Origin of the sequence: Hansschlegelia zhihuaiae (assembly GCF_004103825.1) — a bacterium.
GTDB lineage: Bacteria > Pseudomonadota > Alphaproteobacteria > Rhizobiales > Methylopilaceae > Methylopila > Methylopila zhihuaiae.
In genome coordinates, this window is record NZ_RYFI01000005.1 from 41,550 (window position 1) to 97,614 (window position 56,065).

General features: G+C 70.3%; 52 protein-coding genes and 2 pseudogenes (1 of these 54 running past the window's edge). 33 read left to right on the plus strand and 21 right to left on the minus strand.

The genetic code is table 11. The annotated features are described in order from the left end of the window. Positions 1 to 216 (minus strand): annotated as a pseudogene (locus EK403_RS22265) (DUF6101 family protein); the annotation flags it as partial. A 275-nt stretch (positions 217 to 491) separates the two neighbouring features. On the opposite strand from EK403_RS22265, the gene EK403_RS06790 reads away from it, so the two are divergent. Together EK403_RS06790 and EK403_RS06795 are read left to right on the plus strand one after the other, a co-directional pair. Next, positions 492 to 1,310, plus strand: coding sequence for a 3'(2'),5'-bisphosphate nucleotidase CysQ (locus EK403_RS06790; RefSeq protein WP_128776749.1), 819 nt, complete (start codon positions 492 to 494; stop codon positions 1,308 to 1,310). Further along, positions 1,307 to 1,546: a DUF4170 domain-containing protein gene (locus EK403_RS06795; protein WP_128776750.1), complete on the plus strand. Its 240-nt coding sequence runs from the start codon at positions 1,307 to 1,309 to the stop codon at positions 1,544 to 1,546. The genes EK403_RS06790 and EK403_RS06795 overlap by 4 nt, the downstream gene beginning before the upstream one ends. A gap of 16 nt (positions 1,547 to 1,562) precedes the next feature. Here the strand turns inward: EK403_RS06795 and EK403_RS06800 are convergent, their stop codons facing one another. The 3 genes from EK403_RS06800 to EK403_RS06810 all read right to left on the minus strand — a co-directional run bounded on the left by EK403_RS06800 (position 1,563) and on the right by EK403_RS06810 (position 2,869). Further along, positions 1,563 to 1,775 (minus strand): DUF2093 domain-containing protein, encoded by a 213-nt coding sequence (locus EK403_RS06800; protein WP_128776751.1) that lies wholly within the window; start codon positions 1,773 to 1,775, stop codon positions 1,563 to 1,565. A gap of 63 nt (positions 1,776 to 1,838) precedes the next feature. Beyond that, positions 1,839 to 2,489, minus strand: coding sequence for a protein phosphatase CheZ (locus EK403_RS06805; protein WP_128776752.1), 651 nt, complete (start codon positions 2,487 to 2,489; stop codon positions 1,839 to 1,841). Further along, positions 2,486 to 2,869 (minus strand): response regulator, encoded by a 384-nt coding sequence (locus tag EK403_RS06810; protein ID WP_128776753.1) that lies wholly within the window; start codon positions 2,867 to 2,869, stop codon positions 2,486 to 2,488. The genes EK403_RS06805 and EK403_RS06810 overlap by 4 nt, the downstream gene beginning before the upstream one ends. 187 nt (positions 2,870 to 3,056) lie before the next feature. Between EK403_RS06810 and EK403_RS06815 the strand changes: the two genes are divergently transcribed. From EK403_RS06815 to EK403_RS06855, 9 genes are all read left to right on the plus strand, one after another. Continuing rightward, positions 3,057 to 3,539 (plus strand): MaoC family dehydratase, encoded by a 483-nt coding sequence (locus EK403_RS06815; RefSeq protein ID WP_128776754.1) that lies wholly within the window; start codon positions 3,057 to 3,059, stop codon positions 3,537 to 3,539. 502 nt (positions 3,540 to 4,041) lie between these two features. Then, complete coding sequence (locus EK403_RS06820) at positions 4,042 to 5,001, plus strand: bifunctional riboflavin kinase/FAD synthetase (RefSeq protein ID WP_164919524.1); 960 nt, start codon at positions 4,042 to 4,044, stop codon at positions 4,999 to 5,001. 139 nt (positions 5,002 to 5,140) lie between these two features. Next, positions 5,141 to 5,563, plus strand: coding sequence for a hypothetical protein (locus EK403_RS06825; protein ID WP_128776755.1), 423 nt, complete (start codon positions 5,141 to 5,143; stop codon positions 5,561 to 5,563). A 90-nt stretch (positions 5,564 to 5,653) separates the two neighbouring features. After that, positions 5,654 to 8,659, plus strand: a complete 3,006-nt coding sequence (gene ileS, locus EK403_RS06830; protein WP_128776756.1) for an isoleucine--tRNA ligase — start codon at positions 5,654 to 5,656, stop codon at positions 8,657 to 8,659. Between the two features lie 145 nt (positions 8,660 to 8,804). Further along, positions 8,805 to 9,311: a signal peptidase II gene (gene lspA / locus EK403_RS06835; protein ID WP_128776757.1), complete on the plus strand. Its 507-nt coding sequence runs from the start codon at positions 8,805 to 8,807 to the stop codon at positions 9,309 to 9,311. Between the two features lie 35 nt (positions 9,312 to 9,346). After that, a complete protein-coding gene (locus EK403_RS06840) occupies positions 9,347 to 9,982 on the plus strand; it encodes a hypothetical protein (RefSeq protein ID WP_128776758.1) in 636 nt (211 codons plus the stop codon). 167 nt (positions 9,983 to 10,149) lie between these two features. Beyond that, complete coding sequence (locus EK403_RS06845) at positions 10,150 to 11,514, plus strand: M16 family metallopeptidase (protein WP_128776759.1); 1,365 nt, start codon at positions 10,150 to 10,152, stop codon at positions 11,512 to 11,514. A gap of 49 nt (positions 11,515 to 11,563) precedes the next feature. Continuing rightward, the gene (locus EK403_RS06850) at positions 11,564 to 12,931 is read left to right on the plus strand and encodes a M16 family metallopeptidase (protein ID WP_128776760.1); all 1,368 of its coding nucleotides are present in this window, start codon (positions 11,564 to 11,566) and stop codon (positions 12,929 to 12,931) included. A gap of 114 nt (positions 12,932 to 13,045) precedes the next feature. Further along, positions 13,046 to 13,513 (plus strand): PEGA domain-containing protein, encoded by a 468-nt coding sequence (locus EK403_RS06855; RefSeq protein WP_128776761.1) that lies wholly within the window; start codon positions 13,046 to 13,048, stop codon positions 13,511 to 13,513. Between the two features lie 35 nt (positions 13,514 to 13,548). On the opposite strand, the gene EK403_RS06860 is transcribed toward EK403_RS06855, so the two are convergent. Next, positions 13,549 to 14,934, minus strand: coding sequence for a GntP family permease (locus EK403_RS06860; protein WP_128776762.1), 1,386 nt, complete (start codon positions 14,932 to 14,934; stop codon positions 13,549 to 13,551). Positions 14,935 to 15,002: 68 nt separating this feature from the next. Then, complete coding sequence (locus EK403_RS06865) at positions 15,003 to 15,587, minus strand: gluconokinase (protein ID WP_245479553.1); 585 nt, start codon at positions 15,585 to 15,587, stop codon at positions 15,003 to 15,005. Positions 15,588 to 15,830: 243 nt separating this feature from the next. On the opposite strand from EK403_RS06865, the gene EK403_RS06870 reads away from it, so the two are divergent. The 3 genes from EK403_RS06870 (at position 15,831) to EK403_RS06880 (ending at position 19,390) form a co-directional block, all read left to right on the plus strand. Next, a complete protein-coding gene (locus EK403_RS06870) occupies positions 15,831 to 16,133 on the plus strand; it encodes a high-potential iron-sulfur protein (protein ID WP_128776763.1) in 303 nt (100 codons plus the stop codon). Between the two features lie 141 nt (positions 16,134 to 16,274). Next, positions 16,275 to 18,098, plus strand: coding sequence for a DNA mismatch repair endonuclease MutL (gene mutL, locus EK403_RS06875; RefSeq protein WP_128776764.1), 1,824 nt, complete (start codon positions 16,275 to 16,277; stop codon positions 18,096 to 18,098). Further along, positions 18,095 to 19,390, plus strand: a complete 1,296-nt coding sequence (locus tag EK403_RS06880) for a sensor domain-containing diguanylate cyclase (protein WP_128776765.1) — start codon at positions 18,095 to 18,097, stop codon at positions 19,388 to 19,390. The genes mutL and EK403_RS06880 overlap by 4 nt, the downstream gene beginning before the upstream one ends. Before the next feature lie 55 nt (positions 19,391 to 19,445). Here the strand turns inward: EK403_RS06880 and rsmD are convergent, their stop codons facing one another. Next, a complete protein-coding gene (gene rsmD / locus EK403_RS06885; protein WP_128776766.1) occupies positions 19,446 to 20,006 on the minus strand; it encodes a 16S rRNA (guanine(966)-N(2))-methyltransferase RsmD in 561 nt (186 codons plus the stop codon). Then, positions 19,987 to 21,921 carry a pseudouridine synthase gene (locus EK403_RS06890; protein WP_128776767.1) on the minus strand — a complete coding sequence of 645 codons (1,935 nt, stop codon included), beginning with the start codon at positions 21,919 to 21,921 and terminating at the stop codon, positions 19,987 to 19,989. Before EK403_RS06890 ends, rsmD begins: the two co-directional genes overlap by 20 nt. A 62-nt stretch (positions 21,922 to 21,983) precedes the next feature. Here EK403_RS06890 and EK403_RS06895 point away from each other — a divergent pair, with 62 nt between their 5' ends. From EK403_RS06895 to EK403_RS06905, 3 genes are all read left to right on the plus strand, one after another. After that, positions 21,984 to 22,433 carry a nucleoside deaminase gene (locus tag EK403_RS06895; RefSeq protein WP_128776768.1) on the plus strand — a complete coding sequence of 150 codons (450 nt, stop codon included), beginning with the start codon at positions 21,984 to 21,986 and terminating at the stop codon, positions 22,431 to 22,433. 81 nt (positions 22,434 to 22,514) lie between these two features. After that, positions 22,515 to 22,673 carry a YqaE/Pmp3 family membrane protein gene (locus EK403_RS06900; protein WP_128776769.1) on the plus strand — a complete coding sequence of 53 codons (159 nt, stop codon included), beginning with the start codon at positions 22,515 to 22,517 and terminating at the stop codon, positions 22,671 to 22,673. Beyond that, on the plus strand, positions 22,670 to 23,071 hold the full coding sequence (locus EK403_RS06905) for a DUF4112 domain-containing protein (protein WP_128776770.1): 402 nt from the start codon (positions 22,670 to 22,672) through the stop codon (positions 23,069 to 23,071). The genes EK403_RS06900 and EK403_RS06905 overlap by 4 nt, the downstream gene beginning before the upstream one ends. Positions 23,072 to 23,079: 8 nt before the next feature. Here the strand turns inward: EK403_RS06905 and EK403_RS06910 are convergent, their stop codons facing one another. Beyond that, a complete protein-coding gene (locus EK403_RS06910) occupies positions 23,080 to 23,910 on the minus strand; it encodes a patatin-like phospholipase family protein (protein ID WP_128776771.1) in 831 nt (276 codons plus the stop codon). Continuing rightward, positions 23,907 to 25,367 (minus strand): exodeoxyribonuclease VII large subunit, encoded by a 1,461-nt coding sequence (gene xseA / locus EK403_RS06915; RefSeq protein WP_128776772.1) that lies wholly within the window; start codon positions 25,365 to 25,367, stop codon positions 23,907 to 23,909. Before xseA ends, EK403_RS06910 begins: the two co-directional genes overlap by 4 nt. Positions 25,368 to 25,502: 135 nt before the next feature. On the opposite strand from xseA, the gene EK403_RS06920 reads away from it, so the two are divergent. The 5 genes from EK403_RS06920 (at position 25,503) to EK403_RS06940 (ending at position 30,089) form a co-directional block, all read left to right on the plus strand. Then, complete coding sequence (locus EK403_RS06920; RefSeq protein WP_128776773.1) at positions 25,503 to 25,868, plus strand: plastocyanin/azurin family copper-binding protein; 366 nt, start codon at positions 25,503 to 25,505, stop codon at positions 25,866 to 25,868. A 263-nt stretch (positions 25,869 to 26,131) separates the two neighbouring features. Continuing rightward, entirely contained in the window at positions 26,132 to 26,560 is a 429-nt protein-coding gene (locus EK403_RS06925) for a plastocyanin/azurin family copper-binding protein (protein WP_245479554.1), read from the plus strand. Between the two features lie 96 nt (positions 26,561 to 26,656). Next, complete coding sequence (gene purD / locus EK403_RS06930; protein WP_128776774.1) at positions 26,657 to 27,925, plus strand: phosphoribosylamine--glycine ligase; 1,269 nt, start codon at positions 26,657 to 26,659, stop codon at positions 27,923 to 27,925. Between the two features lie 123 nt (positions 27,926 to 28,048). Beyond that, entirely contained in the window at positions 28,049 to 28,321 is a 273-nt protein-coding gene (locus EK403_RS06935; protein WP_128776775.1) for a helix-turn-helix domain-containing protein, read from the plus strand. A 49-nt stretch (positions 28,322 to 28,370) separates the two neighbouring features. Further along, positions 28,371 to 30,089: a SulP family inorganic anion transporter gene (locus EK403_RS06940; RefSeq protein ID WP_128776776.1), complete on the plus strand. Its 1,719-nt coding sequence runs from the start codon at positions 28,371 to 28,373 to the stop codon at positions 30,087 to 30,089. 1 nt (position 30,090) lies between these two features. Here the strand turns inward: EK403_RS06940 and EK403_RS06945 are convergent, their stop codons facing one another. From EK403_RS06945 to EK403_RS06955, 3 genes are all read right to left on the minus strand, one after another. Further along, the gene (locus EK403_RS06945) at positions 30,091 to 30,639 is read right to left on the minus strand and encodes a formaldehyde-activating enzyme (RefSeq protein WP_128776777.1); all 549 of its coding nucleotides are present in this window, start codon (positions 30,637 to 30,639) and stop codon (positions 30,091 to 30,093) included. A gap of 46 nt (positions 30,640 to 30,685) precedes the next feature. Next, positions 30,686 to 31,558, minus strand: coding sequence for a TIGR01459 family HAD-type hydrolase (locus EK403_RS06950; protein WP_128776778.1), 873 nt, complete (start codon positions 31,556 to 31,558; stop codon positions 30,686 to 30,688). 74 nt (positions 31,559 to 31,632) lie between these two features. Further along, complete coding sequence (locus tag EK403_RS06955; RefSeq protein WP_128776779.1) at positions 31,633 to 33,045, minus strand: EAL domain-containing protein; 1,413 nt, start codon at positions 33,043 to 33,045, stop codon at positions 31,633 to 31,635. A 331-nt stretch (positions 33,046 to 33,376) separates the two neighbouring features. On the opposite strand from EK403_RS06955, the gene EK403_RS06960 reads away from it, so the two are divergent. From EK403_RS06960 to EK403_RS06975, 4 genes are all read left to right on the plus strand, one after another. After that, complete coding sequence (locus EK403_RS06960; protein WP_128776780.1) at positions 33,377 to 34,792, plus strand: sigma-54-dependent transcriptional regulator; 1,416 nt, start codon at positions 33,377 to 33,379, stop codon at positions 34,790 to 34,792. 71 nt (positions 34,793 to 34,863) lie between these two features. Next, positions 34,864 to 35,994, plus strand: coding sequence for a TIGR03364 family FAD-dependent oxidoreductase (locus tag EK403_RS06965; RefSeq protein ID WP_128776781.1), 1,131 nt, complete (start codon positions 34,864 to 34,866; stop codon positions 35,992 to 35,994). A gap of 155 nt (positions 35,995 to 36,149) precedes the next feature. After that, positions 36,150 to 37,505 carry a DUF1800 domain-containing protein gene (locus EK403_RS06970; protein ID WP_128776782.1) on the plus strand — a complete coding sequence of 452 codons (1,356 nt, stop codon included), beginning with the start codon at positions 36,150 to 36,152 and terminating at the stop codon, positions 37,503 to 37,505. Between the two features lie 2 nt (positions 37,506 to 37,507). Then, a complete protein-coding gene (locus tag EK403_RS06975) occupies positions 37,508 to 38,881 on the plus strand; it encodes a DUF1501 domain-containing protein (RefSeq protein WP_128776783.1) in 1,374 nt (457 codons plus the stop codon). Positions 38,882 to 38,930: 49 nt separating this feature from the next. Here EK403_RS06975 and EK403_RS06980 read toward each other — a convergent pair whose 3' ends face one another. After that, positions 38,931 to 40,052: an alpha/beta hydrolase gene (locus EK403_RS06980; RefSeq protein ID WP_164919525.1), complete on the minus strand. Its 1,122-nt coding sequence runs from the start codon at positions 40,050 to 40,052 to the stop codon at positions 38,931 to 38,933. A gap of 310 nt (positions 40,053 to 40,362) precedes the next feature. Between EK403_RS06980 and EK403_RS06985 the strand changes: the two genes are divergently transcribed. Genes EK403_RS06985 through arsH form a run of 5 tightly spaced genes read left to right on the plus strand, consistent with a single transcriptional unit; the run spans position 40,363 to position 43,474 of the window. Continuing rightward, on the plus strand, positions 40,363 to 40,773 hold the full coding sequence (locus tag EK403_RS06985; protein ID WP_128776785.1) for an ArsR/SmtB family transcription factor: 411 nt from the start codon (positions 40,363 to 40,365) through the stop codon (positions 40,771 to 40,773). Continuing rightward, complete coding sequence (locus EK403_RS06990) at positions 40,763 to 41,275, plus strand: arsenate reductase ArsC (protein ID WP_128776786.1); 513 nt, start codon at positions 40,763 to 40,765, stop codon at positions 41,273 to 41,275. Before EK403_RS06985 ends, EK403_RS06990 begins: the two co-directional genes overlap by 11 nt. 12 nt (positions 41,276 to 41,287) lie before the next feature. After that, positions 41,288 to 42,343 carry an ACR3 family arsenite efflux transporter gene (arsB, locus tag EK403_RS06995; protein ID WP_128776787.1) on the plus strand — a complete coding sequence of 352 codons (1,056 nt, stop codon included), beginning with the start codon at positions 41,288 to 41,290 and terminating at the stop codon, positions 42,341 to 42,343. Positions 42,344 to 42,353: 10 nt separating this feature from the next. Further along, complete coding sequence (gene arsC / locus EK403_RS07000) at positions 42,354 to 42,767, plus strand: arsenate reductase (glutaredoxin) (protein WP_128776788.1); 414 nt, start codon at positions 42,354 to 42,356, stop codon at positions 42,765 to 42,767. Next, entirely contained in the window at positions 42,764 to 43,474 is a 711-nt protein-coding gene (arsH, locus tag EK403_RS07005; protein WP_128776789.1) for an arsenical resistance protein ArsH, read from the plus strand. The genes arsC and arsH overlap by 4 nt, the downstream gene beginning before the upstream one ends. 36 nt (positions 43,475 to 43,510) lie before the next feature. On the opposite strand, the gene EK403_RS07010 is transcribed toward arsH, so the two are convergent. After that, positions 43,511 to 44,125, minus strand: coding sequence for an FMN-dependent NADH-azoreductase (locus tag EK403_RS07010; RefSeq protein WP_128776790.1), 615 nt, complete (start codon positions 44,123 to 44,125; stop codon positions 43,511 to 43,513). Positions 44,126 to 44,200: 75 nt separating this feature from the next. Between EK403_RS07010 and EK403_RS07015 the strand changes: the two genes are divergently transcribed. Beyond that, positions 44,201 to 44,596, plus strand: a complete 396-nt coding sequence (locus EK403_RS07015) for a winged helix-turn-helix transcriptional regulator (RefSeq protein WP_128776791.1) — start codon at positions 44,201 to 44,203, stop codon at positions 44,594 to 44,596. A gap of 32 nt (positions 44,597 to 44,628) precedes the next feature. Here the strand turns inward: EK403_RS07015 and EK403_RS07020 are convergent, their stop codons facing one another. After that, the gene (locus EK403_RS07020) at positions 44,629 to 44,847 is read right to left on the minus strand and encodes a hypothetical protein (RefSeq protein ID WP_128776792.1); all 219 of its coding nucleotides are present in this window, start codon (positions 44,845 to 44,847) and stop codon (positions 44,629 to 44,631) included. A gap of 39 nt (positions 44,848 to 44,886) precedes the next feature. Here EK403_RS07020 and EK403_RS23000 point away from each other — a divergent pair. Then, positions 44,887 to 45,389 (plus strand): annotated as a pseudogene (locus EK403_RS23000) (alpha/beta fold hydrolase); the annotation flags it as partial. A gap of 73 nt (positions 45,390 to 45,462) precedes the next feature. Here the strand turns inward: EK403_RS23000 and EK403_RS07030 are convergent. The 5 genes in view from EK403_RS07030 to EK403_RS07050 are tightly spaced (at most 22 nt apart) and all read right to left on the minus strand, a layout consistent with a single transcriptional unit that may run on beyond the window. Next, on the minus strand, positions 45,463 to 45,849 hold the full coding sequence (locus EK403_RS07030) for a hypothetical protein (RefSeq protein WP_128776793.1): 387 nt from the start codon (positions 45,847 to 45,849) through the stop codon (positions 45,463 to 45,465). A gap of 17 nt (positions 45,850 to 45,866) precedes the next feature. Further along, positions 45,867 to 49,100 (minus strand): DUF6519 domain-containing protein, encoded by a 3,234-nt coding sequence (locus EK403_RS07035; RefSeq protein WP_128776794.1) that lies wholly within the window; start codon positions 49,098 to 49,100, stop codon positions 45,867 to 45,869. Positions 49,101 to 49,122: 22 nt separating this feature from the next. Then, complete coding sequence (locus EK403_RS07040; RefSeq protein ID WP_128776795.1) at positions 49,123 to 51,375, minus strand: hypothetical protein; 2,253 nt, start codon at positions 51,373 to 51,375, stop codon at positions 49,123 to 49,125. Beyond that, positions 51,375 to 54,914: a DUF8189 domain-containing protein gene (locus tag EK403_RS07045; protein WP_128776796.1), complete on the minus strand. Its 3,540-nt coding sequence runs from the start codon at positions 54,912 to 54,914 to the stop codon at positions 51,375 to 51,377. The genes EK403_RS07040 and EK403_RS07045 overlap by 1 nt, the downstream gene beginning before the upstream one ends. Continuing rightward, positions 54,914 to 56,065, minus strand: the end of a protein-coding gene (locus EK403_RS07050) for a baseplate J/gp47 family protein (RefSeq protein WP_128776797.1). It continues 1,455 nt past the right edge of the window; only the last 1,152 of its 2,607 coding nucleotides appear in the window; its start codon lies beyond the right edge, outside the window; its stop codon occupies positions 54,914 to 54,916. Before EK403_RS07050 ends, EK403_RS07045 begins: the two co-directional genes overlap by 1 nt.

The window sequence follows — 56,065 nt, forward strand, 5'->3', positions numbered from 1 at the left end:
CGAGAAGGCCGAGATCGGAACCGCGATCCGCATGGCGACGCTCCCCACCGTCCTGTCCACCACGACGCGCGATCGCTCCAGCGTCACGCCCCGCTCGCCGCCGTCCGCCTCGGCGTCGGGCGCCTTGAAGCGGAGCGGAAGCATTTTCGGGTCCAGCCGGTCGGCCGGCCCCGTTCCGGCGCGCGCCAGCGCGCCGGCTTCGGTCTGTCGTCCCACTGTCCTGTCTCCCTGAAGGCCCGATTGCTTCGGGCTCTTCGCTTGTCAGGGGACTATGACTGCGCGATCGCCGAAATCGGCTTAAGGGAACTGGTGAATCCTTGGTAAGACGCCGTTCGGAACGGCCACATCTCTCGCCATGCTGAAGAGGACCTTTCCGGAGAGGGTAAGAATGCGATGAACGCGCTTCGGCGCTTGCGCCGCCGCCCTCATGCCGACACTTTGGGGAGCGCTCATCGCGCCGATTTCCGACTCCCACGGATCCCAGGCTGAAAGTGTCCTCGACCGACGCGCCGATTGATCTCGAACGCCTTCTGTCCCGCCTCGACGCGATCGTCCGCGAGGCGGGCGAGATCGCGCTCGGCTATTTCCGCGGCGGAGCGGCGAAGCGCTGGAGCAAGCACGACGACAGCCCGGTGACCGAGGCCGACATCGCGGTCGACCGGTTCCTGGCCGAGCGCCTGCCGCCGCTCGTCGAAGGCTCCGCCTGGCTGTCGGAGGAGACGGCGGACACCACCGAGAGGCTGTCGCGGCGCCATGTCTGGATCGTCGACCCGATCGACGGCACCCGCGCCTTCATCGAGGGCCGGCCCGAATGGGTGGTCTCGGCGGCGCTCGTCGAGCACGGCGCGCCGGTGCTCGGCGTCGTGCATAACGCCTGCGAGGATGAGACCTTCGCGGGCGCGCGCGGCGCCGGGGCGTTCCGCAACGGCGCGCAGCTCAGGATGGACGACCTCGAGGGCCTGGCGGGCCTCAACATCGGCGGCCCGCAGTCGCTGTTGAGCTCGCTTGCGGCGCATGGGGTGGTGAAGGGCCAGTGGCGCTACGCGCTGGCCAACCGCCTGGTGCAGGTCGCAGGCGGCGGCCTCGACGCGGCGCTCGCCCGGCCGAACGCCCACGACTGGGACATCGCGGCCGCCCACGTGATTCTTGAAGAGGCCGGCGGCCGGCTGATCGGTTTCGACGGCGCCGTTCCGACCTACAACCGCGCCGGCACCCGGCATGGCGGCCTGATCGCCGCCGCGCCGGCGCGCGCCTCGGCCTTGATGGACGCGCTCGCGCATGAGCGCGCCGCACTGGAGACCCAGCAATGACCGACGTCGTCCCCAAGCAGTTGCTTCACCTCGTCTTCGGCGGCGAGCTCGAGGACGTCTCGGGGGTATCGTTCAAGGACATCGACAAGCTCGACGTCGTCGGCATCTTCCCGGATTATGCGAGCGCCCGCGCGGCCTGGAAGGCCAAGGCGCAGGCGACGGTCGACGACGCGCATATGCGCTATTTCGTCGTGCACCTGCATAGGCTGCTGGAGCCGGACGGCGCGACGCCCTGAGGGCGGCGCTGCGGCGTCACTCCTTGCCGAGCGCGCGGGCGAGCGCGGCTTCGGGCCCCGCATAGGGCTCCTGGCGCTCGACGCTCCAATAGCGCAGTTCCTCAAGCGGGATCGCGACGCCCGTGACCGCGCAGCGCACATAGGCGCCGGGCTTCAGCACGCGGAAATCGGCGTCGAGATAGCGCACCTGCGCCTCGCCGGACGACGGCGGTCGCTCGTAACGGTTCATTGGCCTGGAGCCTCCCGGTCGCCGAGCATATAGGCCCGACAGCCGGGAGGCGCAAAGGCGGAGTCACTTCGCCATGAGGGCGTCGATCTCGTTCTGGGCGATCGCCTCGCCCCTCGACTGCGGACCGTGCAGCAGAAGCTCGCGCGCGCGCCGCTCCCGGTCGGTCTCGGGCGCCTCGCCGCCGTTCTCAGTCCTGACCGCCGCCGCGAAGCGGCCGATGCGGGCCTCGACATGCTCGAGCGTCTCGACCACGCGGGCGATGCGCTGGCCGGTGAGATCCTGGAACGAGCAGGCCTCGAAGATCGACATGACCTTGTCGTTCACCAGCGCCTTGTAGGTCGCCTCGTCCTCGCCCTCCGCGGCGAGCATCGCCTCCGCGGCCTCCATGATCGCGTTGGTCGCTTCCTCGGTCGCGACCACGATGGCGCCGAGATGCTCGCCGGCCTTGGGCAGCCGGTCGGTCTTCAGCTCGCCGGCGTGCAGCGCGGCGATCTCCGAGCGCATGTTGGTGATGTATTCCGCGATCTCGCGCAGCTCGCGATAGATCGACTTGTCGATGGTGGCGAAGAACGCCTGCATCGATTCGGCCGTGATCTCGGCGAGCGCGACGACATCCCCGAAGGTCGCGTCCCCGGCTCTCCTGGCGTCGACATAGGCGCGAACCCTCTCGAAGGGCTGCTCCATGGCGTCCTTGCGATTTACTGACTGCGTCATGCTCCGAAGACCGCCTCGATCTTGGATTTCAGGGTCTGGGCGTTGAAGGGCTTGACGATGTAGTTGTTCACGCCCGCCTTCTTCGCCGCGATGACGTTCTCGGTCTTGGACTCGGCCGTGACCATAATGAACGGCGTGCGGTTCAGGCTGTCGTCGGCCCGCACTTCCTTCAAAAGCTCGATGCCGGTCATGGGCTCCATGTTCCAGTCGGAGATGACGAGCCCGTATTTCTTCTCACGCATCTTGCCGAGCGCGGCGGAACCGTCGCTGGCCTCGTCGACGTCCTCGAATCCGATCTGCTTGAGCAGGTTGCGGATGATCCGCAGCATCGTGCTGTAATCGTCCACGATCAGCACAGGGATCGTGTGGTCGAGCGCCATTGTCGCGGCTCCGTCGCGTGGGTCGATCGTCGCCGCGCGTCCTGCGCGGCTCAAGATGACGGAGCATCATCGAGGGGAATTGAGATTCCGTTTCCGTCGCCGCCGTCAGACAAAAGGCGCGTTGCGCCGCAGCGAAGCCGGAAGCAGAGTGCGGCCGCCAACCGCCCCCGAAAGACCGCGCCAGCAGATGACCGCCGCACTCGTGACGGACGACGACCCGCACCACCACGGCCCGCAGCTCGCGTTCGAGGATCTCGAGGTCGGCCAGTCCGCCGCCATCCGCCAGACGGTGACGAGCGACGACGTCAGGCGCTTCGCGCAGCTCACCGGCGACACCAACCCGATCCATCTGTCGGAGGCCTACGCGGCCAACACCCGATTCGGCGGCCGCATCGCGCACGGCCTCTACACCGCGAGCCTGATCTCCGCCGTGCTCGGCACCAAGCTGCCGGGACCTGGCGCGGTCTATCTCTCCCAGACCATCAAGTTCCGCGCGCCGGTCTTCATCGGCGACGAGGTGCTGGCGCAGGTCGAGATCACGGCGCTCGACCCGGGCCGCCAGCGCGCGACCTTCTTCTGCACCTGCACGGTGGGCGAGAAGGTGGTGCTCGACGGCGAGGCCCAGATCATGGTGCCGACGCGCGACGAGATCGAGGCCGAGCTCGCCTAATTGGCCCGGCGCGTTCCGGGAGACGTTGGCAACGGTGTCGGCTTGACCGAAGGACTGGCGGGCGTCGGCGTCGCACGGACCGAGGGAGGCGTGCCCCCGGCGTAAGGCGGCGGCGTTCCGGCGACGGTGGGGACCGTCGAGCCGGCCGTCCCCATCGGCGCGGCCGACGAATTTCCGCCGAGCGGCGCGGAGGACGAGCCGAGACTGGTCGGCGGCGACATCGGCGCCATGGTCCCGCCTGTTCCGGTCGACGACTGCGCGAACGCGCCGGCGGTCGGAATCACAAGCGCTGCGAGAAGCGCGGCTGCTGGACGGATCACGGCTGGTCCTCCCCTTCTGCGTCCGCCGGAGCGATCAGGGACTGAACGCCAGGCCGTTGGGATTCGATCCGAACCATGTCGGCGAAGCGCGCCTCGCAGCCTCATGCCGCCTTGACGGGCGGCTGCGGCGCGGGCCATCTCGCGCGGGCCAGACGCCGTCTCCCCGGACATCCGGACGCCGCTTGCCCGAAACCCTCCTGATCGATCCAAAGGACCTGCCTCCGGCTTTGCGCGACGGCCATGTGGTCGTGGGCAATTTCGACGGAGTGCATCGCGGCCACCAGTCGGTCGTGCGGCAGGCCGTCGAGCCCGCGCGCGCCGCCGGACGACCGGTCGTGGCGCTGACCTTCGAGCCCCACCCGCGGACCTTCTTCCAGCCTGACAGGCCGCTGTTCCGGCTGACGGGCCGCGACGAGAAGGCGCGCCAGCTCGTCCGCGCCGGCTGCGACGCCGTCGTGGTGCTGACTTTCGACAAGGCGCTCGCCGCGATCGAGGCCGAGGACTTCGTGTCGCACACGCTGGTCGAGCGGCTCGGCGCCCACGCCGTCGTGGTCGGCTGGGACTTCCATTTCGGCCGCGGCCGCGCCGGCTCCCCCGCCTTCCTCGCGGAGGCCGGGCCGCGCCACGGGCTCTATGTCGACGTGGCCCCGCCTTACGGCGGCGCGACGCCCGTCTCCTCGAGCGCGATCCGCGACCTCCTCGCCGAGGGCGACGTCGCGAAGGCCGGCCGCCTGCTCGGCCGGCGATGGATCGTCGAGGGCCAAGTCGCGCATGGCGACAAGCGGGGCCGCGACCTCGGCTACCCGACCGCCAACATTCGGCTCGCCCCGGAAACCCGCCTCGCCTTCGGGATCTATGCCGTGCGCGCCCTGGTCGGCGACCGGATCGTCGGCGGCGCGGCAAGCTACGGCCGACGGCCGCAATTCGACGACGGCGCCCCGCTGTTCGAGGTCTTCCTGTTCGATTTCTCGGGCGACCTCTATGGCCAGGCGCTGCGGATCGAGCTCGTCGCTCATCTCCGGCCGGAGCTGAAGTTCGGGAGCGTCCCCGAACTCGTCGAGCAGATGGGCCGCGACGTCGAAACCGCCCGCGCCGCGATCGCCGCGCCAGAGGACCCGCTCGCCCCGAGCGCGCTGGTCTGATCCCATGCGAAACGGCCTTACTGCGCTGGCTTTGTTCGCCTTACCGCTCGCTTCGGCGCTTGGAGCGGAAATAAGCGCAACCGAAATCGCGGAGATGGAGCGCATTTGCGGGGCCGCCGGACCAGTGCCCCAGGGCCAGATGAGCAACAGCCGCAGGCTCAATTCTGATGATCGAGATTACAGGCTGTCGAAGCTCATCGCCGAGCCGCTCCCGGGATGGAAGCCGAAATCAGAGAAGGTGGAGGCGTTCTCCTCGGACACGGTGGGTTGCGGGCTCTCGGCGGTCCGTCTCTTCGACACTGGCCGAGGTGACCTCTCCTTCGCCGTCTCTCTTGTCGCCTCGCCAATCGCCGCAGGCATGGCGCAGTCTCTGAACGCCGCGCCCGGCCGGCGTATAAAGTTCGACGGCCGCTCCATCCTTATCGACGACATGGGAACCATGACTCTGCCGCTCGGGCGAATAATGGTCACGGTCTGGGGGCCAGCTCCGGAGGAAGACAAGCGGGCGCTGCTCGAGATTCTGGACTTCAGAGCGATCGAGCGGGCGTCGGCGCCGCAATAGCGTACGGCCAGACGACGCAGAGTTCGCGGGCGGCTTGCATGGCCGCCCTGCCCTGCTACACCGCTCCCGCCGACGAACCGGACGCTAAAAATGCCCTCCGACGCCCCCGCGACCGCACGCGACTATTCCGAAACGCTGTTCCTGCCGCAGACGGAGTTTCCGATGCGCGCCGGCCTGCCGCAGCGCGAGCCGGAGTTTCTGGCGCGCTGGGCGCGGATCGGACTCTACGAGAAGCTGCGCGAGACCTCGGCGGGACGGAAGAAATACGTCCTGCATGACGGACCGCCCTACGCCAACGGCCACCTCCACATCGGCCACGCACTCAACAAGGTCCTCAAGGACGTCGTGGTGCGCTCGCGCCAGATGGCGGGCTTCGACTCGAACTATGTGCCGGGCTGGGACTGCCACGGCCTGCCGATCGAGTGGAAGGTCGAGGAGGGCTATCGCGCCAAGGGCAAGAACAAGGACGAGGTGCCGGTCATCGAATTCCGCAAGGAATGCCGGGACTACGCCCAGCACTGGATCGGCGTGCAGTCGGAAGAATTCCAGCGGCTCGGCGTGACGGGCGACTGGGCCGATCCCTACACCACGATGAAGTTCTCGGCCGAGGCGCAGATCGCCCGCGAGATCATGGACTTCGCGCGCTCGGGCCAGCTCTATCGCGGCTCGAAGCCGGTGATGTGGAGCGTCGTGGAGAAGACCGCGCTCGCGGAAGCCGAGATTGAGTACCACGAGTTCCTGAGCGACACGGTGTTCGTGGCGTTTCCGCTCAAAGATGTCGTCATCGGAAGAACCGAGACTTTTCCGGACGCAAAGCGCGGAGAGACGTCAGCGCGGACTAGGCGATCGATCGATCCGGAACTCGAAAGCGCTTCCGTGGTCATTTGGACCACAACTCCTTGGACCCTGCCCGGCAACCGCGCGGTGGCCTATTCTCCGAAGATCGCCTATGGCCTCTACGAGGTTACAGAGGCCCCGGAGGACAACTGGGCGAAGGTCGGGGCACGCTACTTGCTCGCCAACGCGCTCGCCGAGGGCGTGTTCAAGGCCGCTAGGGTCGTGGGCAAGAAGCTCCGTGACGTCGCCGCGGTTGATCTCAAGGACGCAGTCGCCGCCCATCCTCTCGCCTCTCTCGGCTACGGCTTCGACGTCCCCCTCCTCCCTGGCGACCACGTCACCGACGACGCCGGCACGGGCTTCGTGCACACCGCTCCGAGCCACGGCCGCGAGGACTTCGAGCTCTGGATGGACCACCGCGCGGAGCTCGACGCGCGCGGCATCGGATCGAAGATCCCCTATCCGGTCGACGCCGACGGCCGCTACACCAAGGACGCCCCCGGTTTCGAGGGCCGCTCCGTCATCACCGATGCGGGCGAAAAGGGCGACGCCAACGCCGCCGTCATCGAGGCGCTGATCGCGGCCGGCCGGCTGGTCGCCCGCGGAAAGCTCCGCCACCAGTATCCGCATTCCTGGCGGTCCAAGAAGCCGGTGATCTTCCGCAACACGCCGCAGTGGTTCATCCATATGGACCGCGACATCGACGGTCCGGCCGATACGCTCCGGAACCGTGCGCTGAAGGCGATCGACGACACGCGGTTCTTCCCCGCGCAAGGGCGCAACCGCATCCGCGGCATGATCGAGACGCGGCCCGACTGGGTGGTGTCGCGCCAGCGCGCCTGGGGCGTGCCGATCTGCGTGTTCTTCCACAAGAAGACCGGCGAACTGCTGGCCGACGACCGGGTCGACCGGCGCATCGCCGAGGCCTTTGAGGCGGAGGGCGCGGACGCCTGGTTCGCGGACGCCGGCGGCCGCTTCCTCGGCAACGACTATTCGCTCGACGACTACGAGAAGGTCGCGGACATCCTCGACGTCTGGTTCGATTCCGGCTCGACCCACGCCTATGTGCTCGACCGCCGGCCCGACCTTATGCCGAAGCGTCGTGTCGACGGGGGCGAGGACGAGGTGCTCTATCTCGAGGGCTCCGACCAGCATCGCGGCTGGTTCCACTCCTCTCTGCTCGAAAGCTGCGGCACCCGCGGCCGCGCGCCCTACGACGCCGTGCTGACCCACGGCTTCGTGCTCGACGAGCAGGGGCGCAAGATGTCGAAATCGCTCGGCAACGTCGTCGCGCCGCAGGACGTCATCAGGCAATCGGGCGCCGACATCCTGCGGCTCTGGGTCGTGATGTCGGACTATGAGGACGACCTCAGGATCGGACCGGAGATCCTGAAGACCACCACCGACGCCTATCGCAAGCTCCGCAACACGCTGCGCTGGATGCTGGGCTCGCTCGCGCATTTCCGGGCGGGCGACACCGTGTCCTTCGCCGAGATGCCGGAGCTCGAGCGCGCCATGCTGCACCGGCTCGCCGAGGTCGATTCCGAGATCGGCCAGGCCTACGAGGCGTTCGACTTCAAGCGCGGCTTCGCGGCGCTGTTCACCTTCCTCACCAACGACCTGTCGGCCTTCTATTTCGACGTCCGCAAGGACGCGCTCTATTGCGACCCGGCCTCGTCGGTGACGCGCCGCGCCTGCCTCACTGTGGTTGATCGCCTGTTCCGAACGCTGGTCACGCGGCTCGCGCCTCTGTTGCCCTTCACGGCGGAGGAGACCTGGCTGTCGCGCTTCCCGGGCGACGACGCGTCCGTCCATCTCGAGCTGTTCTCGCTCGCCGACCCCGAATGGCTGGACGAGGCGCTCGCGGCGAAGTGGGAGAAGGTCCGGCGCGTGCGCCGCGTCGTCACCGGCGCGCTGGAGATCGAGCGGGCCGCGAAGCGCATCGGCTCCTCGCTCGAGGCGGCGCCGGTCGTCCACGTGACCGACCCGGAGCTGTTCGCGGCGCTCGACGGCGTCGACCTCGCCGAGGTCGCGATCACCAGCGCGGTCACGATCGCGCGCGACGAGGCGCCGGCCGACGCCTTCCGCCTGCCCGAGGTGGCGGGCGTCGCGGTGGTTCCCGCACGGGCCGAGGGCCGCAAATGCGCCCGCTCCTGGAAAGTGACGACCGACGTGGGCGCCGACCGCGACTATCCCGACGTGACGCCCCGCGACGCCCAGGCGCTGAGGGAATGGGAAGCGGCGCGGGTCGCGGCGTGACGCAAGAGGCGCGACGCCGCTGTCCCCCTCTCCCGCTTGCGGGAGAGGGTAAGGGTGAGGGTCTGTCCAGCGTAGCGATCCGTTTTGACGCCCCCTCGCCCCAACCCTCTCCCGCAAGCGGGAGAGGGGGCGGAGTCGTGGCGCCGTGACCCTCGCGCGCACCGCCCGCCTGTCCTTCACGATCGCCCTCGCGGTCTTCGTCCTCGATCAGGCGATCAAGCTCTGGGCGCTGTTTCCCTTCGACCTCGGCTCGAAGGGCCGCGTGCCGGTGCTGCCGGTCTTCGACCTCGTGTTGATCTGGAACACCGGAGTGTCCTACGGGCTGCTCCAGCAGGACTCGGAATTCGGCCGCTGGGCGCTGGTCGCGCTCCATGTCGTCGCCTCGATCGCGATCGCGGTCTGGATCGCCCGTGAGCATCAGGCGGTCTCCTCGGTCGGCCTCGCGCTGATCCTCGGCGGGGCGGTCGGCAACGGGCTCGACCGCATCCTGCACGGCGCGGTCGTGGACTACGCGCTGCTGCATTGGGGCGACGTCACCTGGTATGTGTTCAATCTGGCCGACGCGGCGATCGTTGCGGGCGTCCTCCTGCTTCTGTATGGTGCGCTCCGCGGCGCGACCGGGGAGGGCCAAGGCCCGGACCGGATCGCCTGAAGCCGCCGTCAAGCGCCCTCAGGAGCAGCTGACCCATGCGCCAGATCACGACGCGCCAGATTACGACCCGCCTCGCCTCCGCGGCGATCGCGCTCGCAGCCTCCGCCGCGCCGGCGCTCGCCCAGGACGACATCGGCTCGAACCCGATCACGGAATTGTTCGACTCCTTCGGCCTCGGCACCAAGGAGAAGCCCGACATCGAATATCGCGAGCGCGCGCCGCTGGTGCCGCCATCCTCGACCGCCGCCCTGCCCGCCCCGCAGGCCAAGACCTCGGCGCGCGACGCGCAATGGCCGACCGACCCTGACGTCGTCGCGCGCGAAGAGCGCAAGCGGCAGAACGACAAGGTCATGACCGAGACCTATTCATACCAGATGGACCGCTCGCCGCGCGTCGATCCGGACGAGCTCGGCAACCGGCGCGTCCGCGGCGCGAGCGTCGCGCGGACCGGGACGGACGCGACCCAGGGCGACAACAAGATCATCCGCGCCGAGCCCGACGAACTCGCCGGGCGCTCGATCCGCGACCCGCAGGCGGAGGCCGGCGCGTCCTCCGCGGTGACGCGCGGCCGGCTCACCGATCCGCCCGTCGGATACATGCAGGGCACCGGCGTGACCGCCCAGGCCCCGACCGAAGAGAAGGGTTTCTTCGGCAAGCTGTTCGGCAAATGATCGGCGGGCGTTCGGCCTGACGCCTTCGTGACGGCGCGCTTGCATGCGCGCCGGAAAGGCGCGCCTATATGCCGTGCTCGATGGACGACCACGCACCGCAGCCGAGCCGCCGGGCCCGCATGGCCGTCTTCGCGGCGCTTTGCGCGATTGGAGGATACTCAACCGTCATGGCGATTTCGACGCCCGCCGGCGCGACCGCGAGCCTGAGCCCTTCGTCCGCGCCGGAGACGAGCCGGGCGACCGGACCCGAGGTCTCGACCTTCACGCTGGACAACGGACTCGAGGTCGTGGTCATCCCGGACCGGCGCAGTCCGGTCGTGACCCACATGATCTGGTACAAGGCGGGCTCGGCCGACGAGACGCCGGGCGTCTCGGGCATCGCGCATTTCCTTGAGCATCTGATGTTCAAGGGCACCGAGAAGAACCCGGAAGGCGCGTTCAGCCACGCGGTCGCCGAGCTCGGCGGTCAGGAGAACGCCTTCACGTCCTACGACTACACCTCCTATTTCCAGCGCGTCGCGCGCGAGCACCTCAAGACCGTGATGGATTTCGAGGCCGACCGCATGACCGGGCTCCGGCTCACCGACGAGGTCGTGAACCCCGAGCGCGACGTGGTTCTGGAGGAGCGGCGCTCGCGCGTCGACGGCGACCCGTCGAGCCAGCTCGGCGAGGCGATCGCGGCCTCGCTCTACGTGAACCATCCCTACGGCACGCCGATCATCGGCTGGGAGCACGAAATCGAGAAGCTCGACCGCCACGACGCGATCGCCTTCTACGAGCGCTTCTACACGCCGAACAACGCGATCCTCGTGGTGGCGGGCGACGTGTCCCCGCAGGAGGTCCGGGAGGCTGCGCAGGCGACCTACGGCAAGGTCGCGCGCCGCGCCGATCCGGGCTCCCGCGCCCGGCCGCGCGAGCCCGAGCCGCGCGCCGCGCGCCGCGTCGCGCTCTCCGATCCGCGGGTGACCCAGCCTTCCGTGCAGCGCAGCTACCTCGCGCCGTCCTACGAGACCGCTAAGGGCGAGCGCGCCTATGCGCTCGACCTGCTGGCCCAGATTCTCGGCGGCGGCACCACCAGCACGCTCTACAAGGCGCTCGTGGTCGAGAAGGGAATCGCCGCCAACGCCGGCGCCTGGTACCAGGGCGACGCGCTCGACGACGGCCGCTTCGCGATCTACGCGACGCCGCGCGGCGGCGCGACGCTCGCCGAACTCGAGATCGCGATCGACAAGGAGATCGCCCGGATCGCCGCCGACGGCCCGGCCGCGGCCGAGCTCGAACGCGCCAAGACCCGGCTGGTCGCCGACACGATCTATGCCCAGGACAGCCAGGCGACGCTCGCCCGCATCTATGGCGCGTCGCTCGCGACCGGCGGCACCGTCGCCGAGGTGCAGGAATGGCCGGACCGCATCCGCGCGGTCACGGCCGACGCAGTGCGCGACGCCGCCCGCGAGACGCTCGACAAGCGCCGGTCGGTGACGGGCGAACTCCTGACCGCGCCCGGAGGCGAGCGGGCGTCCGCCGCTCGCTGAACCCCGCCGCCCCGACCGGGCCCCGCGCATGAGGATTCTTCTCGCAGCCATGACCGCCGCCGCAACCGCGCTCGCCACTCCCGCCCACACGACCCAGATCGACCGCGTGACGACGCCGCGCGGCGCCGAGGCATGGCTGGTGGAGGAGACGACCGTGCCGGTGATCGCGGTCGAGATCGCGTTCCGCGGCGGCTCGGCTCAGGACCCCGAGGACCGGCCCGGCCTCGTCAATCTCATGGCGACGCTGCTCGACGAGGGCGCGGGCGACATGAACGCCGACATCTTCCAGGAGACGCTCGAGGAGAAGGCGATCGAGCTCTCCTTCTCTTCGAACCGCGACGCGGTGACGGCGAGCCTTCGCACGCTGCCCGAGAATCTCGACGAGGCGTTCCGCCTGCTCGGGACGGCGCTGGCCGCGCCGCGCTTCGATCATGACGCCGTCGAGCGCATGAAGAGCCAGCTCTCAGCCCAGATCCGGCGCAACGCGCTCGACCCCGACGACCTCGCCGGCCGAACCTTCTTCGCCGAGGCGTTTCCGGGCCACGCTTACGGGCGCCCGCCGCGCGGGACTGTCGAGAGCCTCGGCGCCGCCACGCACGACGACCTCGTCGCGGCCCACAAGCGTCTGATCGCGCGCGACAATGTGGTGATCGGGGCGGTCGGCGCCATTTCGGCCGAACGGCTCGCAAACCTCGTGGACGGACTCCTCGCGGGACTACCCGAAAAGGCTGGCCTGACGCCGGTCTCGACGGTCGCGCCGGAAGGCGCGGGCCGCACCGAGATCGTGACGCTCGACGTGCCGCAGACCGCAATCGTGTTCGGCCGGCCCGGGCCGTTGCGCAACGCCGACGACTTCATCCCCGCCTATGTGGTGAACCACATCCTCGGCGGCGGCTCATTCTCGTCCCGCCTGTTCAACGAGGTGCGCGAGAAGCGCGGCCTCGCCTATTCGGTCTATAGCTATCTGTCGCCTTACGACCATGCGGGCCTGCTGCTCGGCGGCGTCGCGACCCGCAACGACCGCGCGGGCCAGTCGATCGAGCTCATCCGCGCGGAGATCCGCCGGATCGCCGAGGACGGTCCGACCCAGAAGGAGCTCGAGAGCGCCAAGAAATACCTGGTCGGCTCATACGCGCTGCGCTTCGACACCTCGACCAAGATCGCGAATCAGCTCGTCCAGCTGCAGCTCGACGATCTCGGGATCGACTATGTCGCGAAGCGCAACGCGCTGGTTCAGGCCGTGACGATGGACGAGGTGAAGGCCGCGGCGAGGGCGTTGCTCGGCGATGGCGACCTGCTGGTGGTCGCGGTCGGCCAGCCCACGGGGCTCGACGGCGCGCGGGTCAGGCCGGCGCCGGGGACGGCCGAGGCGAAGCTCGTTCCGGACCCGACCGCGGCGGGCTCACACGCGCGCTGAGGCCCTCGGGCCGCGAGTCTCGGATCATAAGTAATCATACGAATACCGACCCGCTGGCCTCACGGGTAGTGAGGCGCCCGCGCACCGTTGAGATGTGTGCAGGGGATTTCCATCATGCGGATTCTGTTGGTCGCGGCCATGGGCTGCGCGCTCGTCGGTTGCGCCTCGATCACAAGGGGGACGACCAGTCAGGTCACCATCGAAACGACGCCTCCAGGAGCCGCCGTCCGCACCTCGATGAACCACACCTGCGTCAGTCCCTGCACCCTCACGGTTGGCCGGAAGGACGAGTTCGTCGTCACCGCCTCGATGCCCGGCTATCGGGAGGCCTCGATGCCGGTGAAGACCAGGGTCGCGGGCTCCGGCGCCGCGGGCTTCGCGGGCAACATCCTCGCCGGAGGCCTGATCGGCATGGGCGTGGACGCCTCGACTGGAGCGACCCTCGAACATTATCCGAGCCCGGTCGCGTTTACGATGGAGCCGGCTGCGCCGGCGAAACTGACGCCGCCGCGGCGCGGCGCGAAGCCCAAGGCGCTGGCGTTCAAGCCCGAAGCCAAGACCGCTTCGGCCCCGCGCTCCTGACAGAGTGGACGACGCTGACGCGTCGTCCACTTTCCTCACAGCGCCACGAAGATCAGCCCCGCCAGCGCGAAGCCCATTAGGCTGATCAGCGTCTCGAGCACCGTCCAGGTCTTGAGCGTCGTCCTGACGTCCATGTCGAAAAACCGGCCGACCAGCCAGAAGCCGGAATCGTTGACATGACTTGCGACCACCGAGCCCGCCGCGAGCGCGAGCACGATCGCGGCGCGGTCGGTCCCCTCGTAGCCTGCCGCAGCGACGGCGGGCTGCACGAGGCCTGCAGCCGTGATCAGCGCGACGGTCGCGGAGCCCTGCGCGACGCGCAGGGCCGCGGCGATCACGTAAGCGGCGACGAAGATGTGCATGCCGAGGTCGTTCAGCGCCTGGCTGAGCGCCGCGCCGATGCCGCTCTCGCGCAGCACGCCGCCGAACATGCCGCCCGCGCCCGTGATCAGCGTGATGGCGCAGATCGGCCCGAGCGCTCCGTCCAGCAGTTTCTCGACCGCGCCGAGGTCGCGGCCGCGCCGGGCGCCGAGCACATAGGTTCCGACCAGCACCGCCACGAGCAGCGCGATCGGCGTCTGGCCGAGGCCACGGGCCACCTGGAACCACTGCGCCTTGCGGTCGAACACGCCGGCCGCCGCAAGGAAGTCGAGGCCCGTGTTCACGAAGATGATCGCGAGGGGCAGCAGCAGGAGCAGGATGACGGTCGAGGATTTGGGCGGATTGGGGTCATGCTCGGCCTGCGGGCCGCCGCTCAGGATCTCCGGGACCTTGACCTCGATACGCTTGCCGATCCACAGGCCGAACAGATAGCTCGTCACATACCAGGTCGGGATCGCGATCAGCAGACCGAGAATCGTGACGAGCCCGATGTCGGACTTCAGCAGTTCCGTCGCGGCCACCGGCCCAGGATGCGGCGGCACGAAGACGTGCATGACCGAGAAGGCGCCGGCGGCCGGAATGCCGTAGCGCAGCAGCCCGCCGCCGAGCCGCTTCGCCACCGAGAAGATGATCGGCAGCATCACCACCAGGCCGGCGTCGAAGAAGATCGGGAAACCGAAGATCAGCGACGCGACGCCGAGCGCAAAGGGCGCGCGCTTCTCGCCGAAGGTCTTGATGAGGTCGTCGGCGAGCGCCTGCGCGCCGCCTGAGACCTCGACCAATCGGCCGAGCATCGCCCCGAGGCCGACCAGCAGCGCGACGGTGCCGAGCGTCGTGCCGAAGCCGTCGATCAGCGTCTTCACCACCTTCTCGGGCGGGATGCCGGCCGCGAAGGCGGTGACGAGGCTGACCAAAATGAGCGCCAGGAAGGCGTGCATCCGGAAGCGCATGATCAGCACGAGCAGCGCCGCGATGGCGCAGGCCGCGATCAGCAGCAGCGGTCCGGCTCCAAGAGCGGGCGCGGCGGCGGCTGGCGTCATGGGGATCTCCTATCGCGACGCCCTTGAACGGCGCGTCTTGGCGGGACCTGGAGGCGTGGGACGCAGGATCAAGGACGGCCGGCGGAGGCGGTCGGAACAGGAGCGGCGGCCTGGGAGGAGTCGGACTTGAGCGGCGAGAGTTCGAGCGCCGCGAGCGCGGCCGCGAGCGTCTCCTCCGGCGTGCCGGAGACGTCGACCTTGACGCCGTCCTCGTCGTCTTCGAGCTCCTCGAGCGCCGCAAATTGCGAGGCGAGCAGCGAGACCGGCATGTAATGGCCCTGTCGCTTCGCCATCCTCGCCTCGACGAGGGCGGGCGACGCCACCAGCTCGAGGAAGCGCACCCGGGCGTCGGCCTCCCGCAGCACGTCGCGATAGCGACGCTTCAGGGCCGAGCAGGTGATAACCGCATCGCGACCGGCATGCGCCTTGCCAGTCACCCAGTCGCGGATCAGCGCGAGCCATGGGGCGCGGTCGTCGTCGTCGAGCGGGATTCCCGTCGACATCTTGTCGATGTTCGCCGTGGGATGAAACTTGTCGGCCTCGGCGAAGCTCCAGCCGAGCCGGTCGGCGAGCCCTTCGGCGATTGTGGTCTTGCCGACCCCGGATGGCCCCATGACGACGATGCATGCGCGTGCGGCGACGTCGCGGGCCATCCTCATGTTCCTCTCTTGCACGGTGACGTTCGGCGCCCCGCTTTGTTTGCGCGGCGCGAGCCGCGGCGCCTGAGGCAACCTCTTTCCGCCGCGCCGATCAAGCGCGAATGCGTCGGCAGCTCGCGGAGGGCCGTCCCGTCGCCCGGCCGAGCCACGTCTTTAGAATTAGAATCATTGAAAAACAAAAGCGTGATCCTAGCGTTCTCTGGGCCGGCCGCTTAGCCGGCGGAGGAGACCAGAACCATGAGGAAGACCCCCGAAGACGCGTCCAAGGAACAGAAGACGACACTCGAGACTCGAGCCGTTTCGCGCCGGCTCGTGCTCGGCGGCGCCGCGATGGCGGGCATGGGCGCGATCTGTCTGACCGCGACGCGCGCGGCGGCGCAGTCGAAGCAAAAGCAGGCGGACGTGCAGTACCAATCCTCGCCGAAGGACGGGCAGAAATGCAGCGGCTGCGCGCTGTTCCAGCCGCCGAACGCCTGCGCGGGCGTCGAAGGCGAGATCAGCCCCGAAGGCTGGTGCTCGATCTTCTCGCCGAAGGCGTGATCGCGGGACTCCGCGCCGGTTTCGGCGGCCGACGCGGAGCCTCCCGACGATTTCCGGTGGACGCCGCCGCCCGTTCTCCTGCGGCGGCGCGCCGACATGCTAGATTTCGCCCCATCCTAGAACCGTTCGTCCCGTCCGCCGATGCCCGTCCGCCTGCTGTCCGACGTCGTCGCCAACCGCATCGCCGCCGGCGAGGTGGTGGAGCGGCCCGCCTCCGTGGTGAAGGAGCTCGCCGAGAACGCGCTCGACGCCGGAGCGCGCCGGATCGAGATCGTGCTGGAGGGCGGCGGCGCCCGGCTGATCCGCGTCGTCGACGACGGCTGCGGCATGGACCGCGACGATCTTGAGCTTGCGGTCGAGCGCTTCGCGACCTCGAAGATCTTGTCCGACGACGATCTCGCTTGCGTCGCCACCATGGGCTTCCGCGGCGAGGCGCTGCCCTCGATCGGCGCGATCGCGCGGCTCGCCATCGCGACCCGCGCCGTCGGCGCGCCGCATGGCTGGCGGCTCTCGGTCGACGGCGGCGCAAAGGGCGTAGCCGAGCCGGCGGCGCTCAGCCAGGGCACGCGGATCGAAGTGCGAGACCTATTCTTCGCCACGCCCGCCCGCGCGAAGTTCCTGAAATCCGAGCGCGCCGAGGCGCAGGCCTGCGCCGAGATCGTCCGTCGCCTCGCGCTTGCGAGCCCGACGGTCGACTGGACGCTGGTGGTGGAGGACCGGACGCTGCGCTTCCCCGCGGTCGCCGACGAACCAGTCGGTCGCGCGGAGCGCTTGGCGCAGGTCCTCGGCGCCGAGACCGCCGGCGCCGTGGTCGCGGTCGAAGGCGCGCGGGAGCGGGCGCGGCTCAGCGGCCATATCGGGCTCGGGCATCTCCACCGCGCGACCGCCGGCGCGATCTATCTGTCGGTCAACGGCCGTCCGGTGCGCGACCGGCTGCTGGTCGGCGCGCTGAGGGCCGCCTATCAGGACGTGATGCCGCGCGATCGGCACCCGGTCGCTGCGCTCGACGTCCGAGTCGCTGTCGGCGAGGTCGACGTCAATGTCCATCCCGCCAAGGCAGAGGTGCGCTTCCGCGACCCGGCGCTGATCCGCGCTTTGCTGGTCTCCACGGTAAGAGCCGCGCTCGGCGAGGCCGGCGCGCGGCCCTATGCGGCGGGCGGCGCGGAGATCGCGCGCTTCGCGGCGCGCGGCACGCCCTTTCCGCACGCCGCCGCCCACAGGCCGATGGCGGGCCATGCGGCCTCGACGCGCTGGGGCGCGGCCGCGCCGGGGCGCGGCTTCGCCGAGCCCGCCCAGGCGGCGTTCTCCGCCGACCTGCTTGAGCTTCCGCCGGCCGCCAACGTCGCCCGCGCCGAGGGCGCGACGGCGGACGGCGTCCTCGACCGGCCGCTGGGCGCCGCCAAGGCGCATCTTCACGCGACCTATGTGCTGGCCGAGACGCGCGACGGCGTCGTGCTGGTCGACGCCCACGCCGCGCATGAGCGGCTCACTTATGAGGAGCTCAAGCGCCTGCGGGCCCGTTCCGGCGTGCCGCGGCAGGAGCTTCTGGTCCCCGACGTCGTCGATCTCGACCCCGCGGACGCCGAACGGGTGCTCGCGGCCGCCGACGAGCTCGAGGCGCTCGGACTCGCGGTCGAGGCCTTTGGCCCAGGCGCGCTGCTGGTGCGCGCGACGCCCGCGCCGCTCGGCCCCTGCGACTCCGCGGCGCTCGTCCGCGACCTCGCCGAGACGCTCGCCGACGGCGCGGCCGAGAGCGCGCCCTTCGCGCGCCGCCTCGACCTCATCCTCGCGACCATGGCCTGCCACGGCTCGGTGCGGGCCGGGCGGCGGCTGAAGCCGGAGGAGATGAACGCCCTGCTCCGCGCCATCGAGGCGGAGCCCGCCGCCTCGACGTGCAATCATGGCCGCCCGACCTTCGTGAAGCTCTCGACCGCCGACCTCGAGAAGCTGTTCGGGCGGCGGTGACCAGGACGCCCGATCTCGGGCCGCTCGTCGCGGTCCGCCACCCCGTCGCGATCGTCGCTTTCGCGGACACGACGCGCATCGCGCTCAATCCGGCCGCGGCGCGCCTGTTCGGCGCTCCCTTCCACGCGGGCGCCGACAAGGCGCTCGACGCTCTTATCGGGTCGGCCGCGGCGGACAAGCTCGAGGCCTTTCTGCGGGAGCTGCCGAGACACGGCGTCGGCGCTTCCATCCGCTTGTTCTGCGAGGCTCCGGCCGGCGAGCGGTCGGTCTTCGTCGACGTGGAGCGCATGCCGGGCTCCCCGGGCGCCTTCCTGCTGACCTTACAGCCGCAGAACGAAAGCTCCCTCGGCGTCCATGCGCTCGCGCAGGCGCAGGCGACCCTGAACGCGCTTCCGGTCGGCATCGAGCTTTATGACAGCAATTTCAACGCGCTGTTCTACAACAAGAAATCCGACGAGCTCTTCGACTATTCCGAACGCGCCGTGGCGCATCATGACGACTGGTGGGAGCTCGCCTTTCCCGACCATGCGCGCCGGGTCGCAGCGCGTGAGGAGTGGGTCCGGATCACCGGCGAGGCCGCCCGCGACCCCGGCCGGGCCCATATGGCGGAGTGGGAGGTGATGTGCCGCGACGGCGAGGCCCGCACCATCCAGTTCTACTATCGGCGGGCTGATCAGGGCTTCTCGCTCGTGCTCTGGGACGTGACCGGCCAGCGCCGGCTCGAGCGTGAGCTGCGCGAGATCGCCGGCACCGACAGCCTGACTGGCGTCGCCAACCGCAGGAGCTTCTTCGAGCGCGGCCGCGCGCTGCTGGCCGAGGACGCCCGCGCCGAGGAATTGACCGTGCTCATGCTCGACATCGACCACTTCAAGGCGGTCAATGACGGCTTCGGCCATGCGTTCGGCGACGAGGTGCTGGCGACCGTCGCGCGGCGGGCGGGGAGCGTGCTTCGCAAGAACGACTTCATGGCGCGGATGGGCGGCGAAGAGTTCGCGGTCCTGCTTCCCGGAACCGGGTCGCGACAGGCGATCGCGATCGCGGAACGGTTGCGGCGGGCCGTCGTCCATCAGCCTGTCACGGCGGAGGGCGCCTCGCTCGCGGTGACCGTCAGCGTCGGGTCCGCCAGCCGCCTGCCCGGAGAGACTGAGATCGATCCGATGATCGCCCGCGCGGACGAGGCGCTCTACGCCGCGAAGGCCGAGGGCCGAAACCGCGTGGTCGCGGCCGAGACGATGCTGTCCCGGCCATCACGCTCCCGTCGCGCCCCGGATGACGACCCCGTCGCCAGTTGATCCGTTCGGCCGCCCTGAACCTCAACGGACCGTTGGCCCGCCGGTCGCCCGCACGTCATCCGGCCCTGAGAAACGCGATCTTCGTGTCGCCATAGGCGCGGGTCTCGAGCGCTTCGAAGCCTTCGGGCACGGCGGTCTCCGCTTCCGTCGCTTCCTCCCAGACGACAAGCGCGCCCGACTTCAGCCAGCCGCCGCCGCGCGCCGATGCGAGCGCCTGTTCGCCGAGGCCCTTACCGTAGGGCGGATCGGCGAAGACGAGGTCGAAGGGGCCTTGCGCGATCACGGGGCCGAGCCGGGTCGCGTCGCGGCGGAAGATCTTGGTCTGGCCGCCGAGGCCGACCGCCTCGACATTGGCCCTGAGGCAGGCGCGCGCCTCGGCGCCGTCGTCGACGAACAGCGCGAAGCGTGCGCCGCGCGACATCGCCTCGATGCCGAGCGCGCCGGTGCCGGCGAACAGGTCGAGGACGCGCGCGCCGTCGACCACGTCGCCATAGGCGTGCGCCAGCACGTTGAACACGGCCTCGCGCAGCCGGTCGCTCGTCGGGCGGATGGCGCGCGAATCCGCCGACGGGCCTTTCAGCGGACGTCCCTTGAACCTACCGCCGACGATCCGCACCGCCCGGCCGTCCCTTCCCGCCGCCGCCTGGGCCGCGAGGCTTCGGCCCGCCTCCTCCCGGAAGGCGCGGCTTGCCTCCCGGCGAGCGCGGCTTGCCGGGTCCGCCCGGCCGGCCGCCAGGGCGTCCGCCCGGAGCGCCCGAAGGCCGGTCGCCGCGCGGCGCGTCGGCGCGCGGCGCGCGGCGCGCTCCGGCGCGGTCCGGACGATCTCCACGAGGCCTTTCGGTCCTCGGGCCGTCTGCTCTCAGCCGATCTCCGCCTGGCCTGTCGCTCCTGGCTCCGGCGCCGCTCGGTCTGTCGGAACGTGGGCGGTCGCCATCCCGGCGCGGCCGCGGCGGGCGGTCGCCAAAAGGCCGGCCGCCCTCCGGACGGGCGCGCTGCGGGCGATCGCCGTCGCGCGGCGGGCGGGCGGGGCGTTCGCCCTCGCGACTGGCCGGCGCGTCGTCGCGCCAGCGCGGCGCAGACGTGCGGGGCTTCGGCGATGAGGGCCGTTCGGGACGCGCGCCGAAAGGCCGGTCGCCGGTGGGCCTTTGGGGCCAGTCGCTTCGAGGCGGCCGGTCTCCCGACGCAGTCTTGGGCGGCCGGTCGCCATAGGGCGCGCGTGCGGGCCGCTCGCCGCGTCCTGCGCCCTCGCGCGGAGGACCGCGCCGCTCGGCGGCCTCGCCGTCCCGACGCGGCGGCCGCGCGCTTCCGGCGCCCGCGCGCCGTGGCGGACGGGCGTCTCGCGCGGCGGGACGATCTCCCGCGCGCGGCGGGCGCGCCGGGCGTCCGGCGGCGCCGAAACGCTCGGCTGCTCCGTCGTCGCGGCGGCGCACGCGCTTCGGCGCGGCCTCCGGGTCGGCGTGCGACACTTTTTCGACCTTGACCGAACGCCCGCGTCGATCGGCGACCGGGGCCGCGCGGCGCGTACGGACCGCGGGCGCCTCGCCGCCCTCGGCGGACGGCGGCGGGGCCATGTCGCGCGGCCGGGCGATCGGCGCGCGGCGGCCGACGCGCTGCGAGGGATCGGTCAGGCGCGAGCGCTCGGGCGCGGCCTGCGGCCGCCCGCCGCCGCGCCCGCCGGTCTTGCGCGGGGCCGTCTCGCCGAGATCGGTCGCCGGCCCTTCGAAATCGCAGCCCGCCTCATCCGTGAGCCGCTTGCCGAGCTGCTCGACAAGCGTCCGCGTGCGCACCTCCTCGATGCCGCCTTCCGGCAGCGAGCCGAGCTGGAACGGCCCGAACGAGATGCGGATCAGCCGGTTCACGCCGAGGCCGAGATGTTCGGCGACCCGCTTCACCTCGCGGTTCTTGCCTTCGCGGAGCCCGAAGCGCAGCCAGACATTGTCGTTCTGCTGGCGTTCGATCTCGGCGTCGATCGCGCCATAGGCGAAGCCGTCGATCGTGACGCCGTCCTTCAGCGCCGCGAGCGCTTCCGGCGTGGTCCGGCCGAAGGCGCGCACGCGGTAGCGGCGCAGCCACCCGGTCTCGGGCAGCTCCAGCACACGCGCGAGCCCGCCGTCATTGGTGAGCAGCAGCAGCCCCTCGGTGTTGATGTCGAGCCGGCCGACCGTCATCACGCGGGGGAGCTCCGGAGGCAGGATCGAGAACACCGTCTCGCGGCCTTCCGGGTCGTGGGTCGTGGTCACGTAGCCGCGCGGCTTGTGGTAGAGCCAGAGCCGCGTGCGCTCACGCGCCGGGAGCGGCCGGCCGTCGACCTCGACGCGATCGCCAGGCAGGACGTTGACGGCCGCAGTCGCAACGGTCTCGCCATTGACCGCAACGCGGCCTTCGCCGATCCACACTTCAGCCTCGCGGCGCGAGCCGAGGCCGGCGCGCGCGATCGCCTTGGCGAGGCGCTCGCCGGGGCGGCTTCGCGGGGGTTCGGACGCCGCAGCCGTGGCAGGCGGCGCGCCGGATGGATCTTCCGGTTCGGTCATGACGGGAGCGCGAGTAGCATGGCGGGACGAACTTGACGAGCCGGGAAACGACCCCCTCGCCGATGGATCGCGCTCTCGACGAGGCGCGCGCCGCCGCGGCGCGCGGCGAGACCCCCGTCGGCGCAGTGGTGACGCGCGACGGCGTGGTGCTGGCCGCGGCCGGCAACCGCACGCGGGAGCTCGCCGATCCGACGGCTCACGCCGAACTGCTCGTGATCCGGGAGGCCTGCGCGGCGCTCAAATCCGAGCGGCTCGTCGGCTGCGACCTTTGGGTCACGCTCGAGCCCTGCCCGATGTGCGCGGCCGCCATTTCCTTCGCCCGAATCCGCAGGCTCTATTTCGGCGCCGAGGACTCGAAGGGCGGCGCCGTGACCTCGGGCGTGCGGCTGTTCGGCCAGCCGACATGCCATCACGCGCCGGAAGTCTATGCGGGCTTCGCGGAGACCGAGTCGGCCGAAATGCTGCGCGAGTTCTTCCGGGCGCGCCGCGGCGACACCATATCGAGGGCCTGAACGAAAGCCCCGGGCTTTGCGTTCAGTCTTTGCGCGGAAGGACTTGCACCGCGTTGGGGCCGACCACGAGGTGACGTTCGCATGGACATCGTCCGCATCCTCATCGCCATCCTGCTGCCGCCGCTCGGCGTGTTCCTGCAGGTCGGCCTTGGGCTGCAGTTCTGGCTCAACATCCTGCTGACGATCCTGGGCTACATCCCGGGCATCATTCACGCGCTCTGGGTGATCCTGCGCAAATGACGACGCAAACCGCCGCCGGCTTCGCCGGACGCATGCCGAAACACGGCCGTGAAGCGAGCAGCCACGAGGAGACGCTCCAGCATCTCGAGCGGCTCGCGGACCTGCTCGACTCGCGCTGGCGCATCCCCGGCACCAATTGGCGCTTCGGCGTCGACGCCGTCGCGGCGATCGTGCCGGTCGGCGGCAGCCTCGCGACCGCCGCGGCCTCGGCCTACATGGTCAAGCGCGCCCACGACCTCGGCGCGCCCGGCCATCTGCTCGCCCGCATGGTCGGCAATGTCGCGTTCGACGCCGTGGTGGGCTCGATCCCCGTGGTTGGGCCGGTCTTCGACTTCGCCGTGAAGGCGAACCGTCGGAACGTCCGGCTGCTGAGGCGACATTTCGACCGGAAAAGATAGGCCGTCTCTCAGTCTTGCATCAGCCGCTCGATCGCACGCTTGGTCTCGTCCTTAGCGGACTCGCTCGCGCGGAGCGCCGGCCCCGTTTTGAAGAAGTCGAGCAGGGTGACGCCGTCGACCCTCGGCCGGATCAGGGCGTCCGGCCCCCTCGCCGCGACTTTTCCAGCGACGATCGCGGCCTGCATGATCTGGGTTGCGCCCAGCATGGTCTCGAACACGTTCGGGAACCCCTTGGTCGACGTCACCGGCCCGCCCGTGACGTCGACAGCGAGAGTCGCGTCGACCGCGTCTCCGAAGACGTCGAACGGCAGGGGGTTGATCATCGCCCCATCGATGAGGGTGCGTCCATCATGGAGCACGGGCCGGAAAAGCCCCGGAATGGCCGAGGACGAGGCGATGGCGGGAACGAGCGGACCTTTGCGGAAGACCACCTGAGCGCGGCCGAAGAAGTCGGTCGCCACGGCGCTGAATGGGATCTGCAATTGCTCGAAGTCCTGCGGCACGTCGTCGGGCAGGAAGAGCGGGACCAGGATCTCGGCGTCGAGCAGGATCGGGTTTCGCGATCCGGCCCCGAACATGTCGGCCAAGCGTCCGACCCGCGCTTTGAGGAGCTTTCCCACCACGTCCGCGCGGCGGTCGAGGACCCGGGTCGTGTGGTCCAGCAACTCGCGGGCCGACAGGCCGGCGGCGAAGCCAGCGCCGTAGAGGGAGCCGATCGAGCAACCCGCGATCGCGGCGGGCCGCGCGCCGAGCTCGTCGAACGCCGCCAGCGCGTGGAGGTGGGCGAGCCCGCGCGCACCCCCGCCCCCGAGTGCGAGACCGATGCGCCGCTCGGTCACTCGAACAGGTCTTCCTGGGCCGTGGCCTCCGGTTTTCGCTTTGGCGCGCGGCGCTCCGCGCTTCGCGCCGCCCCGCCGGAGACGGCCGGGGCCTCGCCGTCGGCGAAGATCAGCGTCAGCGCCTGGCCGGCGCTGAGTTCGCTCGCCCGTCTGACCAGCGCGCCGTCCGCGTCCTTGACCAGCGCGTAACCGCGCTCGAGCACGCCCTCGTGGCTGAGCGATCGCAGCACGCTCCAGACCGCCTCGAGCCGTGTCCTACGCCGGTCCTCGGCCGCGTGGAAGGCGCGGTCGAGGCGCGCGCCGAGCCCGGCGCTCCGCTCGCGCTCGCCGACGAGGCGGCGCGCAAGCGCGACGGGCGACAGTTGCGCGGACGCCGCCGCGAGCCGCGCCCGATGACGGCCGGCGTTGGTGGCGAGCGCCGGGGCGAGCCGGGCCGCGGCGTGGTCGAGCCGCTGGCGCGGAACCTGGACCAGCGTCTCGAGCCGTGGCAGCGCGCGCGCCGCCGAGCGGAGCTCGACCCGCCGCGCCTCGAGGCCACGCAGCGTCGAGGCGCGCAGCCGCGCGCCTCGCTCGGCGGTCGCGGCCATCAGCTCCGCGCGCACCGGCACGGCCATTTCGGCGGCCGCCGTCGGCGTCGGCGCGCGGCGGTCGGCGGCGAAATCGATCAGCGTCGTGTCGGTCTCGTGGCCAACGGCCGAAATCAGCGGGATCGCGCTTCCAGCCGCCGCCCGCACCACGATCTCCTCGTTGAAGCTCCAGAGGTCCTCGAGGCTGCCTCCGCCGCGCGCGACGATCAGCACGTCGGGCCGCGGGATCGCTCCGCCGGGCGCAAGCGCGTTGAAGCCGCGGATCGCGGCCGAGACCTCCGCCGCCGCCGTCTCGCCCTGCACGCGGACCGGCCAGACCAGCACGCGCCGCGGGAAGCGGTCGGCGAGCCTGTGCAGGATGTCGCGGATCACCGCCCCGGTCGGAGAGGTCACGACCCCGATCACCTCGGGCAGGAAGGGCAGCGGACGCTTGCGGACGTCGTCGAACAGGCCCTCGGCCGCGAGCCGCTTGCGGCGCTCCTCGAGCTGGGCGAGCAGCGCGCCGACGCCCGCGGGCTCCAGCGCGTCGACGACGATCTGGTAGGCGGATTTGTTCGGATAGGTGGTGAGGCGGCCGGTCGCCGTCACCTCCATGCCCTCCTCGGGCCGGAACTTCAGCTTCTGGAAGGTCGCCCGCCAGACCACGGCGTCGATCTTCGCGCCCTCGTCCTTCAGGCAGAAATAGGCGTGGCCGGAAGAATGCGGGCCGCGATAGCCGGAGATCTCGCCGCGCACCCGCACATAGCCGAACGTGTCCTCGACCGTGCGCTTGAGCGACTGGGAGAGTTCGGAGACCGAGACTTCCGGCGCGTTGGACAGAGCGCGCGCGGCGCCCGCCTTTCCGTTCGTCTCGACGTCGTTTCGCTGCATGCCGCGGGCCATACCTTCCAGAGATCCTCTCTTACGCCGCTTCGCCCGGGGGCGCGACCTGTGGTTCCGCGGCGGAACCCTTGCCTCGCGCGCTCGTTGTGAATTGAGAGAAAATCGCCGAAAAGGAGGCATCCCATGCGCGCCATCTTCGCCGCAGCAGCCGCCGTCGCCGCGATCCCGCTCGCGGCCGCCGACGCGTCCCCCATCGAGATCATCAAGGGCCCGCCCCCGGCAGACGCGCCGGAGGTGAAGATCGAAGCGACCCAGTTCTCGACGCCCGAAATCCGCGTGAAGGCGGGATCGGCGGTCAAATGGGTCAACGCAGACGGCGCGACTCATAATGTCCATTTCCGCCGCGGCCCCGCAAAGGGCGCCCCCAACGCGCAGGGGCCAACGCTCAATTCCGGCGACGCCTACGTCGTGAAATTCTCGCAGGCCGGACAGTACGAGTATATCGACACCCTCCACTCCACCATGAAGGGCAAGGTCATAGTCGAATGAGGAAGTTCCGGCTCTCGTCGCTTTATATCGATTAAGGCTTGGAACTCATCGAAATAAAGACTCGTCACTTTTCTGAAATGACCTGAGGCCTCGGCTTGCCCGACGGTCGCGGCGCGGCTAGGTCGCGCCTGATCCGCCGATGCGGAGATGACCGTCGGACCGGCGGTTCGCGCCCGCCCGCCCGTAGGCGGCTGGTGGCCGCGGATGGTCGCTCCGGCTGCGGCGCCGCCAAAGCGGCGCCGGTTCACAGAGGAGACGCCGCCTTGCCGCCCTTCCCGCCGACCAAGTCTTTCGTTCTCGACCGTCGTCGGGCCTTTGCGGTCCTCGGGGGAGGGCTCGCGGCCGTCGCGCTGCCCCTCACCGCCGCGCAGGCCGCCGATCCGATCGAGATTTTACCGGACGCCAAGGCCGCGACGGGAGAGATCACGGACATCGAGATCGACTCAATGGCGTTCAAGACGCCCCAAGTCACGATCAAGTCCGGCCAAGTGGTGCGCTGGACCAACAAGGAAGCGGGCATGGCCCACAATATCCACTTCCGCAACGGGCCGGCGAAGACCGTCAAGGGCGCAATGGGCCCCATGCTGAACGCTGGCGACGCCTACGCCGTGAAGTTCATCGAGCCCGGCGTCTACAACTACATCTGCACGCCTCATTCGGCGGTGATGAAAGGCAAAGTCACCGTCGAGTGACCCGAGAGCGCGGCGCCGCGGCCCCCACGCTTTCGCAGGCCGCCATGGCCCGCTAGAACGTCGCCGGACCATCGTTCCCGAGATCCGGCGGCGCTCATGAAGGTTCTTCTCCTCGGCTCAGGCGGCCGCGAGCACGCGCTCGCGGCCTCGCTCGCCAAAAGCCCCCTGCTCACGCGCCTCATCGCCGCTCCGGGAAACCCGGGAATCGCCCGTCACGCCGAGTGCATGCCGGTCGCGGTCGACGACCTCGACGGGATCGTGCGCCTCGCGACGGAACAAGCCGTCGACCTCGTGGTTGTCGGCCCCGAGGCGCCGCTGGTTGCGGGCGTCGTGGATCGGCTCGCCGAAGCCGGGATCAAGGCTTTTGGGCCGAGCGCCGCCGCCGCCCGGCTCGAGGGCTCCAAGGCCTTCACCAAGGAACTCTGCGAGAAACACGGGATCCCGACCGCGGCCTTCCGCCGGTGCCGCTCGGCCGAGGACGCGCGCGCGGCCGTGAAATCCTTCGGCGCGCCCGTCGTGGTCAAGGCTGACGGCCTCGCGGCCGGCAAGGGCGTCACGGTGGCCGAGACCCTCGAGCAGGCCTACGCCGCGGTCGACGCGATCTTCGCGGGCGACGGCGGCGAGGCCGTGGTCGAGGAGTTCATGGCCGGCGAGGAGGCCAGCCTGTTCGCGCTGGTCGACGGCCGGACCGCCGTCATTCTCGGCGACGCGCAGGACCACAAGCGCGCCTTCGACGGCGACAAGGGTCCGAACACCGGCGGCATGGGGGCCTATTCGCCCGCGCCGGTGCTGAGCCCCGCGCTGATCGACGAAGCGATGGAGAGCATCGTGCGCCCGACCGTCATGGCGATGGCGGAGGATGGCGCGCCCTTCATCGGCTTCCTCTACGCCGGACTGATGATCGGTCCCGACGGCCCAAGGCTCGTCGAATACAATGTCCGCTTCGGCGACCCGGAAGCCGAGGTCGTGCTGCCGCGGCTCAAGGACGACCTCCTGGAGTTGTTGCTCGCCGCGGTAGAGGGACGCCTGAAGGGCGTCCAGCCGAAGTTCCGTCGCGAGACCGCACTGACCGTCGTGATGGCGACCAGGGGCTACCCGGGCGCCTATCGGACCGGCTCTGAGATCCGCGGCGTCGAGAAGGCCGAAGCCCGCAGCGGCGTCACCGTGTTCCATGCGGGCACTAAGCAGGACGGTGACCGCCTGCTCGCCAATGGCGGCCGCGTGCTCGCCGTGACCGCCCTCGGCGCCGACGCCTCGGAGGCGCAGATGAACGCCTATTCGGCCGTCGACCTCATTAAATGGCCGGAAGGCTTCTGCCGCCGCGACATCGGCTGGCGCGCAGCCGCGGCGTCCGAAGAGGGGTGAGGCTCTTCCTCGGACGGTCGGTCCCGGACGCCTTCACCACAGCGGACGACGAAAGTTATTTGCCGCACTCTTGATGTTTTGAACATCAGTTGCGATGTTTTTAGCCTGACCTCAGGGAAGTCGATGATCAACGCTGCGCAGATGCGGGCCGCCCGGGCCCTTCTCGGGATCGACCAGCGTCAGCTCGCGGAGATGGCCGGCGTGTCGCTGCCCACCATCCAGCGGATGGAGGCGAGCGAAGGCAATGTGCGGGGCGTCGTCGACACGCTGACGAAGGTGGTCGAAGCGCTCGACGCCGCCGGCGTCGAGCTCATCGGCGACAATTCTCCGAGCTACGGCGCGGGACGCGGCGTGCGTCTCAAGGCCCCGAAAGGCGCGGCCGGCGGACCCGGCTGAAGGACGACAGCGACGCCGGCGCGTCGCGCGAGAGAAAGACCGGACCGCGATGGCCGCGCATGTTCGTGAGCCGAGCTTCCTAGAGCTCTACACGCCGAAACTCGTCACGGTTCTGCGGGAGCGCTACGGACTCGCGGACTTCAAAGCGGACGCCGTCGCCGGCCTCACGGTCGCGATCGTCGCCCTGCCGCTGTCGATGGCGATCGCCATCGCGTCCGGGCTGTCGCCGGATCGCGGCCTCACCACCGCGATCGTCGGCGGTCTCCTGGTGTCGGCGCTGAGCGGAAGCCGTTTTCAGATCGGCGGCCCCGCAGGGGCCTTCATCGTGCTCGTCGCGGCGACCGTGCAGCAGCATGGCGTCGACGGCCTGATCCTCGCCACCATGCTGTCCGGCGTCATTCTGCTGGTCGCGGGGGCGACGGGGCTTGGGACCTTCATCAAATACATTCCCTATCCAGTCACGGTCGGCTTCACGGCCGGGATCGCGGTCATCATTCTGGCGAGCCAGATCAGGGAACTGCTGGGATTGACCCTCCCGGCGCCGGAACCGGGACCGCTGATCGCGAAGCTCGGCGCGTTGGCCGACGCTCTTCCGACGGTCAGCGGCCCGGCCGTCCTGATCGCCGGTCTGTCCGTCGGGATCATCGTTGCGGTTCGCCGCTATCGCCCGCATTGGCCCGGCCTCCTGATCGCCGTCGCGGCTGGCTCCCTGCTCGCCTGGGCGCTCGGCTCGCCGGTCGAGACCATCGGAACGCGCTTCGGCGGCATTCCGCACAGCCTGCCGGCCCCGCAGCTTCCGGAGATGTCGCCGCAGAAGATCCTGGCCGTCCTGCCGACCGCGTTCGCCTTCGCGCTGCTCGGCGGCATCGAGAGCCTGCTCTCGGCCGTGGTCGCGGACAGCATGACGGGGCGCCGCCACCGTTCCAATTCGGAACTCGTCGGCCAGGGCGTCGCGAATGTGGCCTCCGCGATGTTCGGCGGCTTCTGCGTCACCGGAACCATCGCGCGGACGGCCACCAATGTGCGCGCCGGCGCGAGGGGCCCGATCTCCGGCATGCTGCACGCGGTCTTCCTGTTCCTGTTCATGGCGCTCGCCGCGCCGCTCGCAAGCTACGTCCCGCTCGCCGCGCTTGCGGCCGTGCTGGCGGTGGTCGCGTGGAACATGGTGGAGAAGAACGAGATCGTGACGCTGCTCCGCGCTTCGCGCGGCGACGCCGCGGTGCTGTTCGCGACCTTCCTGCTGGTCGTGTTCCGCGATCTGACGGAGGGGATCCTGATCGGGTTCGCGATGGGAGCGCTGCTGTTCCTCCACCGGATGGCCAAGGCGGTGGAGGTCGTTAATGTGGGCGCCATCGCGGAAGACGACGCCCCCGACGCGACGGAGAATGGCGGGAGCCGGTACGACGCCGCAATGGCGAGCGATCCGGACGTCGTCGTCTACCGCATCTCCGGCGCGTTCTTCTTCGGCGCGGCCGCGAGCGTCGCCGCCGCGCTCGATCGCATCGGCGAGCATCCGAAGGCCTATGTGATCGACCTCTCGGGCGTGCCGCTGCTCGACTCGACCGCCGCCGTGAGCATCGAAGGTTTCGTCCGAAAAGCGCGACGCCGGGAGGCCGCGGTCGTGCTGTCCGGCGCGCAGCCTGCGATCCGGCGCCTGCTGTTCGCGCACGGCGTCCGGCCGCCCCAGGTGACGTTCCGAAGCAAGCTGCCGGAGGCCGTCGCCGCCGCGCACGCCGCTCTTGCCGTGCGCCCGGATGAGGCCGCCTAGTCTAGACCTTCCCGTCGAGACCCATCTGGTAATATTTGTGCGTGATCTTGTCCTGGTTCTCGAGCAGCCAGTCGATGGTCGGCTCGGACGCCATGGCCTTGCGGATCGCCTCGCACATGCCCTTGCGGTGGATCTCGAACAGGATCTTGTGATCGAGGTCCTTGACGTCGACGATGGTGGGCGCAAGCCAGACCGAGCAGATCACGCCGAGATCGTTGGCCTTCTCCTTCGGGATGTAGCCGGCGCGGACCGCGTCCAGCACGCCGTTGGCGATCGCGAACTGCACCGTGCCCATCAGGATGTTGGTGTAGCGCGGGTTGTCGACCGTCACCTTCGAGACGCAGAGCGTCACGGGCCGCACCATGACGTCGGTGTTGAGCAGCGCGAAGACGCGGGTGTGGCCCTGCACCTGATCGCCGGTCAGCGTCGCGATCGCCGTCCCGACCGGGCCGTCGAGCTCGCCGATCACGACTTCGGGCTCGGCCGCGGTCCCCGGAGGGCCGCCGGCGACCAGCGCCTCTCCGGCGCGCAGCACGATGCGGTTGCTCATTGTCGGACCTTTCCTTGGGTTCTGGCGTGGCGACGGCCGACCGCCGTCACCAGACGAGCCTGGGCATGACGGCGACCGGCTGGTAGCCGTGCTCGGCGAACAGCGCCGCGAGCTTTTCGGGATCCGGAGCGCCCGGGCCGAGCTCCTCGGCATGGATTCCGTCGGCGACGAAGACGCAGTCGAGGCCGGCGGCCGTCGCGCCCGCGAGATCAGTGCGCACGGCGTCGCCGATCGCCACCGCGCGCGAACGATGGACGTCGCGGCCGAGGATGTCGCCCGCGAGCCGGAGCGCGGCCTCGTAGACCGCCGGATAGGGCTTTCCGGCCCAAAGCACCTCGCCGCCCATCTCCTCGTAGCGGTCGGCGATCGCGCCCGCGCACCAGAGCTGAGTCGCGCCGACCATCACCACGAGGTCGGGATTGGCGCAGATCAGCGCGAGCCCACGACGCTTCAGCTCGGCGAGGCGGTCCGCATAATCGTCGGGGTTTTCATTGGCGTCGTCCACGAGGCCCGTCACCACGGCGATCGGGGCCTCCTCCAGCGCGACCAGCCTCAGCCGCTCGTCGCCGAGCAGCGGCAGGTCGCGCTTCGGGCCGATGTGGTGGACGTCCGTCAGGCCGCGATCCGCCAGCATGCGGCGCGAGACGTCGCCCGAGGTGATGACCGCGTCCCAGGCCGAGCGCGGCACGCCCTTCTCGTCGAGATTGCCGACCACCCATTCGGAGGCGCGCGGCGCGTTCGACACGAGGACCACTGCGCCGCCCGCCGCCCGGAAGCGCGTCAGCGCGTCGGCGGCGTCGAGATGCGCCGTCACGCCGTCATGCAGCACGCCCCAAACGTCGCACAGCACGACCTCGTAGCCATGGGCGAGCGGCGCGAAACGCGCGAAGGCGGGCGAGGCGTCGGAGATCGCGGACATGGGGGCTTCGGCTAAGCGGGGCGCCGTCCGGCGTCAAGGCGAAGCGCAGGACCTTTCGCCGCGCGGGGCGGTCCTCAGCGCGCCCCGACGCTGCGCGGCACGAGCCTCGGCTGTTGCGCGGCAGCCCGGTGCTCGGCCCGCGGTTCCTGGGCGGAGGCCGGCCGCGCCGGCCGCGGCGCGCCGAACAGCAGCCCTTGGCCGAAGCGCACCTCCATGTCGAGCAGCTCCGGCACGGTCCGCTCGCCCTCGACATGCGTCGCGATGAGCTCGACGCCGTGGCGGGAGAACAGGCTCGCGAGATCGGCGGGATGGATCGTCGCGCCCTTGGCGGCGTCGGGATCGAGCAGCCTTGTGGCCGGCGTCTTCACGAAGCGGACGCCGCGCCGGGCGAGCTCGCGCGGCTCGAGCGTCAGGTTCTCGGCCTTGTCCAGCGACAGCCGGACGCCGGTCGCTGTGAGCCCCTCGAGCGCCGGAGCCTCCTCGACTCCGAGGCCCTCGAACGACGCTTGCGGGATCTCCAGGATGATGAGCCGCCTCAGCTCCGCCTGCTTCTCGAACAAGCCCGAGATGGCGGCGAGGGCGGACGCATCGCGCAGCGTCTCCGGAGCAATGTTGCAGAACACGGCGCCGCCGCCGCGCGCCGAGAGCCGAAGCGCGATCGCGGCCGAGCGCTCGATCACGCGACGGTCGATCTCGCCGATCCGGCCATGGGCGATCGCCGCCGGCAGGAACGCCTCGGCGGGCAGCAGGCCGTCCTGTTCGACGAGCCGCGCGAAAGCTTCGTAATGCGCCGTCCGGCGGTTCGGAAGGGTGACGACGGGCTGGAGATGCGCCTCGATCCGGTCGTCGGCGAGCGCCCGGTCGATGCGCCGGAGGAGGTCGGAGGCGTCCGCTTCGGCGCCGGGCGCCTCGTCCTCAAGGTCGAAAGGCTCCGGCGGGGTGATCTTCGCCTCGATGCGGCGCGGCGCGGCGACGGGCTTCGGCTCAGGCGCGGAAGCTTCCGGCTCGGGCTGCGGCGCCGGCCTGGGTTTGGCCTTGGGCGCAGGCGCGGGCTCCGCTCTTGCGATCGCCTCCCGCTCGACCTTCGCCAAAGCGAGCCGCGTGATCGCGACGTCGTGGGCGGCGACCTCCTTGGCGACCGTCGTCACCAGCGCGCCAAGCGCCGCGATCTCGTCGACCAGCGGACGGGTCGCGGCCCGCGCGCGCTCCCCCGCGGCGCCGTCGAGGCCCGACACCCGGAGCTCGAGCGTCTCCAGCCGGTTCTGCAGGTCGGTGACGACGCGGTCGATGTCGTCGAGCCGCCCGTCGTCCTTCGGCGCCGCGCGCAGGAAGGCGAGATGCGTGACAGCCATGCCGGCGAGCGACGCGAAGCCGACCAGCACGGAGCCCGCAAGGTCGAGCCCCAGCCCCTGCCCCGCCACCACGGACACGCAACCCGCCGTCACCGCCATGGCGGCGGCGACGAAGAGCGCGGCGGGCTTCGACATTCGGGCGTCCATTCGAGATCAGCCAGGACATTTTGGCCGATTCGCCACGCCCCTCCTAATCTCTCGGCGCAGATCGCATGTGCTCAATATGAAATGTGGCTCACCTGCCGAGACGACGGCGTGAGACGTCTTCCGTTCGACATGTGCGGGCCGCGAGAGCGGCGCGATCGCTCCGACGACGCGCTGTCGCCTCCGCGCTGGTGGCCAGGGCGGGATGACGCTGCCTGAGCGTTCGAACACCTTTCATTTACCCTGTTGGGCGACCTTGGGCCTCGCGCCCAAGCCGAACCTCCGGCCGGCGCGCCCCCTAAGCGCCAAGGGTCGCCGCCTCATGCCGCAAGCGCTGACGACGGACGCCGGCCCGAGCCTGCGTCCCCGCACGCGGGTCGTCTTCGTCGAAGCCGACGCCGCCGCCGCGCGCGTCGCGACCTGCGCGGCCGCGACGGCGGGCGGCGAGATCGTGGCGTCGCTCGATCCCCGCAGCGCGGCCGTCGGAGGAGCGACGCGCGACGCCGAGGTCGCGGTGATCGACCTTCCGGGCCGCGAGGCGCTTCCGCTGATCGATGCCTTCGTGGCCAGGGGCCTGCTGGTGATCGCGACCAGCGGCGCAGGCTCGGTCTCGCTCGCGGTCGAAGCCATGCGCCGCGGGGCCGCGGATTTCGTCCTCAAGCCCTACACTCCCGAGGCTCTTGCGCGCCGGCTCGAGCCGCGCTTCGCGGAGATCCAGGCCCGGACGCATGCTCGCGCGGCGCGGCCAGCCTCCATGCAGGTCGATCCGGGCGCGGATTTCGCGTCCTTCGTCGGCTCCTCGCCGGTCATGCGCGCGCTCTATGCGGAGATCGAGCGCATCGCGCCGTCGCGCGCGCCGGTCTTCGTCACCGGCGAAAGCGGCTCCGGCAAGGAACTCTGCGCCGAGGCGATCCATGCCTTGTCGGGCCGCGCGAAAAAGCCGTTCGTGGCGCTGAATTGCGGGGCGATACCCCGCGAGCTCATGGAGTCGGAGGTCTTCGGCCATGTCCGCGGGGCCTTCACCGGCGCCTCCGAAGACCGGGCCGGCGCCTTCGAGGCGGCCGAGGGCGGCACGCTGTTCCTCGACGAGATCGGCGAGATGGAGCTCGCCCTTCAGGCGAAGCTGCTGCGCGTGCTACAGACCGGCGAGTTCCGCCGCGTCGGCGAGCCGCGCGCGCGCCGCGCCGACGTCAGGATCGTGTGCGCCACACACCGCGACCCGCGCGCCGAGGTCGGGGCCGGACGATTCCGGCAGGACCTTTTCTATCGCCTCCACGTGCTGCCGATCCGGCTGCCGGCCTTGCGGGAGCGTCCGGGCGACGTCGCGCGGCTCGCCGAGGCGTTTCTGGTTCGGTTCGCGGCCGAAGAAGGCCGCGGATTCCGCGGCTTCGCGCCCGAGGCGACGGAGCGGCTCCTCGCCTATTCCTGGCCGGGCAATGTCCGCGAGCTTCAGAACGTCGTGCGCCGCGCGGTCGTGCTCGGCGAGGGCGAGGAGGTCACGCCCGACATGCTGCCGCTTGAGATCCTCGGAGGCCCTCCGGCGAGGCCGCTCGGCGACCTTCCCTCGGAAGGCGGGATCTCGATCGAGCCGTTCTGGATCACGGAGCGGCGCGTCATCGAGAACGCGGTCGCGGCCTTCGGAGGCAACACCGCGAGGGCGGCGGCGGCGCTCGAGATCAGCCCCTCGACGATCTACCGCAAGCGCGAGCGGTGGGCGGAGCTCGACGGCGAGGCCTGATCGCCAGCGGCCTTGACGCCGCGCCGCGGATGACGTCAGCGTCCGCTCCCTTGCCAAGCCAAGGGAACGAAATGGCCGAAAGCTACGATCTCGCGGTGGTGGGCGCCGGCGTCGTCGGGCTCGCCCATGCGCTCGCCGCCGCCCGGAGCGGCCGGCGCGTCGTGGTCATCGAGCGCGACCCGCGCGCCAACGGCGCCTCCATCCGCATGACCGGGCTCGTCACCGTGGCCGGGCATGCGTCGGGCGCGATGTGGCGCCGGGCGAGACGCTCGCGCGAGATCTGGGCCGACGTGTGCGCGCAGGCCGGCGTCCGGATCGAGCATGAGGGGCTCGCCATCGTGGCGCGGCGGCCCGAGGCCGCAATCGCGCTCGACGCCTTCGCGGCGAGCGAGGCCGGCGAAGGCTGCTCGTTCTACCAACCGGACGACGCGCACGCGCTCTTCCCGCAGTTCAAGGGCGACATCGCTGGCGTGTTCTGGAGCCCGGACGAGTTGCGCGTCGAAGCCAAGTCGGCGCTCGCGAAGATCGCCGCGTGGCTCGAAGACGCGCACGACGTCGCCTTCAAATGGGAGACGGCGGTGTCGGGCGTCGCCGACGGCGAAGTCACGACCTCGCGCGGCCCCGTCTCGGCCGCCGCGACCGTGGTGTGCGCCGGCGACGATTTCCGCACTCTGTTCGCCGACCGGCTCACGGGCGCCGGCCTCACCAAGGCGAAGTCCTCGATGCTCCGGGTCAGGGTGGAGGACGGGTACGAGCTGCCAGGCGCAGTCGCGAGCGACCTCACGATCCTGAGGCTGCCGGGCTTCGAGGAGCTCGACGGCGTCGAGGCGCTGCGCGCGCGGCTCGAACAGGAGCAGCCGGAGCATCTCCGGCATGGCGTGGCGCTGCTCGTGGCGCAGTCCTCCGACGGGTCGCTCGTGGTTTCCGGGAGCCGCGAGCTCAGCGCCTGTCCGGACCCGTTCGAGACCCAGGTCGTCGAAGACCTGATCCTGGAGGAATTCGCGGCGGTGCTCGGCCGCAAGCCGAAGCAGGTCGTGTCGCGCTGGGCCGGAGCCTACGCCTATTCGACGGAGCGGCCGGTGGTGACGGACGCGCCCTCCGACCGGGTGCGGGTCGTGGTGGCGGCCTCCCCGGCCGGCGCAAGCTCCGCCTTCGCGGTCGCCGAGGAGACCATCGCCGGCCTGTTCGGCAAGGGCGGCTGAACCGGCCGTCCCCGCCGGAACCTGTGCGGACCGGCAATTTTTAGAAGACCTCTTCAGGCTCCGTCAGCAATCTTGCGGCAGGCTCGTTCGCGAGCCGGCGCCCGCCGGAACGATTCCGCTCGCGCCGCCGAAGCCGCCTCTCCGGAGCCGAAGTCGTGTCATTGAGCCCCGCCGAGGCGACCCGAGCCAGGATCGCGCTTCAGCGCTTCGGACTGGGTCCCAAGCCGGGCGTGCTGGAGCGCATCGGCGTGGATCCGGCCGCCGCCCTTAAAGCCGAGCTCGACGAACCGGGCGTTGCATTGATCGACGATCCGGAGCTGCCGACCCGCAAGGCCGCGGCGCGGCTCTCGCAGAAGAGCTTCGAGGCGGCCGAGACGATCCGCCTGCTCGAGCTCAAGGCGCGGCTCAAGAAGCACCTGCGCGCCGAGATCGGCTTCGTCGAACGGCTGGTGGTGTTCTGGTCGAACCATTTCTCGATGTCGATCAACAAGGACCAGACGATCCGCGGCACGATCGGCCAGCTCGAACGCGACGTCATCCGCAAACATGTCCTCGGCAAGTTCGCCGACATGCAGCGCGGCGTGATGCAGCACCCGGGCATGCTCCGCTACCTCGACAACGAGGAGTCGATGGGGCCGAAATCCGAGATCGGCATCGCCTGGGGCCGCGGCGTCAACGAGAACCTCGCCCGCGAACTGCTGGAGCTGCACACGCTCGGCGCCGGCGGCGGCTACAGCGAGACCGACGTCACCAGCATGGCGCTGCTCATCTCCGGCTGGTCCTATGTGCGCGGCTGGGAGGTCGGGCAGGACTGGGCCGACGTGCCGGACGGCATGTCCGGCCAGTTCTATTTCCGGCCGAAGTGGCACGAACCCGGCCCCATCGCCTTCATGGGCAAGACCTATCCGGCGGGCGGGATCGAGCAGGGCGAGCAGGCGCTGCTCGACATCTCGCGCAACCCCGCGACCGCCCAGCACATCGCCTTCAAGCTCGTCCGCCACTTCATCACCGACGAGCCGACGCCCGAGATGGTCGATCCGGTCGCCGCGGCGTTCCGCGACAGCGACGGCGACCTCAAGGCGACGACGCTGGCGCTGATCGCGCTGCCCGCGGCCTGGAGCGCGCCCTTCGCCAAGCTCCGGACCCCCTACGAGCTCGCGGTCGCGCAGTTCCGGGCGCTCGGGACCCTCTATGTGAGGGACAATATGTGGGCCTTCACCGAGCCGTTGCGCGCCATGAACAACCTGCCCTGGGAGCGCCCGGCGCCGGACGGCTATTCGGACGAGACCTACGCCTGGCTCGATCCCGACGGCATGACGATCCGGCTCGACACCGCGATGCTCGCGGTCGACGTCTTCGCCGAGGAGTTCTCCGGCAAGCCGCTCAATCTCGGGCGCGCGCTCTACGGCGCGGCGCTGTCGCGCGACACCGAATCCGCGCTGACCTGGCTCACCGAGAAGCGGATCGGCCTCACCGTCCTGTTCATGTCGCCCGAGTTCCAGCGGAGATAGGCATGTCGCGCCTGATCGCCTCAGCCGGCCTGTCCGGCGCCGTGCACGAGGCCGCGGCCGCCGGATGCGCGGAATCCCGGATGCTGCTGTCGCGCCGCGCGATGATGGGGGTGAGCGTCGGCCTGTTCTCGGCCGCCTTCATGCCGAAGATCGCGAGCGCCGCGAGCGCGGACCCCAGGCTCCTCGTCGTCGTGTTGCGGGGCGGCATGGACGGCATCAACGTCGTGATCCCGCACGGCGACAAGGCCTATTCGTCGATGCGCGGCGCGATCGCGATCCCGCGCTCCAAGACGCTGCCGCTCAACGATGATTTCTTCGGACTCAACACGGCTCTGCCGTTTTTCGGACGGCTGTTCCGCCGCAACCAGGCCGCCGCGGTCCACGCCGTCTGCACGCCGCTCAGAAACCGTTCGCATTTCGACGCTCAGGACAATCTGGAGAACGGCCTTCCGGGCCTCGCCTCCAATTCGACCGGCTGGCTCAACCGGCTGCTCACCGTCATGCCGAAGGGCGCGCCGATCCGCTCCAACGGCGCAATCCAGGTCGGCGAGGCGCCGCTGCTGCTGCGCGGCCCCGCCCCAGTTCTCGGCTGGTCTCCCACCTGGTTCTCGCACCCGCCGGCCCCGATCACCGACGCTGTCGTGACGCTGCTCCGGAAGCGCGACAAGGAGCTCTACGGCGCGCTCGCTGCGGGCATGAAGGCCGACGCGCTCGCCGAGAAGGTCTCGTCCGGCGAGAACGACAACGTCTCGACCTTCCGCAAGGCGTTCCGCGGGGCGGGCCGGCTGCTCTCGGCGAAGAACGGGCCGCGCATCGCCGTCATGTCGGTGTCGAATTTCGACACGCATTCGGGCCAGGGCTCGACCGACGGCTTCCTCTGGAACTCGCTTCACGAGCTCGACTCGGCGCTCCGGGAGTTCCACGACCATGCGGGCGACATCTGGCGCGACACCGTGATCGTGATGGCGACCGAGTTCGGCCGCACGGTCCGCATCAACGGCGACAACGGCACCGACCACGGCGTCGGCACGGTGGCGCTGCTCGCCGGGGGCGCGGTCGCGGGCGGCAAGGTGCTGGGCGACTGGCCGGGCCTTTCGAAGCGCGACCTGTTCGAGGACAGCGACCTTCGGGCGACCACGGATCTGCGGGCCGTGTTCAAGGGCGTGCTCGCCGACCATGTCGGCGTGCCGCTGACGATCCTCGACGAGACGATCTTCCCGGAATCCGCGTCCGTGAAGCCGATGGAAGGGCTGGTGCGCGGCGGAGGCGGCGGGTTCGTCGCCGCGACGTCGCCCGCCCGCGGCGGCGGCTCGTCGCGAGCGGCGCGACGCGCCGACACGCCGATCGGCCGCTATCGCGCCGCCTATCCGGCCTGAAGCCACAGGAGCCCCCGCGACGACGGAGGCTCCTGCCAAAGAGCCCGGCTCAGCGGACGTTCTGACCCGCCCACATCATCATGAAGGCGGCGATGTCCGCGCTGTTCTTCTCAAGCATCATCATGTGGCCGTTGCCGTTGATGCCGATCTTCTCCAGCCGGATGAAGTCGACCGGCACGCCGGCCTGCTCCAGATAGCGCGCGGTGCACTGGTCGTACTGCGCGTGATAGGACGCCTCGCCGGTGATGATGAGCGTCGGGATCTTCTGCAGATTGACGAGCTTGCGCGCCGGCCTCTTCTGCCGCTTGCACGGCAGCAGGTTCGGATTCGTGGCGGGCACTTCCTCGAACTGCAGCTCCGAGGGGTCGGAGACCACAGGCGTGTAGGTCAGCGGGGTGGTCGAGACGCCCCAGACCTTGCCGCCGTCGACGGGCGGGCCCGAGGGCTCGACCGCCAGGATCCCCTTCACCAGCTTCGGCCGGGCGTCGGCGATCGGCCAAGTGTACGCGCCCGACTGGGAGTGCGTCATGATGATGGCGGGCCCGATCCGATCGAGCAGGTCGGCGACGGCGGCGGTGGTCAGCGCCTCGCCATTGCCGGCGTTCTCCACCTGGGACGCGAAGAACTGGTCGAAGGCCTTGTCGCCCATCAGGCCCGTGCCGGGCCACTGGGTGTGCTTCTTGGCCTGCGGCCAGTTGCCCTCGAACTTCTCGGGCGCCGTGAAGCGCGACTGCGCCGCGCCGGTGTCGGAGCCGCTCAAGGGGCCGTTGGTCGCGGGGTGATAGGTCGAGCGGCCGCGCGCGGGCTGATCGACCACATAGACCGGATAGCCCTGGCGCACGAAGTTGAGCGCCCAGCCCTCGCGGCCGTCGGGCGTCGACAGGAAGTTCACGCCGGTCTGCCATGCGCCGTGGATCATGACGACGGGGAGCTTGCGGGTGTTGTTCTTGGGCAGGAAATATTCGACCTGGATCTGGCCGGTCATGATCTTGTTCGGCGAGCCTTCGGCCGCCGGCACATATTCGCCGCCGGCGTAGAGCACGCCGTATCGCACGGTCACCGGGTCGAGCTTCTTGCCCGGATCATCCTTGGCCGCCGCCGTCGCGAAGATCGCGGCGAAGGCCGCGGGCGCCGCGACCGCCGCCACGAGACATTTCCTGAGCCCTGTCATCGTTCCCTCCCGTTTCTTGTCTGCCGGCTCCGAAGCCGGACAAAAGAAGCGGAGGCTAGCGGCCGAAGGACAGGACGGTCTCGGCGCTGGGCGAACGGAACTATGCGCGCCACGCCGCTCGACGTTGGCTCCGCGGGGAGCGATCGTTAGGACTTGACCGGCGTGCGTCCAGAGCGTCCGCGGCATGGCGGCTTCGAGCGCCGCAGGTTCGAGCCGAGGCGGATCGCCATCGCCACGACACTCCAGCGCTAATGTATCGACATTCGCCGATCTATCGATATAATGTCAGAGACAGATGCGTGGAGGCGATATGCCAACCCCCGGTTCATCGTCGGAGAGCGATCGCGAGTCCGCGGCGCTGGAGGCGCTTTCGGCGCTCGGCCAGTCCACCCGGCTCCGCATCTTCCGGCATCTCGTGACGATGGCGCCCGAGCCCATCGCCGCTGGCGCGATCGCCGACGCCCTCGGCTGCCTCCAGAACACGCTATCGACGCATCTCGCGATCCTCGCCCGGGCGGGACTGATCACCGGCGTGCGCGACGGTCGTTTGATCCTCTACCGCGCCGATTTCGACGGCATGCGCGGGCTCCTGAACTACCTGCTCGAGGATTGCTGCAGGGGCCGCCCGGAGGTCTGCGCGCCTGTTCTGCAAACCCTTTCCGACCGCTGCGCATGTGAGACGGACGGCGCCCCGACCAAGGAGACCTGCGATGTCGCATGAGCGTCCCTACAATGTGTTGTTCCTGTGCACGGGCAATTCGGCGCGCTCGATCCTCGCCGAATGCGTGATGAACCGGGAAGGCCAGGGCCGTTTCAAGGCGTACTCGGCCGGAAGCCGCCCGCGAGGAGAGGTCAACCCGCTCGCGCTGGACCTCCTGAAGCGCACGAACTTCGACGTCTCCGGCCTGCGTTCAAAGTCCTGGAACGAGTTCGCGGCGCCGGGCGCGCCCGAGCTCGACTTCGTGTTCACGGTCTGCGACGACGCCGCTGGCGAGGAGTGCCCCTACTGGCCGGGGCAACCGATGTCGGCGCACTGGGGCGTGCCGGACCCGGCGGCCGTCGTCGGTTCCGACGCGGAGAAGGCGTTGGCCTTCGCCGACACGCTGCGGAAGCTCACGAACCGAATTTCGATCTTCGTCAATCTGCCCCTGAAGACCATCGACAAGCTCTCGCTGCAGCGCCGTCTCGACGAGATCGGCAAATCCCATCCGTCCGCGGCCTGACGAGCGCAGCCCATGTCCCTGTTTGAACGTTGGCTCACCCTCTGGGTGGCGCTGTGCATCGTCGTCGGCGTCGCGCTCGGCTACGCGGCGCCCGCCCTGTTCCAGGCGATCGGGGCGCTCGAAGCAGCGCGCGTGAACCTGCCCGTCGCGATCCTGATCTGGCTGATGGTCGTGCCGATGCTGGTGAAGGTCGACTTCGGCGCCCTGCGCGAGGTCGCCGCGCACTGGCGGGGCGTCTCCGTCACCCTTTTCGTCAATTGGGCGGTGAAGCCGTTCTCGATGGCGCTGCTCGGCTGGCTGTTCATCGGCTGGCTGTTCCGGCCGTGGCTCCCGGCCGACCAGATCGACAGCTATATCGCCGGGCTGATCCTGCTCGCCGCGGCCCCATGCACGGCCATGGTCTTCGTCTGGTCGAACCTGACCCGCGGCGACCCGCTGTTCACGCTGAGCCAGGTCGCCGTCAACGACGCGATCATGATCGTCGCCTTCGCGCCGATCGTCGGCCTGCTGCTCGGGCTCTCCTCGATCACCGTGCCTTGGGACACGCTGGTCCTGTCGGTCGCCCTTTATATCGTCGTCCCGGTGGTCGCGGCCCAGCTGCTGCGCGGGCGGACGCTGGCCTCCGGGGGCGGACCCGCTCTGGACCAATTGCTTACGCGCCTCCAGCCGCTCTCGCTCGTCGCGCTGCTCGCGACCCTCGTCCTGCTGTTCGCACTCCAAGGGGAGCAGATCGTGGCCCAGCCGCTCGTCATCGCCCTGCTGGCCGTCCCGATCCTGATCCAGGTCTATCTGAACGCGGGCCTCGCCTATCTATTGAACCGGGCGACCGGCGAGGCGCATTGCGTGGCGGGCCCGTCCGCACTGATCGGCGCCTCGAACTTCTTCGAGCTGGCCGTCGCGGCGGCGATCAGCCTGTTCGGCTTCAAGTCAGGCGCCGCGCTCGCGACAGTGGTCGGCGTGCTGATCGAGGTGCCGGTGATGCTGTCGGTCGTCTGGATCGTGAACCGGTCCAAGGGCTGGTACGAGGCCCGCGGCGTCCGCGCGGTTGCGCCCGACGCCCGATCCTGAGGAGGTTACGATGTCCGAGGCCGTCACCATCTGGCACAACCCCGCCTGCGGCACGTCGCGCAACACGCTGGCGATGATCCGCGCTGCCGGGTTCGAACCGACCGTCGTCGACTATCTGAAGACGCCGCCGAGCCGCGACGCGCTCTCCAGGGCGATCGCCGACGCAGGGCTCACGCCCCGCCAGGCGGCGCGCGAGAAAGGAACGCCCTTCGACGATCTCGGCTTGGCCGAGGCGGGCGACGACCGCATTCTGGACGCGATGGTCGAGCATCCGATTCTGATCAACCGCCCCTTCGTCTTCACCTCGCGCGGCGTGCGCCTGTGCCGCCCCTCCGAGGTCGTGCTGGAGATTCTCCCCGCCCCGCTGCCGGACGACTTCACCAAGGAGGACGGCGAGGTCGTGAAGGCCGGAGGGCCCGCTTGACCGATCTGCCGAACCTCGACGCAGCCTGCTTCCGTCAGATCGACCTTTCGCGGCTCCACGCGCCGCGCTCGACGCACGCGCCGCGCGTCCTGCTGCTCTACGGATCGCTTCGTCCGGTCTCCTACAGCCGCCTGCTGACCTTCGAGGCCGAGCGCCTGCTGAAGCGGCTCGGCTGCGAGACCCGCGTGTTCGACCCGTCGGGCCTGCCATTGCCCGACGACGGCCCCGTCGACCACCCGAAGGTCCGGGAGCTCCGCGAGCTGTCGCTGTGGTCGGAGGCGCAGGTCTGGACAAGCCCGGAGCGCCACGGCGCCATGACGGGCGTGATGAAATCCCAGATCGACTGGATCCCGCTCAGCATGGGCTCCGTCCGGCCGACGCAGGGGCGGACGCTCGCGGTCATGCAGGTCTCGGGCGGCTCGCAGTCGTTCAACGCCGTGAACCAGATGCGCATCCTCGGCCGCTGGATGCGGATGCTGACCATCCCGAACCAGTCATCGGTCGCCAAGGCCTTCCAGGAGTTCGACGAGGACGGCCGGATGAAGCCGTCCTCCTACTATGACCGGGTGGTCGACGTGATGGAGGAACTCGTGAAGTTCACGCTCCTCACCCGCGATGTCTCCGGCTACCTGACGGACCGCTACAGCGAACGGAAGGAGAGCGCCGCGGCGCTCGAGGCCCGGGTCGATCTCAAAAGGGCGGTCTGAGGCTGATCCCGCCTCCGCTTTTCGCAGGTCGCCCCGTCAGGCGGCCTTGAGGTGGGCCGCCTCGCCAAGCGCGACGTCGAGCGCCTTCTCGCGGAGGCCCGGCCCCGCAAGCACACCTTCGGCGATCAGGAATTCGACATTGGCGACGCCGACGAAGGCGAACACGGCCTTCAGATAGCTTTGCACATGCTCGAACGCCGCCATCGGCGTGTCGGAGCCGTAGAAGCCGCCGCGCGAGATCGCGATCACGACGCGCTTGTCGCCCGCGAGCCCGACTGGCCTGCCGTCGTCGCCATAGCCGAAGGTCTTTCCCGCGACCAGCACGCGGTCGATCCAGGCTTTGAGCTGGCTCGGGACAGCGAAATTGTACATCGGCGCCCCGATCACCACGATTTCGGCTTCGAGGAATTCCTGCAGAGCGCGGCCGCCCTCCTCGTTCTCCACCCTCACCTGCGCCGACGCCTCGGCGCCCGGCGCGAGGGCCGCGAGATGCGCGCCCGAGAGATGCGCGATCGGGGCCGTGGCGAGGTCGCGCCGGACGACCTCGACGCCCGGGATTTCCGCCTTCAGGCGCTCGACGGCGGCCGCCGACACGGTCCGGCTGACCGAATTCTCGCCAAGGATGCTGGCGTCGACATGGAGCAGTTTCATGATGGGCCTCGGTATGGTTTTGTGACCAAGGCTCTATAAGTTACTCTTAGATCGGCAGCGCAAGGAGGCACTTTTTTGGAACGGAGGCACACCGATGTGCCCAGCTTCGGCTATACGGGCGCGGAATCCCACGACTGCCGCCTGGTGAGCTCGGTGCTCGCGCGCGTCGGCGACAAATGGAGCGTGCTGGTGGTGATGTTCCTCGCCGACGGCTCGAAGCGCTTCAACGAGTTGAAGCGGCTGATCGGCGGCGTCTCGCAGCGGATGCTGACTCTCACCCTGCGCGGCCTCGAACGCGACGGGCTCGTCACCCGCACGGTCACGCCGACCATCCCGCCGCGCGTCGATTACGAGCTCACGGAGCTCGGCCGATCGCTGCAGAAGCACGCCGTCGCGCTGGCCGGCTGGGCGAACGAGAACCAGGCCGCGATCGAGAGCGCGCGCAGCCGCTTCGACGGAGAGAAGGGGTAAGGCGCGCTCGACAAGCCCAGATCGCTGCGCCCTCACGCGCTCAGCACGCCCTCGATGTAGATCGGCAGCTTGCGGATCCGTTTGCCTGTCGCGTGGCCCTGCGCCGCGAGCCGCGCGGCGTCCTCGAACGCCTGACGGTCCGCGCGCTTTCCGGCGAGCGCAGCCTCGCAGTCGCGCATCCGCCACGGCATCGTCCCCACGCCCCCGGCGGCGATGCGGGCCGACCGGATCACGCCGTCCTCGATCTCCAACCGACATGCTCGGCAGTCTTGTCATCGCGACGGCCCTGACACGGCAAGGGCGGGGTCGCCAAGGCCGTGCCGATCGGAGCGGTGCCGCCGATTATGGTCAAGACGCCCCGGAACCCTGGCGGCCTGCCGATCGAGGTGTTCGACGGCTTCCGGAGCCAGCTCGCCGCTAACCGGGCCGAATACTACCGGCAAGGCGCCGAACCCGTTCTACGGCTTCAATCGCGACGGCGCGTCGATCAACGAACCGCTCCGGGCGAACCGGTGGCGCCAGGGCATGATGGGCGGCGCGAAGGCGCAGTACGACTCCATCAAGGGCCATTTCGGAGACCGACCCACCGAGGACCTCAAGGCGCTCGACGTCCCCGTCCTCGTCATGCATGGCGACGACGACCAGATCGTTCCGATCGCGGCCCTCCGCGCTGCTCTCGTCCAAGCTGCTGAAGAACAGCGTGTTGAAGCTCTACAAGGGCTTTCCGCACGGCATGCGCACGACGCATGCCGAGATCATCAACGCGGACCTGCTGGCCTTCATCGAAAGCTGACGCCGCTCCGATCCGCCGGCAGGAGACCCTGCTCCCCAAGACCCCTAGCATCGTCCAAGCGCCGCTGATCACATCATTTGGTCGGCCGCTTGGATGAAGACCCTCGGCCCTTCTTCCGCGCCGCCGCGCCCGCCGATCCGGATGCCGCCCTGGACGCCGCCTTCGGCTCCGGCCGCCGGGGATCGCGAGGCGGCGTCGGCCCTTTGGCGTCCCACGCGATATCCCGCGCGAGGAGTTCGATCTCCGCCTTCTCGTCGGCGATCGCCGCGTCGTAGCGCTTGACCACCGCCTCCTTCTGCGCCTCGAGGACTTCCACGCGGGCCTTCAGCTCCTCCGTCCGCCGCTTGCGGATTTCGAGCGGCATGCCGATGGCGACGGCCGATTTGTCGGGCCTTGTCGTCGCCCCGGCGGCCGCCTTCAGCCACTCGCCTTGCTCGGCGAGTATCTTGTCGATGCTCATGATGCGCCCCTCCCGACTCACATGATCTGGTTGAAGGCGCTCTCCGGCGCCGGAAAGTCCGCGTGGTTGCTGGCGCCGCCATTTGTGACGTTGCCGATGAACGGTCCGGGCGTCCCGCTGAAGTTGACCGAGGGGAACGACTTGGTCGTCGCCTTGATGTGGTTGCCCATGACGATCGCGCTGCGGCCTGTCAGCACCACGGTCGCCTGCTCGTGGGCCTCCAGCCGCCCGGTCTTGTGCATGCAGTAGTTCTGGTCGAACGACACGCGCTCGAACCGCGCCCGGAAATCGCCTTCGACCTTGCGCTCCGCCACCTCGATCAGCGCCGTCCGCCCCACGCCCGTGAACTCGTTCGACGCGATCAGCAGCGGGAAGCCGATCGTTAGGGAGCCTTCGGCGAAATCGTAGGAGCGTTCGTAGAGCCCGTCGATCAGGACGGCGCGGTCCTCGCGCTCGGGATCCCGCTCCAGGAAGTCGGTGTGGACCACGAGGTTGCTCTCCAGCCGCGCCTCCAGAATGGACATTCCGAAAATGCCGACGGTCGTCGGCGCCTGCAGCTTGTTCTCGGGCCTGACGCCGACATTGACGACCTCGTTGGCCTCGACGTGCCACTCGCCCGCCACCATGACGGCGCCGATCCCGGTCGCGCGCTCGGCCTCGTAGGACACGTTCGTCAGGCGGTTGGCGATGAAGTCGGCGCGCGCGATCATGCCGATGGCCCCAAGACCGACCTGCGTCGTGTCGTGGATGCGGTTGCCTTGGACGGCCGGCGCTGCCTCCAGCGCCAGGAACAGGCCGGCGGTCACGGCCGAGACGTCGTTCTCGCTCCACCGGTTCGCGCGGCCGGAGAGACCGCCCAACCCGATCGTGACGCCCGCGATCCTGTTGCCGCCGACGAGCGCGTTCTGGACGCGGCTCAGCATCACGCCGAACGTCACGGGCCCGCGCTCGGGGCGGTCGCCGACCAGCGCGTTGTCCCGGATGGTCGGGCTCCGGGCATCGGTCGCCATGACCCCGCTCGTCGGTCCCTCGAACCGGTTGTCCGCGACCACGATTTCTGTCGTCGGCACCCCCGCCTTCTCGCTCTCATATCCGATCTGGACGCCGACCGGCGCGCGGTCGCCCATCTCCTTGAGCTCCGCCTTCACGACGTTGCCGCCGATCACGGAGTTCGAGCCCGTCGCCCGGATCGCGACATGGTCCGGCGACCTCACCCAGATCCGGTTGCCCGAGACGACGCTCCGCTCGGCCGCCGCGTCGATCGCATAGATGCGGTCGGCGTCGCCGCGCTCGATCGGGTCGACCACAATGACATTGTCGAGGATCGCGGAGCCTTCGGCGCCGGAGAACGGCTCGCCGAACGGATGGGCGTCGTTGATCACGATTCCGAAGGCTGTCTCCTCGATGCGGTTGCCCGAGACGGTCACCGGAGCGCTCGTCCCTTGCGACAGCACGCCGATCGGAAACAGCTTGCCGTCGCCGCGTCCGCCCGGCCGGATCAGATTTTCGACGAAGACCGGCGCGTCGCAGAACCCCACCGTGCGGATGCCGACTTCGACGCTGCGGATGAAGCAGCGCTCGACGCGCAGCCGGTCGGTCCGCAGGACGTCGACGCCGACGACCCGGACCGGGCCCTTGTTCTCCATCCCGCAGCCGGTCACGGCGACGTCGTCGGCCCCCGCGAGCGACACGACGCCCTCGCCGGACTCGATCGCGCCGCGGAACACGATGCCCTCGACGCGGACGCCGAACGCGGCTTCGACGCGCAGCACGCTGTCGCCGTTCGCGAGATCGACGAACACGCCCGGGCTCTCGCCCGTCAGCCGGACGAAAGGCCGTCTGATCACGATCGTCGCCCGCGGCTGGTGGACACCGGCCTTCAGGCAGACGCAGCCGCCGACATCGGGCAGCGAGTCGATCGCCTGCTGGATGTCCTCGCCGACCGCGACCGTGACTGCGCAACAGCATTCGTCGTCCGAAGCTTCCGGGGGGCGGCAGTCGGTCGCGACGGGCGACGGGCCGCCGAGCCCAATGACGGCCGCCAGCTGGACGTAATGATGTTCGACGCCGCGTGGGGGCGCGGCGTTCAGCTTCTCGACCGAGGCGTCGGCCACCCGGACCGCGAAGACCCAATGATCGAAGTCGCGGAAGGCCCCGCCCGCGGGATCGAGCGCGAAGCTCACCTGAACGCCGTCCTCGAGGTCGATCGGACCCGCCGCGGTCGCGATCAGGCCGTCGGCGTCGATCGTGTTGGTCGCCGCGGTCTGGTCCCAGCGCTGGACGCGGGTGTGGCGCGCGACGAGGTCGGCCGGCGTCGCGCCGAACGGGCGACCGGTCGGAAGCGCGCGGTCGAGCACGATCTCGTTGCGGCTTTCCACGATGTCGATCACCCGCGCCATCTCGCCGGGCTCACCCATCAGCTCGCGATGGTCGTCGGTGATCGTCACCCAGTCGTCGATGCGGAAGCGCAGCACGGGGTCGCGGCCGATGCGATTGACGGTCAGCGTGGTCTGCGCCCCCGCGACCGCCACGCCGCGCACCACGGAGACGATGGAGCCATTGTCGCGGGACCATTTGAACCGCGCGACGCCGAGCGCGCCTCCACTATGGATCTCAACGCGGTAGAGCCGGTTCTCGAGCCCGCGATAGCCCGCCTTGGGCGGCAGGATGCAAGGGTCCGACAGCGCCGGCGGCGCGACCGCGTCGCTCGAGAGCCGCCCGGCGGAGGAAGGGTCGCCGACGTCGAGCCCGCAGACCGCGCCGTCGCGACCCTCCACCTTGAGCTGCCAGACCGTCTGGGTGCGGGTCGCCGTGTCGGCGCCGCCGAGCGCGACGTCGAGCAGCGAGGCGTCCTCCACATAGGTGACCTCCCGCTCCCAGACGTCGAGATAGACGACGGCGTCGCCGGCCGGCAAAGCGGGAGGGTCGGGATAGAAGGGCTGCGCCAGATAGCTCGGCGTCTCGCTCGCGAAGGCTTCGCAGAGGAGCCCGTCGACATAGAGTCGGCCGGGCTCGATCGTCAGATCCCCGCCGGGCCCGGCCGCGACGCCGATCTTGAAAGCCTCCGGGGTCGTCTCGTAGGGCACGCCGATCGGTCCGAAGACGTCGAGCGACTGTAGGCGCTGGCGGCGCTTGGTGATGTCGACGGACTCGTTCCAGTCCGAGTCGAGCTGGACGCGGCCCTGCTGCATCAGCACGCCGGACCGCCGCTTCAGCGGATCATGCGTGAAGCGCGTATAGTCTCCGCTCATCGCTTCCTCCCGGGCGCGCCGGTCACGTCACGTAGATCAGCCCGGCCTCCAGGCCGAACGGCAAGTATTCGTCGAGCCTCGCCCGGAGATTGGCCTCCCGCTGCGGCTGCTTGAGGCAGCAGTAGACGCCCATCTCCGAACCGTCCTCGGCCCCGAGCGCGATCTCCTTCGGGCCGCCGAGCGACAGCTGCAGATAGGCCGGCTGGCCATAGGCCTCGCTGGCGTATTCGGGCTTTACCCGGCGAGCGACACGGGTCGCGATCGCGGCGCGCTGCGGATCGGTCCGCGGGCCCAAGGCCGCTTCCTCCTCCTCGATCGCCTTGGCGATCGCGAGCGCCGGCTGGCAGCGGTACTGCCGCGGCGCACGGGAGCCGCGCGGGACATAGGAGAAGCGGACGCAGCCGCGCTGCACGCGCTCGGTCCGCGCCGTCCCATCGAAGATCGTCTCGGTCGCGAAGGCGATCTCCCGGATCCGCGAGGTCCCCCTTAGCGTCGAGCGTTCGACGTGCAGAGGCGGCCCGGCGCGGCCGGGCGCGCCGGGCGCCGCGATCGCGTCGGTCCCGACCCCGTCGACCACGCTGTCCAGCACGAACAGCCCCTCCGCATGTTCCGGGACGCGCACCGGGCCGACGATCGAGAATGCGATCTCGAGCCGGAACTCCACATTCGCCGGATCACCCGACGCGCTGGTCTCCGCGACCGATATGGAGGGTGGATCGGCCGCAGGCGGAGCATCGTCGAAGATCGAGGCGCCCGGAACCAGCGTCGTGTGGATCAGCCTCAGGCGCCTGAGGTCGCCCGCGACCTCCACCACCCCCTCGACGAGCAGGCCCCCCAGCGTGACGCTGGCGCCCGGATGATCGCCGGTGACGGTCAGCGGCCCCGCAAGCATCAGATGCGGGCGGAAGCCGTCGGCCGCCTCGATCGCCAGGAAGCGGTCGTCGGCGGGCTCGATCGAGATCGCCTCGGCGTAGCTGCGATTGTCGCGGATGCGGATGATCGCGTTCGGCTTGCCCGCTGCGGTCCAAGCGCCGAGCGCAGCGCCGATCGTCGCGTGGACGCCGGGCGCGCCCGAGCCGTCGACCAGATAGACCTCGCGGGCGAGAGCGCGCCGGGTCAGCCAGGCCCGCCTTCCATAGGGGCCGCCGCCGAGCTCGGCCGGGAAACCGTAATGACAGGAGACCTGCACCCGCTGCGCCGGCAGGAGCGCCGGCCCGAGCGTCAGCCGCCCGCGCGCGACGTCGATCGCGACGAAATCCGTCGCCGGCGCGCTCCAGGTCGACAGGTCGCGACACACGATCCGGTCGGCGGGCGCCGGCGTCGCGTCGACCACGACCGAAAAGCTCGGATGCGGCGCCGCCGGCGTCGGCGGACTGGCGTCGAACGGGCCGTAGAGCTCGCTGAAGCCCGGTCGCGGCGCGGGCAGCGCGCGATAGGCCCTGAGATCCTCGAAGAACAGCGCCGGGCGGACGGCTTGCGGCACGTGCAGCTCGGTCGCGAGCCCCGTCTCGTCGCCTTCCGGGCGCCGGCGGCTGAACAGGGGGGCGGACTGGCCGAGCGGCGAGAAGAAATAGCGGAAGTCGCCGGCGGCCCCGAGACGGCGGGCGTCAGACGTCTCGACCGGATAGGCGCCAAGCCGCCACAGGAAGAACCCGACGTTGCGGATGTTGTGCCAGCCCTCCATGCGCCCGACAGGACGCACGTCGACCGTGTGGGCGATATGGTCGAAGGCCCGGTCGAGCCGGTCCATCGCTTCGACCGAGCGGATGTCCGGCGTGCGGACCGCCTGAGGCCGCTGGTGGTTGCGGAGCCACTGCGTCCAGCCCAGCAGTTCGAAGAACTCGACGACATGCGCCGACCAGCCGGTGACGTCGCGCGCGAGCTCCTCCAGCATCGGCGCCGTGCCCTTGCGGCGGCGGTAGTAGATCGTCTTGGCGACGTCGGCGCGGGTGCGGAGCGCGATGGCGGGCTTGAGGCGCGGTCCTTCGAGTTCCGGGAACAGCTCCTCTGCCGTGTCGCCGTCGGCGACCCGCGACTCGTCGAACAGCGGCGTCGCGCCGACGAGGTCGCCGATATAGGGCACCACCCACGGCTCGCAGGTCTCGATGAAGGCGTTGGCGCCGAGCTGCGCGATGCTGGCCTCGACCCGGTCCGCCTCGGCCTCGACGATGGCGAGCAGCGTCTTGAGCGCCTCGCCGCTGACGGCGTCCTGCTCGCGGATATAGGCGGGCAGCAGATGGTAGAGCTTGTCTTCGTCGCGGTTCGAATAGGCCATCAGAACGCCTCCGCGATCGAAAGCTCGACGTCCTCGGCAGGATCGAGGATCGCGGCCTGTTCGGCGGCGAGCGCGGGCGGCGCGGCGCCCGACGGAACGCCCGCGAGGGCGAAGCGGTCGAGCTGGCTCAGGTCCGTCGGGAACGGCCGCGCGGGATAGACGCGGATATGCGGCTGGACCGGGTCCGTGGTGACCGAACGCACCTCGCGCTCGACGCCGGTGAGAGTGGCGTAGCCCTTCAGATGGAACAGGTCGACGTCGACCGCGGACACGCCCTCCACGCTTTGAAGCTCGGCGTAGACGCCGCTCGCATGCACCGCGGCGCCGAGCGGCTGCGCCTCGAACGCGTAGGCCTCGAGGATGCGGGCCCGGGCGCGGGCCAGGACGTCGTCGACCTCGAAGATCGGATCGCGCAGCAGCCTGGCGCGGATCACGACCGGAATGCGGGTGAGGTTGGAGAGCGCGAGCGGTCGGTTCGGATCGCGGACGGAGTCCAGCGAGGCGTGGAGGTCGTCGAGCGCGATCGCTGACAGCGGGGCGCCGTCGGCGCCCGCGACGGTCAGATGGACGACCCGCTGCAGATCGAACCAGACCCAGGTGGCGAACGCCCGCGCCACCAGTCCGGACGCCGTGGCGACGTCCTCGAAGTCCTTCAGCGACACGGCGCGGCCGAAGGTCTTCACGGAAGCCGGCGCGCCCAGCCGCGCGTCGTCCCGTGTCTCGGGGTCCGCCCCGCCGTCCGACGGCAGCGGGTTCTCAACGGCGCGAAGGCCGACTGGTCGCTCCAGCGGGATCGCGAGCTGGCCGGCCGTCATCCGGCCCTCGAGGCCGAGCCCGCAGCGGTAGCGCGTCGCGACGTTGAGCGCGCCGGATTTGAGGCGCGCGCCTGTCCGGCCGTCGCCGAACGTCACGCTGGTCTTGCCGGCGTCGTCCTGACGGAGCGCATAGACGCGGTCGGTCGGAGCGCGGCCATAGAGGCTCGGGACCGGCCGCCACAATTCGCCGTTGACCCGCAGCTCGATGACCGGTTCGCCGGAGACGCTTTTGCGCGACGGCAGATGGGTCAGCGGGCTCTTCGAGAGAACGAAGCTCTGGAAGGTCCTGGTGGCGTCGCCCGAGCCGATAGGCTCGAGCGCCGGCGAGCCGTCCGGGCCGGCGCCCTTCGGTTGTGACTCGCCATGGCTCGCGGCGGCGACGTTGCCGAGCATCCGGACGTCGCCGTCGAGCCGGCCGACCGGCGGCGCAAAGTCGACCAGCAGGTGGTCGGGCGGATCGCCCGGGGTCGCTGCCGCCTCGACGCGCCTCGTGACCTGCGCGATATGGCGAATGGCGCCGGCTTGCAGAATCAGGCGCCGGTCCTTCGCGATCTCCTCGAGACCTTCGCGGCCGTCGCCGAGTGGAACGGCGAGGCGGCCGCCCTGGAGCGGGATCGGATAGGCGAAGCCCCGGAACGCGACGTCCGGGCGGGACAGCCGGAAGATGCGGGCGGTCCGGCGGTCGAAGATCTCGCCGAGCCCGAATCCCATCGGCTGGAAAGCCGACCAGCCTGTGCCGGAGAACGAGGCGACGGACGCGCCGCCGTCGCCGTCGCGGCAGAACACGCGCAACACGCCGTCGCGGGTCGAGGCCGACGGATCGGAGGTCAGGGTCCCGCCGATGCGGCTCCATTGTCCCCAGACCGCGCCGACCCGCCTTATGCTCCAGAGCGCGCCGTCGCGGCCGCGGGCGAACAGGAACACCATACCGGGCAGCGCCGCGGCCGAGACCTCGCCCTCGACCGCGCCGCCGAGGTCGAGCCAGTCGGACCAGGTGGTTCCGTCGAAGCGGCGGCTGCGAAGGCGGCCGTCGTCGCCTGCGACGAAGATCTCGGGGCGGCCCGGCGCCGGGGACACGAGCGCCGGCGTCGCGGCCGCGACGCCGGCGAGCGACCTGAAGCCGCTCCAGACGCCTCCGACGCGCGAGGCGTGCATCACCGAGCGGTCCGCGCCGCGCAGCACGACGTCGACGCGCGTGCCGTCGAAGCTCGAGATCGCGACCGGCGACGTCGCCGCCGCGGGCACGGTCTCGTCCACCAGGACGCCGGCCGCCCCGACCTGCAGCACCCGCGCCGCGCCGAACGGCGTCGTGACCGCGACCAGCGCCTCAGCGCCGGGAAGATCGACCGCGGCCGGGCGCGTCGCGGCGTCGACGCCGAGGTCCGCGGTCGTCCAGCCGGCCCCGCGGAACGCCGCGAACAGGCGGCCCGACGCGTTCCGGTAATAGAGATCGAGGCCATGAGGCCCGGACCCGACGACCGTAGGCTCTTCCATGAGATGCGTCGTCGCCCCCGGCCAGACCGCCTCAGTCTGCGAACCGCCGCCGCGGGCGAAAAGGCTCAAGGTCCCGGCGCCGGTCATGGCGGCGACGCGCAACGCGCCGGGCGGCGAGCCGCCTTCCGGAGGAACTGGGACCGGGCGGCCAAGGATCGTCTGCCGCAGCGAGACATGGGTGACGGCGTCCTCGAGCGGACCGACCGGATCGGCCATGCGGTCGTCGGTCGAGGTCACGGCCGCGGTCATGAGGCGCGGCCCCTTGAGGGCGCCGGCCCCCTGGTCGACGAGCAGATGGTCGCCGGCCTTCACGTCGTCGTAGCGGGCGTCGAGCGGATAGGCCGTGAGGCCGCCGGGGAGGCCGGCCGAGACGGTCACGGTCTTCCACCGCTCATGCGGCGGCGTCGTCGGATTGGTGTCGAAGACGTTGGTCTTGGTCGGAGCGTTGTAGCCGAAGAAGCGCAGCCGCCTGTCGATCCGCGCGGCGCGCGCGAGACCGGGCCTCAGGCCCAGCGCCTGCATCGGCGGATCGAAGACGAGGCCGACGCCGTCGCTCTGGCGGCGAAGCTCGGCGACGGTCTTTTCCTCGATGGCCTCGAGGCCGAACACGACCAGCCGGTCGCCGATCGAGAGCGGCTCCGGCCGGGCGGTGATGACGCCGCCCGTGGAGCCGCGCGCGAAGGCGTTGAAGGGGGTGGGCGGACTGTGGACCGCGGCCGCGTTGAGGCGCGCATGCGCGACGAGCGGCTCGGTCGTCTCATAGGTCTGGGCCCGCTGGTCCTGGGCCGGCATGCTCATGACCGGCAGGCCCCGGCGCACCCGGGTGCGGGCGCCGTCGTCGAGCGTGAAGGCGAGCAGCGCGGTCGCGGCGAGGCCGGGCCGCGGCCGGTAGCCCAGCAGCGCGACCAGCTTGACGACGGAGTCGCGTTCGCGCGCCGTGCGCAGGAAGATCTCGTTCGCGATGCGTTCGTTGTAGAAGCAGAGAACGTCCGCGAGCGCGGCGAACTGCTCGAGGAACGAGATCGCGTAGTCGTCGCTCTCGCGGGTCGTGAGAGCGCTCAGCCGCGCGTCCTCCGTGATCCGCTCCAGCATCGCCCGCCGGAAGGTCCCGAAGGTCCCGATCCGATAGGCGAGCGTCGACAGGCCCGGACGGTTGAGGATGGTGTCGGGACGGTCCGCGGCTCCGCCCGCGCAGCAGCCGCAGAACGCCGGGGCCGGGACGGACGCCATCACTGGCCTCCCACCGCGCCGATGCGCAGCACGCCGCGCTCGGGGAAGTTCGGATCGTCCTCGAGGACCGGCATCTCCATCGGCCCCATCGCGATCAGGCCGCGCGCGATGGCGTCTCCCGGGACCTCCCAGTAGCGCTTGAAGACCAGCGCGGTCGCGGATTCGACGCCCTCGACCGCCTCCGCGGCCTGGTAGAGCCGCGAGAGATAGACCGCGTCGCCGAAGCGGAAGGCGAGCGGATGGAAGAAGCCGCGGGAGCCGTCCGCATAGGCGCGGTTCGAGAGCGCGCGGCGGACCGCGGCGATCACGTCGCCGTGGAAATGGCCGGCTCGGACGCAGAGCCGAAGTTCGATCTCGATCGGGACGTAGACGGCGGCATGGACCGCGAGGTCGTAGCCGGCGACACGGAACCGGCCGAGATGGGCGCGCATCGCCGCAGCGAAGTCGGTCGCGAGCGCTGCGCCGCCGCCCGGCAGGCGCGTCAGCCGCGCCTCGTCGCGCGGGTGGATGGCGACGAAGACCGTGTGCCAGCTGCCGGTCCAGCGGAACCGCGCCTTGGCGGCCGCGACCTCGGCATGCCTGAGCGCGACCTCCTCCCAGTCGGCTTCCGTCACGGCGCGGAACTGGATCGCCCGAAAAGCCTCCGGGGCGAGCTGGCGCACCTGCTCAATCGTCTCCGCCTCGGCCCCGAGCCGGGCCGGCAGCGGCTGAAAGACGCGCTCGATCCCGACGAACGGCGCCGGAGCGGCGGACGGGTCGGCCGGATCGGTCATCTCGGCGGCCGTGGGGGCGACGATATGGACGAGCGATCCCGCACCGAGATTGCCCGACCGGCCGACGCCGATCCTATAGCGGGCCGTGACGGCGACGACGTCCGCGGGCGCCCGACCGTAGCGGTCGTCGCCGAAGCGCAGCCGGACGGCGGCGTCGTTGTCGACCTCCGCCACGAATTGCTGGTCGTAGGAGCCGCTCTCGAACAGATGCGGCGCCGGCGTCCAGAGCTCGACGTCGCCCTCGGTCGTGAGCACCGACAGCACGATCGCCGGACCGACCTCACGGACGTCCGCCGCCAGGTCATGGCGGCCGGGAACGAGCCGGCCGTCGGCCGCGTAGACCGGCTCCGGCGGCATGGCCTGATGAGTGAGCGGACC

Coding starts and splice junctions, on each gene's coding strand:
- EK403_RS06795 (WP_128776750.1), top strand. CDS start 1,307: ATGACCGACGTCGTCCCCAAGCAGTTGCTTCACCTCGTCTTCGGCGGC.
- EK403_RS06800 (WP_128776751.1), bottom strand. CDS start 1,775: ATGAACCGTTACGAGCGACCGCCGTCGTCCGGCGAGGCGCAGGTGCGC.
- EK403_RS06805 (WP_128776752.1), bottom strand. CDS start 2,489: ATGACGCAGTCAGTAAATCGCAAGGACGCCATGGAGCAGCCCTTCGAG.
- EK403_RS06810 (WP_128776753.1), bottom strand. CDS start 2,869: ATGGCGCTCGACCACACGATCCCTGTGCTGATCGTGGACGATTACAGC.
- EK403_RS06815 (WP_128776754.1), top strand. CDS start 3,057: ATGACCGCCGCACTCGTGACGGACGACGACCCGCACCACCACGGCCCG.
- EK403_RS06825 (WP_128776755.1), top strand. CDS start 5,141: ATGAGCAACAGCCGCAGGCTCAATTCTGATGATCGAGATTACAGGCTG.
- ileS (WP_128776756.1), top strand. CDS start 5,654: ATGCCCTCCGACGCCCCCGCGACCGCACGCGACTATTCCGAAACGCTG.
- EK403_RS06840 (WP_128776758.1), top strand. CDS start 9,347: ATGCGCCAGATCACGACGCGCCAGATTACGACCCGCCTCGCCTCCGCG.
- EK403_RS06845 (WP_128776759.1), top strand. CDS start 10,150: ATGGCGATTTCGACGCCCGCCGGCGCGACCGCGAGCCTGAGCCCTTCG.
- EK403_RS06850 (WP_128776760.1), top strand. CDS start 11,564: ATGACCGCCGCCGCAACCGCGCTCGCCACTCCCGCCCACACGACCCAG.
- EK403_RS06855 (WP_128776761.1), top strand. CDS start 13,046: ATGCGGATTCTGTTGGTCGCGGCCATGGGCTGCGCGCTCGTCGGTTGC.
- EK403_RS06860 (WP_128776762.1), bottom strand. CDS start 14,934: ATGACGCCAGCCGCCGCCGCGCCCGCTCTTGGAGCCGGACCGCTGCTG.
- EK403_RS06865 (WP_245479553.1), bottom strand. CDS start 15,587: ATGGCCCGCGACGTCGCCGCACGCGCATGCATCGTCGTCATGGGGCCA.
- EK403_RS06870 (WP_128776763.1), top strand. CDS start 15,831: ATGAGGAAGACCCCCGAAGACGCGTCCAAGGAACAGAAGACGACACTC.
- mutL (WP_128776764.1), top strand. CDS start 16,275: ATGCCCGTCCGCCTGCTGTCCGACGTCGTCGCCAACCGCATCGCCGCC.
- EK403_RS06890 (WP_128776767.1), bottom strand. CDS start 21,921: ATGACCGAACCGGAAGATCCATCCGGCGCGCCGCCTGCCACGGCTGCG.
- EK403_RS06895 (WP_128776768.1), top strand. CDS start 21,984: ATGGATCGCGCTCTCGACGAGGCGCGCGCCGCCGCGGCGCGCGGCGAG.
- EK403_RS06900 (WP_128776769.1), top strand. CDS start 22,515: ATGGACATCGTCCGCATCCTCATCGCCATCCTGCTGCCGCCGCTCGGC.
- EK403_RS06905 (WP_128776770.1), top strand. CDS start 22,670: ATGACGACGCAAACCGCCGCCGGCTTCGCCGGACGCATGCCGAAACAC.
- xseA (WP_128776772.1), bottom strand. CDS start 25,367: ATGCAGCGAAACGACGTCGAGACGAACGGAAAGGCGGGCGCCGCGCGC.
- EK403_RS06920 (WP_128776773.1), top strand. CDS start 25,503: ATGCGCGCCATCTTCGCCGCAGCAGCCGCCGTCGCCGCGATCCCGCTC.
- purD (WP_128776774.1), top strand. CDS start 26,657: ATGAAGGTTCTTCTCCTCGGCTCAGGCGGCCGCGAGCACGCGCTCGCG.
- EK403_RS06935 (WP_128776775.1), top strand. CDS start 28,049: ATGATCAACGCTGCGCAGATGCGGGCCGCCCGGGCCCTTCTCGGGATC.
- EK403_RS06940 (WP_128776776.1), top strand. CDS start 28,371: ATGGCCGCGCATGTTCGTGAGCCGAGCTTCCTAGAGCTCTACACGCCG.
- EK403_RS06945 (WP_128776777.1), bottom strand. CDS start 30,639: ATGAGCAACCGCATCGTGCTGCGCGCCGGAGAGGCGCTGGTCGCCGGC.
- EK403_RS06950 (WP_128776778.1), bottom strand. CDS start 31,558: ATGTCCGCGATCTCCGACGCCTCGCCCGCCTTCGCGCGTTTCGCGCCG.
- EK403_RS06955 (WP_128776779.1), bottom strand. CDS start 33,045: ATGTCGAAGCCCGCCGCGCTCTTCGTCGCCGCCGCCATGGCGGTGACG.
- EK403_RS06960 (WP_128776780.1), top strand. CDS start 33,377: ATGCCGCAAGCGCTGACGACGGACGCCGGCCCGAGCCTGCGTCCCCGC.
- EK403_RS06965 (WP_128776781.1), top strand. CDS start 34,864: ATGGCCGAAAGCTACGATCTCGCGGTGGTGGGCGCCGGCGTCGTCGGG.
- EK403_RS06975 (WP_128776783.1), top strand. CDS start 37,508: ATGTCGCGCCTGATCGCCTCAGCCGGCCTGTCCGGCGCCGTGCACGAG.
- EK403_RS06980 (WP_164919525.1), bottom strand. CDS start 40,052: ATGACAGGGCTCAGGAAATGTCTCGTGGCGGCGGTCGCGGCGCCCGCG.
- EK403_RS06985 (WP_128776785.1), top strand. CDS start 40,363: ATGCCAACCCCCGGTTCATCGTCGGAGAGCGATCGCGAGTCCGCGGCG.
- EK403_RS06990 (WP_128776786.1), top strand. CDS start 40,763: ATGTCGCATGAGCGTCCCTACAATGTGTTGTTCCTGTGCACGGGCAAT.
- arsB (WP_128776787.1), top strand. CDS start 41,288: ATGTCCCTGTTTGAACGTTGGCTCACCCTCTGGGTGGCGCTGTGCATC.
- arsC (WP_128776788.1), top strand. CDS start 42,354: ATGTCCGAGGCCGTCACCATCTGGCACAACCCCGCCTGCGGCACGTCG.
- EK403_RS07010 (WP_128776790.1), bottom strand. CDS start 44,125: ATGAAACTGCTCCATGTCGACGCCAGCATCCTTGGCGAGAATTCGGTC.
- EK403_RS07030 (WP_128776793.1), bottom strand. CDS start 45,849: ATGAGCATCGACAAGATACTCGCCGAGCAAGGCGAGTGGCTGAAGGCG.
- EK403_RS07035 (WP_128776794.1), bottom strand. CDS start 49,100: ATGAGCGGAGACTATACGCGCTTCACGCATGATCCGCTGAAGCGGCGG.
- EK403_RS07040 (WP_128776795.1), bottom strand. CDS start 51,375: ATGGCCTATTCGAACCGCGACGAAGACAAGCTCTACCATCTGCTGCCC.
- EK403_RS07045 (WP_128776796.1), bottom strand. CDS start 54,914: ATGGCGTCCGTCCCGGCCCCGGCGTTCTGCGGCTGCTGCGCGGGCGGA.